Source organism: Parageobacillus galactosidasius (assembly GCF_002217735.1).
Lineage (GTDB): Bacteria > Bacillota > Bacilli > Bacillales > Anoxybacillaceae > Parageobacillus_B > Parageobacillus_B toebii.
This window is the reverse complement of record NZ_NDYL01000002.1, coordinates 403,700-461,370: the sequence shown is the minus strand read 5'-3', so window position 1 is coordinate 461,370 and position 57,671 is coordinate 403,700. Positions and strand designations below refer to the sequence as shown.

The following is a 57,671-nucleotide window of genomic DNA, read 5'->3' as shown; positions in this document are numbered from 1 at the left end:
AGCAATTGTTCCATTTTTCCGCTATTTAAAGCTCGAAGCAGAACCGTTGACAGCGGGCGAATCGCTTGCTTATCTGCTTTTGATTATGGTGGTCCTTATTTTAGCGATTTGGCTGTACCAAAAACGGCATAGCGAGGCGGCGACGCAGGCGCTGGCGTTTCCGGCGCTCCGTCCGATCTTTAAGTATGGTGTCGCGTTTTGTACGATGCTCGTCGGCGGTTTTTATTTCGGCGCTACGCAAAATCAGTTTTCCTGGATTGTATTCGGATATGTCACCTTCTCATTCATCGGCTTTTTCGTTGCCGAAATGATTATCGAAAAAACGTGGCGCGTTTTCCATAAGTGGAAAGGGTACGCTTATTTTGCCGCGGCGATGGTGGTCATTGGCATTTTGGTTCATCTGGATATAACCGGATATGAAAAACGGCTGCCGGCGCTAGAGGATATCCGCCAAGTCTATTTCGGTGGTTCCGTCTATGATTTTGTCGAGAATGGAAAACGTTCGTATGTACCGTTTGAGCAAGAAAACCAGTTTTTAAAGGAAAAAGAAAATATCCGCGCCGTCTACGCGTTTCACCAACAGTTAGTCAAAGATCAGCCAAGACCGTCCCGGTTTACAGACCAGAGACAAGTGGCGATCGGCTATGTGCTAAAGAACGGCAAGCGGATGATCCGCCAGTACAATGTGCCTAGCGAACCGTACTTTTCCTATTATAAACCGATTTTAGAGTCGAAAGAGTATAAGAAAAATTATTATTTATTGCTCCGCGATCAAGGATATTCGCCGATTCGCCAAGTCGCCTTTTACCACCCAGAGACGGGCGGGAAAACGTTGACGATCATCGAGCCGCAGCAAATTGATTCATTTATCGAAGCATTAAAAGCCGACTTAATGGAAGAATCGGCAAGCGCAATGCTGGATAGCCACAAAGTATGGCAAGGGGATATCGAGCTTTTGCAAAGCGACGGCGATACCATTCATCTCATGTGGAAAAAAACATATACTCATGTCGAAAAATGGCTCAAAGATCATCAGCTGCTCGAAAAAACCCGGGGGAATGCAGAATGATAAAAGGGAATCGCAACGATTCCCTTTTTTGATGAAAAAACATTCAAATTATTGTTTGAATGAATTGACGTTTTGGTTGATAAAGGAATATACTATATTCAAACGAATATTTGAATGAAGGTGACAAGATGGCGAACGATGTATGTGAAGTATTTTCCATTAACGCGGAAAAAGTGGATGCCGTCCGGCAGCGCATCAATGAAATCAGCGGGGTGGAACAACTGTTTAAAGCGCTCGCCGACGCGACACGTTTAAAAATCACGTATGCGTTAATGCTTGAAAAAGAATTATGCGTCTGTGATGTCGCGATGATTATCGGCTGCACGGTGGCGACCGCTTCCCATCATTTGCGCTTTTTGCGCGATATGGGAATCGCCAAGCACCGCAAAGAAGGAAAGCTCGTGTTTTATTCGCTGAAAGACGACCATGTCGAACAGCTTGTGGCACTGGCGCTTGTTCACGCCAAAGAGGGGGGAGAACACGATGGAAAATAAACATGTATACCGCCTTCAAGGCCTTTCCTGCGCCAACTGTGCGGCAAAGTTTGAGAAAAATGTGAAAAGCATTGCGACGGTCAAAGATGCCGAAGTCAATTTTGGCGCGGCGAAGCTAACGGTCATCGGCGAAGCGTCGATTGCGGAGCTGGAAAAAGCGGGTGCTTTTGACGGAATTACCGTCATTCCGGAAACAGAGCGGAAAGAACAGAAAGCAGAACCGTTTTGGAAAAAGAAAACAAATGTGATTGTGATGATATCGGCTTTGTTTCTCCTTGCCGGCTATGTGGCTGCTTATACGATCGGGGAACGGCATATTGCGACCATTTTATCTTAATTAGGCGAGAAGACTCCCACTTCAACGAAGCGAAGCGGAGTAAGTGGGAGATGAATCGCCTTAACTATATTTTGCTGAAAATAGGATAGATTCAGTAAAATATAGTATAATATAGTTAGATGGGAGGTGAAAAAATGTATTTTTGTATCAAACAACAGCTAAATGGTTTGACCAAAGAAGAATACTTGACTCTTCGAGAACTGTGCCATATTGCCAAGAACATGTACAACGTCGGATTGTACAATGTCAGACAATACTATTTTGAACACAAGGAATTTCTTAATTATGAGAAAAACTATCATCTTGCCAAAACGAACGAAAACTATAAGCTGTTAAACAGCAACATGGCACAGCAAATTTTAAAAAAGGTTAATGAGGCTTTTAAATCTTTCTTTGGCTTAGTAAAACTAGCCAAACAAGGCAAATATGACTACAAGGCTATCAGTATCCCAAAATATCTTAAAAAAGATGGCTTTCATTCACTAATCATTGGTCAAATTCGTATAGACGGCAACAAATTCACGATACCGTATTCTCGCCTATTTAAAAAGACTCATAAGCCTATCACGATAACGATTCCGCCTGTGTTACTGGACAAAAAGATTAAGCAGATTGAAATCATTCCTAAACATCATGCCAGGTTCTTTGAGATTCAGTACAAATATGAAATGCCTGAAGATCAAATGAGTGTCTTATGCTCTAGCGGCGAAGTGGACACGCCTCAAAGAATAAGGATTGCTTGAAGCAGTCAAACTTCTTTGGAAGCCCCCACTTCAAATTTTCGCTAGAAAATTAAGTGGGGGTAGTTCACCGACCGCTTTGCGCGCTATTATACGCCAGCGATTATGCTCATTGCTTTCCTTCTTGCAATAGTGCCGCCGTTATGGTTTGGCGGAGAATGGCTGACATGGGTTTACCGAGGCTTGACGGTGCTTGTCGTCGGATGTCCATGTGCGCTTGTCATTAGTACACCGGTGGCGATTGTAACCGCCATTGGGCAAGCGGCGCGGAAAGGGGTGCTCATTAAAGGGGGAGCGTATTTAGAGGAAATCGGAAAACTTTCGGCGATTGCGTTTGATAAAACAGGAACATTAACGACAGGAACACCAGAAGTAACTGTTATTCATCCATTTGGCGATCTGGATGAAAAGGAAGTGCTAAAAATCGCCGCAGCCATTGAAAAACAGTCAGAGCATCCGCTTGCTTCTGCCATTTTACGTAAAGCAGAGGAATTGCAAATATCATTCGATAGTTTGCAAGTAAGCGAGTTTCGCGCGATGACCGGCAAAGGAGCGGCAGCACGTGTGAACGGAACCATGTATTATATTGGAAAACCGTCCTTGTTTTCCGATGCGTCTATATGCGAAGACGTGCGCGCGCAAATCACACGTGCACAAAAGCAAGGAAATACGGTCATGCTGCTTGGTGATGAAACAAAGGTGCTTGGAATGATTGCCGTTTCTGATCAACTGCGTGAAAATGCTGCTTTTGTGCTAGAAACATTACGTAATCTAGGAATCACTCAAACCATCATGTTAACCGGCGATCACGAAACGACAGCGCGGGCCATTGCCTCTTCCCTTCCACTTACCGATATTCGCGCTGAATTGCTTCCAGAAGAAAAATTGACAGCGATTCAAACGCTACAGCAACAATCAGGACGTATCGCGATGGTCGGCGACGGTGTCAACGATGCTCCCGCGCTCGCTGCGGCAAACATTGGCATTGCAATGGGGGATATTGGAACCGATGTAGCGTTAGAAACAGCGGATGTTGTTTTAATGGGCGATGATCTTGGGAAACTCCCATATGCCATTCGGTTAGGTAGAAAAACGATGCGCATTATTCAACAGAACATTGCGATTGCTTTTTTGTTAAAAGTGCTGGCACTCGTTCTTATTATTCCAGGTTGGCTTACATTATGGATGGCCATTTTTGCGGATATGGGAGCGACGCTGCTCGTATTGCTCAATTCGCTGCGGCTGCTTCGTCTAGGCGCGGTCAGCAAATGATAAAAAAGGTTTCTTGCCTTGGCAAGAAACCTTTTTTACATTTTCTTTTGTTTTTGAAGAAATAGCGCCGCTAACACATCGAGCACCCATAACAATAAAATGAAAAATAAAATAAACATTTCCGGTGTTTCCATGACACGAAATGGGTTAAAGACGTTGTGCATCGATTGACGCAACGTAAAGCCCATTAACAGATCCATTTCAATGGCGACACCGATTAAAATGCTGCCAATGAACAATGAAATGCCTAGCACTTTCATTGAATCCACCTACTGTTGTTTTTTTCTTTAGTTTTTGTTTTCTACCATGGAATCATTCTTTGATCGTATATTCCCCCCCCTTTGTTGTCTATAATGGCAAGTAAATGAGTTGGAGCGAGGGGAAAACGATGCTGTTTCAGTGGGGATTGCGAAAACAACAAGAAAAGCAAAAAAAGAAGGGAACGACAACACAACAAGAACGCGATCAAAGCGGCCAAGCCCAAGATGTTCCGCATGAGCCGATTCATTCGCTGCTTGATGTGAATATCGATATCATTCGCCATACGACTGGAAACAGTTCCGATATTGTCATCCGTCGTTTTATGATTGGACAAGAACGTTCGATTCGTGCTGCTCTCATTTTTATCGATGGGCTTGCCGATGAAAAAAATGTGTATCAATTTTTGCTTGAACCGCTTATGACAGCAACGTTTCCGACTACCTTATCCCCGAAAGATACGTTTTGCTTTATGGAAAAAAAACTAGCTGCTGTCGGCAGAATCGAGCGCATCTCCCAGTGGGTTGATTTATTTTTGGCACTTATGTCAGGGGAGACGATTATTCTTCTTGATGGAGTGACGTTTGCTTTAAGTGCAAGTACGAGTGGGGGAGAATATCGAGCGATTGAAGAGCCGCAAACACAGCTAGCTATTCGCGGTCCGCGAGATGGATTTACCGAATCGCTGCGGGTGAACACTACTCTTATTCGCCGTCGCATTAAAAATCCGAATCTATGGCTCGAAACGATGAGAATTGGCGAAGTGACAAAAACGGATGTTGCTATTATGTATGTGAAAGGAGTTGCCAACGACGAAATCGTTGAAGAAGTTAAAAAACGGCTTCGCCGCATACATATTGATAGTGTCCTTGAATCGGGATATATCGAACAATTAATTGAAGATCAAACATTTACTACTTTTCCGACAACGTATCATACAGAGCGGCCGGATGTGGTGGCAGCCAATCTTCTCGAAGGTAGAGTGGCCATATTCGTTGAAGGAACTCCATTTGTGCTCATTGCACCCGCTTTGTTTATCCAATTTTTTCAAGCGGTTGAAGATTATTATGCTCGCTTTGATATTGCAACAGCACTTCGATTTTTGCGTGTTCTTGTTTTCTTTCTTTCACTTGTTGCCCCGGCGATTTATATTGCAGCAACGACGTTTCATCAAGAAATGATCCCAACTACGCTTGTCATTGCGATCGCTGCTCAACGGGAGTCAGTTCCATTTCCGGGGTTTGTCGAGGCGTTGGTAATGGAAGTAATTTTTGAAATTTTGCGGGAAGCAGGGGTGCGCTTGCCGCGTGCTGTCGGTCAGGCTGTTTCAATTGTCGGAGCGCTTGTCATCGGACAGGCAGCCGTAGAGGCAGGGTTTGTTTCGTCGGCAATGGTTATTGTCGTTTCTATTACGGCAATCGCCAGCTTTGCGACCCCTTCGTTTGCGATTGCAATTTCTGCGCGCCTCATTCGTTTTGCGCTTATGTTTCTTGCCGCCATGTTTGGATTTTACGGCATTATTATGGGAATTTTGGTGATGACGATTCATTTATGCAGTCTTCGTTCCTTTGGCGTTCCATATATGTCACCGCTTGCTCCGTTTATTCCATCCAACATGGGCGATACGCTTTTCCGTGTGCCGACATGGGCGTTTAAAGAACGGCCACGTTTAATCAACCAGAAAAATATTATTCGCCAAAGAAAACAGCAACGACCTCAGTCGCCTGCTTCGAACCGTCAGGAGAAAAATGAGGGAGAGCAATCATGAAACAAAAAATGGCAATCACCCTTTTACTTCTGTTATGTGCAACCGTTCTTTCCGGATGTTGGAGCAAAAAAGAGCTGACCGATTTGGCATTTGTCATCGCTGTCGGAATTGATAAAACGAAGGATGGAAAATTTGCGGTGACATTTCAAGTCGTCAACCCAGGAAACGTTGCTGGTTCGACACAGCGCGGTGGAGGCAGTGGCGGGGTGCCGGTTTCCATTTACAAAGCAACAGGAGATAACCTCGTTGAGGCAAGCCGGCAAGCGTCTAAAAAACTATCACGGCTTATATATTATGCGCATACCAACTTAGTGGTTATTAGTGAAGAAGTGGCAAAAGAAGGAGTCGATGGGTTGTTTGATGCACTCGAGAGAAATAGTCAATTTCGCTCGACAGCAATGGTTGTGATCGCCCGTCACTATTCAGCGGAAGATGCTCTGAAAATATTAACGCCCATTGACAAAATTTCAGCAAATCAAATTATAAAAACATTGCAATTTTCTGAAAAAATATGGGGGCAAACGATTCATGTTCGTGTAGGAGAAGTAATTAATGATCTCTCTTCATTAGGAAAAGCACCAATCATTAGCGGTGTGGAGATTGTAGGAAGTGTACCAAAAGGGAAGCGGCAAACGAACGTGCAAGCTTCTGAACCTGATGCGCGATTGAATGTCAATGGCCTAGCTATATTTAAAGGTGATAAACTTGTCGGATGGGTTTCTGGCGACACAGCGCGAGGAGTGTTATGGATTCTTGATAAAATTGAACAAACGAGCGTGACTATCGAGTGGAAACAGAAAAAAGAAGCAGCTGCCTATAAAGTCGTTCGTGCCAAAACGAGTGTAGCGGCGCATATGAAAAAAGGAAAACCGTCCATTTCCGTTCATATTCGTGCAGAGGGAGATATCGGCGAAGAGTTTGTCTCCATTGATTTTGCAAATCCTAAGCAAATTTTTGCATTAGAAAAAAAAGCGGAAACAAGTATAAAAAAGGAAGTGGTCAAAGCGATAGAAGAAGCAAAAAAAGCAAAAACGGATATCTTTGGGTTCGGAGATGTTGTCTACCGTTCCTATCCGCAGCAATGGAAAACCATGAAATCAGACTGGAATGATCGCTATTTTCCTCAACTAGAGGTAAATGTAACGGTAGAAGCGTTTATTCGCCGGACAGGATTACGAACTAAATCGTACATATTTGAACAGTGAAAGCGGTGAAATGATGGAACGAGCGAAGATAGACGCACGGCAATTACTTGTATTAATTATACTGTTTGAACACGGAAGTGCTATCGTTATTCCGCTTGGTATAGGCGCAAAACAAGATGTTTGGCTTGCGATATTATTAGGTTTAACATTTGGTTTATTATTGTTTTTTATTTATTACCGCCTCTATCGTTATTATCCCAATGCTCCATTGACTACGTATGTACAAGACATCACTGGTCCTTGGATCGGCAAAGTTTTGGCGTTTGCATATATTGTTTATTTTCTTTATATCGCTTCCCGGGTGCTCCGCGACTTCGGCGAGATGTTGCTAACATTTGCGTATCCAGAAACACCGCTCTTTATTTTAAATGCGATTATGATATTAACAGTGATGTATGGCGTTTATAAAGGGATTGAGGTCATTGCACGGACGGGGGGGTTGTTTCTTACCGTGCTTTATCTTCTCGCAGTATCTGGGTTTATCTTAGTCATTTCCGCAGGACTAGTGGATCTCCATCGGCTGCAGCCGGTGCTCGAAGAAGGATGGCAACGGGTATGGAAAGTCGTGTTTACGGAGACGCTTTACGTTCCATTCGGGGAAATGATTGTTTTTACGATGTTATTTCCATATATGAACAACCCGGAAAAAATGAAACAAGCTGCGATAACAGGCATGGTGTTGAGCGGTCTTAATTTGGCAATGATTATGACGATCAACGTTACTGTACTTGGAGCGGATGTTGTCGCTCGTTCTACATTTCCGCTTTTAGACACGATACGGAGGATTCAAGTTGCGAATTTTTTGGAACGTCTTGATGTATTATTTATGATTGCTCTTATTATCGGCGGATTTTTTAAAATATCCGTATTTTTCTATGCTGCGGTGATCGGAACAGCGAATTTATTTCGTATTCAAAATTATCAGCGTCTTGTATATCCGTTTGGGCTAATGGTTTTGCTGTTATCGATCGCCATTGCGAGCAACTATCCGGAACATATTACAGAAGGATTGAAAATGGTGACAATTTATATGCATGTACCACTGCAAATTATCATTCCGTTATGCTTGCTCATTATTGCCGCTATCCGTCATCGTTATTTCAAACGATCTTGAAGAAAATATCTGATCTTTTATGATGAAAAAAAGCAGGAAAAAAAGTGTGATAATCGAAATAGATAAAAAGACAACTTTTTATTTTCGGGAAAACTGGTCTCCTTTTTTGAAGGTGGCCTTTTATCATAAGAAGGAATTTTATGTATTTTTGCTTAATTAAAATATTACTATGAAAAAGGGTTGAACAATGGTGAAACTAGATTCACAGGTGAAAGGAAAAACATGCGGTCATCATACAAGCGAAGGAATTGTCATCACAGATCGGAATAAAATTATCGTGGCAGTAAACGATGGAGCGGTAACATTAACTGGTTATTCCAAAGAACAGTTAATCGGTCAATCCTTTCAAATTCTCCTTTCCAATGAACATTATGTTGAGAAGTATGAATTAATCTGGAAATCTGTGTTGGAAAACGGTTATTGGGAAGGAGAAATTGAACATCTTATTGACCATGACAGGAAATTAGTCCGAACGTTAAGGTGTTATGCACTCACAGGTGCAGCGAACGAATTTTACGTCTGGCGCTTTTCGAATGTGGAAACAACCATTCGTTCTCCAGAACCAGAACAAATGCTTCAGGCTATTTATGAAACTGCTCCAATTGCAGTCATCCCATTATGCCAAAATATGACGGTAATGGATTGGGGAAATGCTGCAGAAGCATTATTTGGATGGAAAAGGGAAGAAGTGGTCGGCCGACAATTTTTCTCGTTGTTTCATGATCATCCTCAATGCATAGCAATGTTTTCTCATCAGTTAAAAAATTCAACAGGCGAACGCACAGTTAGACGAAAAGATGGAACGTTCGTGGACGTTGCTTATTCTGCCATTCCTGTTACTGATTCGGCTGGAAATGTTACGGGATATATGATGATGGTTACGGATATCACAAAACAAAAACAAAAAGAAGCAGAGTATAAGAAGCAATTGGAACTTGCGAAAAAAATTCAACAAAGCGTGTTAACCCCTCCGATACAAAACGATGCAGTGACGATGGATGCCATTTATATTTCATCGGATGACTTGTCTGGGGACTTGTATGCATGTTACCAAATTGATTATGACCGCTATGGCGTCATTATTATTGATGTGATGGGACATGGCATTTCCTCTTCGCTTGTCAGCATGTTGCTCCGTTCACTATTAAGGGGATTAATTGTGCGTGTCATCGATCCAGTGTATGTCGCTATAGAACTCGAAAAGCATGTACAAAACTTATTTCCTAACGACGCAAATGGAATAAGATATTTATTTTCCATGATTTATTTAGTGATTGATACGAAAAAAAAGCAGATTGAATATACGAATGCAGGTCATCCTGCTGGATTGTTGGTTACGGAAGATGGAGAAATCATTGAATTGGATAAGGGAGGACTAGCGATTGGCAGTCCGTTTTCCGTCCCGTTTGAAAAAGAAGTTATTCATTATCAAAAGCGAACAAGATTATTTTTATACACGGATGGGATTTTAGATGAAATGGATTCATCCATTTTACAAAGCATGAATAAAATTCGCAACTATACAAAAATGTATAGCCATTTACCAGATAAACAATTTTTGCATATGCTGATTGATCATAGTCGATCGCCAATGAATCCTGCCGATGATATATGCTTATTATCTATTACGATTCAATAACGATCGTTTCTTGAAATTAATGATCAGTGGGTGTAAAGCAATGTACGAAATGAAGATTCAATGTGAAGCGACGGACGAGGCGATTGATTTTTGCGATTTGCTAGCGGAACAAATTGCTCGTTTTTTTTCGGTTCACGATCGCGATATGTTTGTGTTATCTGTTCATGAAGCGGTTATTAATTCAGTGGCAGCAATAAGACAATCAGGAGAAGAAACAGAAAAGAATACATTTGTATTATCTTTGCGAATTACGGAAGAGGATGTAACTGTCACTGTTACGGATGAAGGCAGCGGAATTCCTATCAAACAAATTGAGCGAATGCGGGAGAAAAGCCTTGAAGATATGTTGCTTGCTGAATCTGGCCGCGGGCTTTTGCTGATTAAAGAAACCATGGATGATATATGGTTTGAACGGCGAGAAAATGGAAAATGCGCAATTGCGATGAAAATGAGGAGAGGGCGCAATGGATAGTCGGATATCCACTCTTGAACTGAAAATTACATCGTTAGAACAATATGAAAAAATATTGCTGAAAGGGAAGTTGGTTTACAGCACGCAGCAGCTTGCTAGACAAAAGATTCAAATGGCATTGGCGGAAATAAAGGGAGATATCGTCATTATTGATGTCCATGAGCTTCTGTTTATCGACAGTACCGGTTTGGCACTATTAATCCATTTTTTAAAAAAGGAAGTTGCGAAGAAAAAGAAAGTGGTCTTTGTCGTTTCATCGAATAAAACAGTCGAAAAGCTATTGATGATTGCGAAATTTCATAAGTTGTTTCCAATCGTGGAAAACGAACAAGATATTATCCAGTTTTTTGCTTCGCAAAACAGAGCGATTGCTGACCAAGAAATGTTTATGCAAATTTGGGCTAACTACCGGAAACGGAACTGACAACTTTAATGGATATCGGTAAACAAAATGTTCTGTAACATCGATGTCAAAAGTGACACTCCCTCGGTCATTCGCTATGGTAACTAAATTTTACACATGAAATCCCGTGACTTAAGCCATTGGGAGAAAAACGGTTTTGAACCGAACCGACAGGGCGCCAAACACCAATGAGGTGTTTGTCCATAAAAGTTTGGCCGAACAAGAGTGAATGTTTGCACGCAGGCGCAGGAAAAACTTTTTAGTGCCGACTTTCCTCATGCAGAGGGTTGAGATCACAGGTACGGGGGAGTGAAAGGATGCAGCAAGTACTATCTTACTTAAAACCGTATCGAAAATGGATGATCGTCGCGTGGGCGCTCATGCTGATTGAGCTGTTAGTAGAATTATGGCAGCCGTTGTTGATGGAGAAAATTATTGACGACGGAGTAATGGCAAAAAACCTTTCTGTCGTCTGGACGTGGGGAGCGGTCATGCTCGGCGCCTCGCTTTTGTCATTTGCTGCTGGGATTGCCAATTCTTTTGCCGCTAGCTACGTGGGCCAAGAGTACGGATTTGCGATTCGAAAACATTTATTTGAAAAAATTCAATCGTTTTCGTTTGCGAATTTGGAACGCTTTCCAACTGCTTCGCTGATCACGAGAATGACGAACGATGTAACGCAAATACAAAATATGGTGTTTATGAGTTTGCGAATTGCCTTAAGGGCGCCGCTTCTTGTCGTATTTGGGGTAGTCATGTCTTTTGCCGTTCACGTTCAGCTGGCGCTTGTGCTTGCTGTTGCCGTTCCGATGTTAGTGATGTTCCTTTTATGGATGATGAAAAAGGCGGTTATATCTTTTTCGCTCGTGCAACAAACGCTTGATCGTGTCAACAGTGTGATGCGCGAAAATTTAGCGGGGATGCGCCTCATTAAAGCGTGGATGAGAGGAACGTACGAGCAGGAGCGGTTTATAAAGGCGAACGAAACGCTAATGAAACGGACAATCAGTGTATTACGTTTAGTAGAAACGATTACCCCTGTATTGTTATTTGTCATGAATATGGCGATTATTGTCATTCTTTTCATCGGTCGTATCGATATTCAAGCAGGAAGCATAACGGCAGGTCAAGTAGTGGCAATTGTCAATTATACGACTCGTATTACTTCGGCGTTATCGATGTTTGCATTCATTACGATGGCATTTTCGCGTGCTAAAGCATCATCTGGGCGCATTGCGGATGTGTTAAGTGTGGAAGTGGATATCGAAGATGATAAACAGGCATGCAATAAAGCGGTCGAACAAGGAGAAGTCCGCTTTGAGAATGTGTCATTCCGCTATCCGAATAGCCGTGTTCTCGTTTTAAAAGATGTCTCGTTTGTCGTTCGCCCTCATGAAACAGTGGCGATTTTAGGAGCGACCGGTTCAGGAAAGTCAACTTTGCTTCAGTTGATCCCTCGTTTATACGACCCGGTGGATGGGCGAGTGATGATCGATGGCATCGATATTCGACAAATGAAACAAGAACAGTTGCGTGCTTCCATCCGTTTCGTTCCACAAGAAGTGTTGTTATTTTCCGGAACGATTGCCGAAAACATTCGTTTCGGAAACGAACATGCTTCGATGGAAGAGATGATCCAAGCGGCGAAACATGCGCAAATTCATGATACGATTATGAAGTTTCCGAATGGATATGAGACAATGATTGGGCAGAAAGGGGTAAACTTGTCTGGCGGGCAAAAACAGCGCCTTTCGATTGCCAGGGCACTTGTTGGAATGCCGAAAATTTTATTGCTTGATGATAGCACAAGCGCGCTAGATTTAAAAACAGAGGCAAAATTGCTGAAGGAATTAAAGTGGTATACGTGTACCACATTCATTGTTACACAAAAAATTCAAACGGCGATGGAAGCAGACACGATTTTCTTGTTAGACGATGGCAAGCTTTTAGCAAAAGGCAGCCATGATGAGCTGTTAGAGAAAAGCGAGCTGTACCGGAAAATTGTAGCATCGCAATTAGGAAAGAAGGGGCACGAATGTTACGACCGCGACATAGAACCATGGCAGCTGCGGGACAAAAGCAGCAAGCAAAAGACAACATAGGAACATTAAAGCGGCTTTGGTCATTTCTTTCGCCTCAAAAAGGATGGCTTATTGCGGTTGTTGTAATGGTGATCGTAAGTTCCTGTTTAAGTCTGCTTGGTCCATATATAGTAGGAAGAGCGATTGATACATATATTGTCACGAAGCAGACAGACGGTTTTTTTCTTGTTTTAGCGCTTCTTCTTTTTATTTATGTGGCACTTTCCGCCTCAACTTTTTTGCAAAACTATTGGATGATCCGAATTGCCCAAAAAACGATTTATGCGATCCGGAAACAGCTGTTTCGCCATTTTCATGAACTGCCGATTTCATTTTTTGACAAGCGCCGGCAAGGGGAATTAATGAGCCGGATTACAAACGATATCGATAATATGAGCCAAACATTTAATAGTACCGTCATCCAAGTGATATCAAGCACGCTTACGCTTGTCGGAGCGATCTGCGTCATGCTCTGGCTAAGCCCGCTTCTAACGTTTGTCACTTTGCTAGTTGTCCCGATGATGTACATTGGGATGCGATGGATTACGAATCGCACGCAGAAACGGTTTCGTGAGCAACAACGTTGTTTAGGAGAGATGAACGGATTTATTGAAGAAGTCATTTCTGGGCAAAAAGTCGTAAAAATGTTTTCGCAAGAGCGGAGAATGATTGATGGCTTTTTACAAAAAAATGAGCAGTTGAAGCAAGCGGGATTTTGGGCGCAAACGTATTCGGGATTTATCCCGAAACTAATGAACTTTCTAAACAACGCCAGCTTTGGTCTTATTGCTGGCGTGGGTGGTGTTTTAGCGCTTAAAGGGATGATTTCAATCGGCGTCATTGTTGTGTTTGTCGAATATGCACGCCAATTTACACGCCCGTTAAATGATTTGGCGAACCAATGGAATACGCTGCTTTCGGCGCTGGCTGGCGCGGAACGAGTATTTGAAATTTTAGATATGGAAAAAGAAGAACGGGACGAAACGGGAGCGATTTCGCTCAACCATATACAAGGAAAAGTGGAATTTGACCATGTCGTATTTTCCTATGATAAAAAGCGAGATGTCATTCGCGATGTCAGCTTTTCGGTTTCTCCAGGAGAAACGGTGGCGCTCGTTGGTCCGACCGGTGCAGGAAAAACGACGATTTTACAGCTGCTAGCCCGTTTTTACGATCCGGATCGCGGTCATATTTTTATCGATGGGCACGATAGCCGTACTATTAAACGCGCAAGCTTGCGCGCCCATATGGCGTTTGTTTTGCAAGATACGTTTTTATTTGAAGGAACGATTCGCGATAACATTCGATACGGAAGATTAGATGCAAGTGATGAAGCAGTGGAACAAGCGGCAAAATGGGCGAATGCGCACTCGTTTATCACCAAACTGCCAAACGGTTACGATACGGTGCTGAAGCAAGATGGCAGCGGCATTAGCCAAGGACAAAAACAACTGTTAGCAATTGCGCGCGCGATGGTCGCTAATCCATCTATTTTAATTTTGGATGAAGCGACGAGCAACATTGATACAATGACTGAAATGAAAATTCAAGAAGCGCTCGAGCGGCTTATGAAAGGGCGGACATGTTTTGTCATTGCCCATCGGCTTAACACGGTCCAAAATGCGGATCGCATTCTTGTCTTGAATGAAGGAAAAATCATTGAACAAGGCACACATGAATCACTGCTAAAGGCAAAAGGGTTTTACTATGATTTGTATTATCGTCATTTGCAAAAAGAAGAGGCATTATAAAAAAGCGGCTTGTACGCGTGTGTCGTACAAGTCATTTCGTTTTTAATCGCTTTGTCATAACCGCCGTGATGTACTAAATCCGCCTGTCCATCTCCATTGAAGTTGAGTTTTGTTACGAAAAGCGGCTCTGACACAGGTTCTTTATAAATTCCTGTTGTGAGCGGTTTTCCGTCGATCATCACTGTTTTCGGCTCGCCTGCATTGACGGAAATAACTTTCATTTGCTCCTTTACCCCCATAATTCTTCCGCGATTAACCGGAATGATGTTAACTTATCTTGAAAATCATATGTAATCGTTACTAACATAATTTCATCCGTTTCATATGCTTCACTTAATCGGAAAAGCTGTTCTTTTATTTGTTTCGGTGAGCCGATAATCATCCGTTTTCGGTTTTCGAGAATACGCATTTTTTCATATGGACTATAGGAGTAGGACATCGCTTTTTCCGGGCTTGGCGTGCCATTGGACACCATGCCTTGCTCAATCATTAGCAGCGATAAATCAAGGCTCGATGCCACCCATTCCGCCTTTTCTTCTGTTTCGGAGCAAATGGCAAATATAGCGACCATATTGCGCGGCTTGTCCAAATATTTCGATGGAACAAACTGTTGGCGGTACAATTTTGTATAATGTTCCCCGCCTTCGCCGTTAATAAATTGCGCAAACACATATGGAAGCCCTTTTTGTGCTGCTAATATGGCGCTGGAGGAACTGGAACCGAGAAGCCATACATCTGGTGCCGTTTGTACGTTCGGTGTGGCTTTTAAGCCGTGTAACGGATGTTCTTTCGGCAAATCGTTATGCAAGTATGCTAATAAATCATCAATTTGTTCCGGATAGCGGTCAATGTCTCTTCGTTTTCCTTCTTGGAGGGCAAGGGTCGCGATTGGCATGCCTCCTGGAGCCCTTCCAACACCTAAATCAACCCGACCGGGATGAAGCCCTTCAAGCACTTTAAAGTTTTCTGCTACTTTGTAGGCGCTATAATGCGGTAGCATCACCCCGCCGGAACCAATGCGAATGCGGGACGTTTTTGCTCCAATATGACCGAGCAGCACTTCTGGGGATGAACCGGCAAGGTGATTTGTATCGTGATGCTCTGATACCCAAAAACGTTCATAGCCAAGCTCTTCCACAAATTGCGCGAGCCGGACGGTATTAGCAAGCGCTTCTTCCGCTGTCATTCCCTCTGCAACTGGGGATTGGTCTAGCACGCTTAATTTAAGGCTCATGGTAAACATCCTTTCATGTTCTTCCTGTTCCAAAAGGGATTAATTATTTTTTATTATGCGCCGCTGTGGAAAAATTGTCTATTGATTTGCCTGTAGGATGTGGCGTCATAAAGGACATGAATAATACCTATGTGATATTATATGCAGCTATTCTGTTTTCGTTTAGGCGCCAAGTTTGTGATTCTCTCTCTTGCTTTGGTATAATGAAATAAGCAGAAAATTGGGAAAGGATGTGGACGTATGCCAGCAGTTGAATCCAATATGTTTCCGTTAGGAAAAGAAGCACCATCGTTTGAACTAGTGAATGCGGTGGATGGAAAAACAGTCCGTTTAGAAGATATCAAATCGGATGTCGCGACAGTTATTATGTTCATTTGCAACCATTGCCCGTATGTAAAACATGTACAGCATGAACTTGTCCGTCTTGCTAATGATTATCAGCCAAAAGGAGTTACGTTTGTCGCCATTAATTCCAACGATGTCGAAAAATATCCAGAAGATTCGCCGGAAAATATGAAAAAAGTGGCAGAAGAATTAGGGTATCCGTTCCCATATTTATTTGATGAAACCCAAGAGGTAGCGAAAGCGTACCAAGCAGCGTGCACGCCGGATTTCTATATCTTTGACCGCGACTTAAAATGTGTTTACCGCGGACAGTTGGATGATTCACGGCCAAATAACGGCATTCCGGTTACAGGAGAATCGATTCGCGCGGCATTAGACGCATTATTGAATGGCGAACCAGTGCCGGAAAAACAAAAGCCAAGCATCGGCTGCAGCATTAAATGGAAAGAATAGCAAAAAATCTTGACTTTCTTTTATTTATAAAGTATTATTAATGAAGCGCCATTTCGTTCGTTATATGGAAGGATCGTAATAAGTCGTGCCTCATTCAAAGAAAGGGCCTTCTTATGTATGCTCCCTTTCTTGCATGAGCGCACGGCTTTTTTCTATCGGTAACGGAACGATGGTCAACTTTTTATTTTGGAGGAATCCCAATGAATAAAGGAAAAGTAAAATGGTTTAATGCGGAAAAAGGGTATGGATTTATTGAGATGGATGGCGGCAATGATGTGTTCGTTCATTTCACGGCGATCCAAGGCGAAGGATTTAAAACGTTGGAAGAAGGCGAAACGGTTACGTTTGATATCGTAGACGGCGGCCGTGGCCCACAAGCGGCAAACGTTCAAAAAGCATAAGTGATGAAACAAAAGTGATACTGCTTTTGGCGGTATCACTTTTGTTGTGGCGGTCATCTCCTTTCGAAAAGACAAATTCACACTGGCGCAGCTTCGGAGCTGCAAGGATGGATGAGAGGCAGGGCTTCCATTGTTTTTGTTTTTTTCGTTATGGTTATTAGTAGAATATTATTTTCTACCTTATATATAACCATAATATTATTATGTAAACTTAGAGGGGAGAAAAGAAATGAGACCGATGCTGCATTGTGTATTTGTGTACGGAACGCTGCTAGTCGGGGAGGAAAATCATCATATTGCAGCGCCGTACATTCGCCATATTCAGCCAGGAAAAGTGAAAGGGCGCTTATATGATATATGACGTCGGTGCATACCCCGCGCTCGTTATCGAAGAAGAAGGTGAAGTAATCGGCGAATGGTTTACCGTAACAAAAGAAGGGCTGCAAGCGATGGATGAGCTTGAAGAATATGAAGAAGGCAGCCAATATAACGAATACGAGCGGGTTTGGGTGAAAGACATTGAACAGCCAATCAAAGGCTCGTGTATGTGTATCCGAAAAGCAAAACGGTGATGATAACAATTTCTCTTGATATGGCTACATACGTTTATCATGGCGGCTGTCTAAAAGGTTGTTGATGAATTCTCCTTTATAGGCGGCTGTCTTTTTTATTAAAGTAATTGCATAAATATGCAAATGCATAACTATTTATTATTCAGGTTTTGTAGTTTTTTGAAAACGCTTTCCTATTAGCGTTATAAAAATACAGAAAAATTAATAAAAAAGTATTGCCAAACCTACTCTCCTTCCCTATAATAAAAACATGTTATAAAAACAAACATTCGAATGTGAGGTAATATAACATGTCAAATATAGTGATTTCTCCAGCAAACGATCAAACGGTAATGCTTGAGCAAATCAAAGAAACGATAAAACAAAGACACGTTGAGCTTTTGCATCTGCAATTTGTCGATATCGAAGGAATTTTAAAACACGTTACGGTGACGGCGGAGCAACTTGATGATGTTGTGGAAGGAAAAATGATGTTTGACGGCTCCTCAATTAAAGGATTTTCTCCCATCAACCAATCCGATCTCTATCTTCTTCCTGACTTAAACACGTTTGCTGTATTGCCTTGGACAGTAGAAGAAGGATACGCTGAAGCACGTTTCCTTTGCTCTGTCATCAATCCCGATGGAACGTTATTTGAAGGAGACCCTCGTAACGTATTAAAGAAAACGATAGAGCGTGCGGCAGAAAAAGGGTTTACTATCTCTGTCGGTCCGGAATTGGAATTCTTTTTATTCAAAGCGGACGAAAATGGAAACCCGACGACAGAACTCCATGATAACGGCGGATATTTCGAGCCATCTCCAAGAGATCTTGGCGAGCGCGTTCGTTTAGAAATTTACCGTGCGTTAAAGGCAATGGGCTTTACCATTGAAGCATCTCACCATGAAGTGGCAGAGGGGCAGCATGAAATTAACTTTAAATATGCCGATGCGTTGGGGGCGGCAGACAATGCAACTACATATAAGTGGGTGGTAAAAACGATTGCCAATAAATATGGACTGCACGCCACGTTCATGCCAAAGCCGGTGTTCGGCATCAATGGTTCTGGCATGCATGTGAACATGTCGCTATTTAAAGACGGCGAAAATGCGTTTTTTGATCCAAGTGATGAAAATCAGTTATCGGAAGCAGCCTATCAGTTTATCGCTGGTTTGCTCGCGCATGTCAAAAGCTTTGCCGCTGTTACGAACCCGCTAGTCAACTCGTACAAACGGCTTGTCCCGGGATATGAGGCGCCTTGCTACATCGCATGGTCGGCGTCGAACCGTTCAGCATTAATCCGCATCCCAGCAAAACGTGGTATGGCGACCCGCGTCGAGCTCCGTTGTCCGGACCCGTCAGCCAATCCTTACCTTGCGTTTGCCATCATTGCTGCCGCTGGGTTGGACGGAATCGAAAAAGGTTTGCAGGTTCCGGCGCCAATTGATGAAGATATTTTCCATATGACAGAAGAGCGCCGCGCCGAACTTGGCATCGAAAATCTTCCAGCTAGTTTAGGAGCGGCAATTCAAGAATTCGAAAACGGCACAATCGGTCGCAAAACCCTAGGTGATCACGTATTCGGTGAATATGTCGCCATGAAAAAAGCGGAGTGGGACAGCTATCGCACCGCTGTGCATGCTTGGGAAATTGAACAATATCAAGCCAAATTTTAATATTTTTCCCCAATCCCCCTCGAAACGAAAGTAAAGGGGGAGATGATCACATGATAAAATTCCGTTGGTTTACACTTGGACAAAACAGGGTTCAGACGATGGGTCTGAACCCTGTTTTGTTTTTTTATAATTCATAGTTGACAACTGTGATTACTTGGTATTAATGTATAAATTAATAAAAATATTTCGATTATTTTAGGTGGAGGGAAAAAAATGAAAAAGTTAATCGTGTTTGTGATTGTTGGATTCATCGCTCAGCTCATCGACGGTTCGCTCGGAATGGCGTATGGGGTTACATCAACAACACTGTTGCTTGCGTTCGGGATTGCTCCGGCGGTCGCTTCCGCCTCGGTGCATCTAGCGGAAGTGGTCACAACTGCAGCTTCAGGCGCGTCTCATATTAAATTTGGAAATGTCGACCGTGACATGGTGATCAAATTAATTATTCCCGGCTCGCTTGGCGCGTTTTTCGGTGCCTGCTTTTTAAGCAATCTTCCAGGGGATGTCATTAAACCATATATTTCACTATTTTTGTTGGCGCTTGGGTTTTATATTATGTATCGGTTTTTATTTCTTTCACCTAGACAAGATCAACAACCACCGCGGAAATTTTCGAATAAGCAGCTTGTTCCTCTTGGTTTAGTGGCCGGCTTTCTCGATGCCACTGGCGGAGGAGGATGGGGCCCGATTTCCACCCCTGTTCTTCTTGCGAATAAAGGAATGGAAGCGAGAAAAGTGGTGGGAACAGTTGATACGTCGGAATTTGCCGTTGCTTTATCCGCTACCATTGGATTCGTCATTTCGTTAGGCTGGGAACAAGTCAATTGGTTTTGGGTAGGAACGCTAATGTTAGGGGGAATCGTCGCTGCGCCAATCGCCGCGTGGCTTGTTCGTAAGATGCCATCCCATTTGCTTGGGGTTCTAGTTGGAGGCATCATCATTTTCACAAACATTCGCACCTTGCTTCATGCATGGGAAACTCCTAGAAATTGGCATGCAACGATTTACGCAATCATCATATTTGGCTGGGCTGTTTCGATATGGTGGGCAATCCGCACACATCGGAAAGCGTCTCTATCTAATCATCTTGCGTCATAATGACAGTTGAATAATTTTTTTCGCAAAGGATATTTAGTTCCGCATTGTACTGATCGCTAGATTCTCCTGTTAGCTGCGAATATTATAGACGCTTCTTTACAATGGAACAATTTTCATTGGGCATGAACGATGGATTTCAAAGTTGTCTTTGCTTGAAATCGGTTCATGTCCTTTTCCATTTTTTAAAATAATATAGTTTCTCTATTTATATGTAATTTGGTAGAATATTCAGTAAAGATAAAAAGTAGGAGATGATATGATGAAAAAACCTCGTGATTTAGGGCACAACATTTCGATGATTGATCTGTTTGATTTAGGAGTTGCAGAGCGCACCGGTACATATGTGCTTCACGAAGAAGAGCTTGCTATTATTGAGACAGGTCCAAGCCCTTCTGTTCCGTATTTATTAAAAGGACTAGAAGCGCTTCAAATTGATCCTGCGGATATCCGCTATATTATTGTGACACATATTCATTTGGACCACGCTGGCGGCGCTGGCGTGCTGCTTGAAAAATGTCCGAACGCCCTTGTTGTTGTTCATCCGAAAGGGAAGCGGCATCTAGCAGATCCATCACGGTTAATCCAAGGAGCAAAGGCGGTGTATGGGGAAAAATTTGACCAATTGTTTTCCCCGGTTGTACCGATTCCAGAGGATCGTCTCATCGTGAAAGAAGATGGTGATACGCTTACGCTCGGCAGTGAGCGTACGTTGACGTTTTTGGATACGCCTGGCCATTCCAACCATCATTTTTCGATTTACGATTCGCGCAGCCGCGGCGTTTTTACTGGCGATACGATCGGAGTGTTTTATCCGCAATTGCTAAAAGATGGGCTTGAATATTGTTTGCCGTCCACTTCTCCGAACCAATTCCGGCCAGAGGCGATGCTGCAATCGGCAGAGCGATTGGAGCAGCTTCAACCTGAACGCATTTATTTCGGTCATTTTGGCATGCTAGAAAACCCTCGCGCAGCGTTTGAACAGCTTCGTTTTTGGCTTCCAAAGTTTGTCGAAGCAGGAGAAAAAGCGATTGCCAACATGCCTGGCGCATCGATGCAGGAAAAAGCTGAATCGGTTTTTCGCAAGCTGTATGAAGAAGTCAGCGCTTTCTTGCAAGAAAGAAATATTTCACCGACATCAGAAGCGTATGACATCATCCGTCTCGATTTACAAGTATGTTCGATGGGAATTGTAGATTATTTGCAAAAACGGTAAGGCACTAGAAATTTGTTTGAACATAATCCAGTAAGAACGGCTTGGTGAAATCACCAAGCTTTTTCATTGTGGCGGCTGTTTTATAACGGCGTGCTTTTTACTATCAAATGCGGAGAGTCTAAAGGTGTAGCCTGGATGAAAATATTGTATGATAAGTAACAAAGATAAGAAAGGATGATTGCATGAGACGCGGTATTGTAAGCACCATCACGATTGTATCCGTGCTGGCGGGAATATTATGGCTTGGCGGTTTTGCCATGGGCATTCAAGATCAATTTTTTTCCGCCGCGATGCCGCCAGCAGGCACGACGAAATATACAAAAGAGAAAAAAGCGGACAACCGTGAAATTTATATTGTCGCTCTTGGCGACTCGCTGACAAGGGGAACGGGAGACGAAAGCGGAAAAGGGTATATTGGCTATATGGTCGATTCTCTCCGTAAAAAAACAACGAAACCGATTCGTGTAACAAACTTGGCTATTAAAGGACAGCGATCTGACGGACTCCTTAAGCAATTAGGACAAGCTGAGATAAAGAGGCAGCTAAAAATGGCTGACATCATCGTGATGACGATCGGCGGGAATGATTTGTTTCAAGGCGGAGAAGCGCTAAAGCTTGCGCCAAAGCAAATCGAGCAGGCAAAAAACGCGTATTTACACAACTTAGACCGTATTTTTCAAACGATTCGCAGCGTCAATAAAGATGCAGTTGTTTTTTACATCGGGCTATACAATCCGTTTAGCGACCTCGGTGACGCAAAGAAGACATCCGCGATCGTAAGGCAGTGGAATTTTGCTTCGGCAGAAACGGCAGCTCGCTATCCAAATATCATTGCTGTGCCGATATTCGATTTGTTTGAGCTTCATGTGAATGATTATTTGTACAGCGACCATTTCCATCCGAATAAGGAAGGCTATAAACGCATTGGCGAACGTGTCGCTTCTTTAATTACGTGGACGGAGGAGGACAAACAATGACGACAACACACGCACCGCTTGTCGTAACCGATTTACGCAAAACAATTCGCCGCAAAGAAATTATCAAAGGAATTTCATTTGAACTGAAGGAAGGTGAAGTATTTGGGTTTTTAGGACCGAATGGCGCGGGAAAAACGACCACCATCCGCATGCTTGTCGGGCTTATCAAGCCAACATCGGGACATATTTCTATTTGCGGCTATGACCTAGAGCGTCAGTTTACCAAAGCGATTCGCCATATCGGCTGCATTGTCGAAAATCCAGAATTATATCCGTATTTAAGTGGATGGGAAAATTTGGAGCACTTTGCGCGCATGGTTCCCGATATTCCAAAAGAACGAATCATGGAAGTGGTGGAGTTAGTCGGTTTGCAAAACCGCATTCACGATCGGGTGAACACGTATTCGCTTGGGATGCGACAGCGTCTCGGCATTGCGCAGGCGCTGCTAGGAAAGCCGAAAGTGCTGATTTTGGACGAGCCGACCAATGGGCTTGATCCTGCCGGCATTCGCGAAATGCGCCAATTTATCCGCTTTTTGGCAGAATCAGAAAGATTGAGCGTGCTTGTCTCCTCACATCTGTTAAGCGAAATTCAATTAATGTGCGACCGCGTGGCGATTATGGCAAAAGGGCTGCTGCTTCGGGTGGACACGGTGGAACGGCTGCTTAAAGAACAAGCGCGAGTTGTCTGGAAAGCCGCCCCCATCGAAACAGCGAAAGAAATACTAGAGAAAGAAACGTCGCCTGTCGCCATTCAAGGAGATAGGCTGGTGACTCCATATGAAAGAAAGAATTTGTCCATATGGAACAAAAAACTAGTAGAAGCGGGAGTACACGTCCATGAAATTCAGCCGAAACTGCCGACACTGGAGGATTTGTTTATTGAATTAACGGGAGGGGATGCGATTGAGTAACCTCGTGTACAACGAAATGCTGAAAATTGTCCGCAAAAAGCGGTTATCGGTAATTGCGGCGATTGTCGCCGTACTCGTTGTCCTTTTTACATACGCGCAATATAAGCAGGTGCAGGAAATACAGGAACGGCTCGGAACAACAGATTGGCGGACGCAGCTGCAGCAGCAAATTATTGACGCGCAAAACCGTCTGAATTCAAGCAGCATTTCGGAAGAATGGCGCAAATATTTGCACATTCGCCTTCAGCAGCAACAATATTATTTGGAACATGACATTAATCCATCCGCTCCCGGTGCGCCAACGTTTATGCGCATGTTTATTGAAAACGCGATCGATTTGTTTCTTCCGCTTTTAATGATGGTCGTCGCGGCGGATTTAGTATCCTCAGAAGCAAGCATAGGAACGATTAAACTGCTGCTTACAAGACCGGTCAAACGCGGAACGATTTTGCTTAGCAAATACATAGCGCTTCTTCTATCGATTTCGTTTATTTTATTGATGGTCGCTTTGCTTTCTTATTTGATTTCGGGGATTGTATTTGGGTATCAAGGATGGCGGCTGCCGTTACTAACTGGTTTTACCATTAACGGTGAAGAACTTAATACGGAAGGGGTACATTTGCTTCCACAATGGAAGTACGTGTTAATCGAACTAGGGCTTGCTTGGTTTGTTTCGATTGTCGTTGGAACATTGACGTTCATGCTTTCTGTATTGATGCGCAGCACCGCCGCAGTGATGGGCATTATGCTTGCGGCATTGATTTCCGGAGCGATTTTATCGAATATGGTGTCTTCGTGGGAATCGGCAAAATATTTGTTTATGGTCAATCTTCGCCTTACGGATTATGTCAATGGGACAGCGCCACCGATTGAAGGCATGACGCTCGGGTTTTCCATGACGGTGCTGGCGGTGTGGGGACTTGCGGCACTCGTGATTTCATTTATCGTCTTTACGAAGCGGGATGTATATTGAAAATAGAGGGGGACTTTCCTCTGACATAAGAGGAGATTCCCTTTTTCTCTTAAAAAGATGATTGGGATGGGTGGCTTGGTTAGTCGACGATTGATCACGAACATGATAGAGATTGTACATCATATACGTAGAAAAATGCTGGCGAAAACATGTCAGGATGCGTTATTCTTTATTCGAAAAGTTTTTTACTAAAAAAGTATTGACTACCCTATTTTTTTAATATAGAATACTAATTGGCGCTAACGAGAGAACAATGGATATGAACGGGAAGTAGCTCAGCTTGGTAGAGCACACGGTTCGGGTCCGTGAGGTCGCAGGTTCAAATCCTGTCTTCCCGATCATTTCGTGATGGGGCTTTCGTTCAGCTAGGAGAGCGCCTGCCCCGCACGCAGGAGTCCGATAGGCTCCATCAACCAAGTGGAGGAGTACCCAAGTCTGGCTGAAGGGGTCGGTTTCGAAAACCGATAGGGGTGTCACAGCCCGCGGGGGTTCGAATCCCTCCTCCTCCGCCATATCATTATCTTAACTACATATTATACTAATTTGGAATCATACAGCTTGTCGATTACATCGGCAAGCTTTTTTATTTTAATAGAAAAATCAAAATGACCTGTCCCTTATCAAAGGAACAGGTCATCATTTTGTTAAAAGTTTTTCGCTGCTTGTTCTGCTTGCTTGATCGCGTTTTGTTTAATTGTTTCGGCTTCATTCGGGAATTGTGCCATTCCTTCGACAAAAATGGACTGAACATCAGTAATTCCGATGAAGCTGAGCACTGCCCGCAAATAACGGTCTCCAAATTCCATTTCTTTCATTGGTCCTTCTGAATAAATTCCGCCGCGTGCTTGAATGTGCACCGCTTTTCTTCCTGTTAATAGCCCTACCGGACCATTTTCCGTGTAACGGAACGTTTTGCCTGCGATGCAGATTGTATCGATATAAGCTTTCATTTTTGGTGGAAAACTAAAATTCCACATCGGTGTGACAAACACATATTTATCTGCGTTGATAAACTGATCGGTTAACTCATTGATGCGGCTGATTTTTTGTTTTTCTTCCGCGCTTAACTGTTCAAATGTATGCCCTTGTTGCAATTTGCCCCAGCCGTTTAATACATCGGCATCAATGTAAGGGATGTCGGTACGATAAAGGTCTAATTCGATAATCTCGTCTTGCGGGTTTTGTTGTTTATAAGCATTAAGAAACGCTTTTCCAACGGATAAGCCGTAAGATTCCTCTTCCCGTTTTGGATTTGCTGTAATGTACAATAATTTAGCCATGTTCTTTCTCCTTTCGTTAGTATAAATAGCGTGGAATGAAAACAACAAACACTATGGAAATCCATGTAATATCAATGGCATAGTGTTTTAACGTAAATATAATAATGTAACTAACTTACTTTTGTAAAGTAATTTACTTTTAAGAAAAAAGATGATGCGTCAGCAGGAACATAAGCATCTTATGACGAAATGTATGTAAAAGGAAAATAAAAAGGGGGGAGAAAGGAGTGAAATGTCTTCGTTGCGGACATGATTCACACTCCTAGCATGATGTTCGATTACCGAAAAGAAATTCCGCTTGATGATGTGCCAAAATATAAAGAGCATGATGATGCGGCAGCAACGAATGAAACAATAAGCGTAAAAAAGCCAATTTCCTATCCGTTTGAGTATAGGAAAGATATACCGTTACCTGATGTCACAAAGTAAATCGTTTGCATTCATTGTTGTGTAGAGTACGATGCAGATAAAGATCATAAGGAGGAAACACATAGATGTCAGCACAGCGTCGCATCCGCCGTGTAAAAACGGTACAAATAGAGACAAATAGCCCGATTCATCGAAGCGGGCCGGTGCTAGAGCCGGGAAATTGGGAAGAATACGATCCGTTTTTGATGCTAATGGAGGATATTTTCCAACGCGGGACGTTTGACTTTCATCCGCATCGCGGCATTGAAACGGTGACGTACGTGATTGACGGTCAGTTGGAACATTTTGATAGCAAAGCCGGCCACGGAACGCTTGGTCCCGGTGATGTGCAGTGGATGACGGCAGGACGAGGGGTGATCCATAAAGAAGATCCGGCGCCAGGCTCGACCGTGCACAGTTTGCAGCTATGGATTAATTTGCCGAGCGCAAAAAAAATGACAGAGCCGCGTTATCAAAATTTAAAAGCAAGCGATATGCCTGTCCGGCGTGAAGAGGGAGCAATCATCCGCGTATTTTCCGGGTCATCGAAAGGAGTAAAAGCCCCGACACTCAACCATGTTCCGGTTACGATGGTGGAAATGGTGCTCGAACCAGGAGCGAGTATCGTGCAAGATTTGCCAGGAAGCTACAACGGCTTTCTGTACATTTTAGAAGGTAGCGGAACATTCGGCGCCGATGCCACGGAAGGAAAAGCGGGGCAAGTATTATTTTTAAGCCGCGTTGAAAACGAGACAGAAAGCGAAATCACTGTCACCGCCAAAGAAAAACTGCGCCTCCTCCTTTATGCCGGCGAGCCAATTAACGAGCCGGTTGTCGCTTACGGACCGTTTGTGATGAATACGCAGGAAGAAATCCGCCAGGCGATCCGTGATTATCAAGAAGGAAAATTCGTTGAATAACTATAAAAAGCGTTCCGATATGGAGTGCTTTTTTATAGTGGGATTATTTACAAAATTCAGACTAAATAGATACAATTGTTTTTGGGAAACAAAGCGAGTTATTTATTATGAGCGATAAACCAATCCATATCTGCAATTTTCGGATGGAGATGTTTGCGGCGAACAAAAAACAACGGATCATCATAGCATCGGTGAGCAAACGTATCACATTTTGTTAGACGGAAACAATACAGTGTTGTTTCTGAATAATGACAGAAGAGAGGGAAGGATATGAAAATTGAATTTTTAGGAACAGGCGGAGCGGTGACGATTCCGCGTCCGCTTTGCCAATGCCGCGTATGCGTTGAGGCGCGCGTGAAAGGAATCCCTTACAGCCGCAGCGGTCCAAGCCTGTTTGTGCACGGTCCGGACGTCTTAATCGATACGCCGGAAGATATTTATATGCAGATGAATCGTTCTAAAATTAAACAAATCAACGCGGTGTTTTACTCGCATTGGCATCCTGATCACGTGATGGGCAGGCGGGTGCTGGAGTCCATCAATGCCGATTTTCGGAATTATCCTCCTGCTTCCACGACGACGGATGTCTACTTGCCGCAGCAGGTCGCCATCGATTTTCAGCACCGCCTCGGCAGCGGCGAACATCTCTCTTTCCTCGAAAAGATGAAATACATCCGCCTTCATACGCTGCAAGATGGGGATAGCGTATTGATGGAAGGAGTGGAGATTCGCCTGTTCCGCTTAGCCGAAGACTACGTGTATGCGTTTTTATTTTCAGAAGGGGAGAAGCGGGTGCTGATTGCGATGGATGAGCTGAATAATTGGGATCCCCCGCGGGAAGTACAGGAAGTAGATGTTGCGGTTTTACCGATCGGCATTTTTGAGCTTCATCCGCTGACAGGGGAACGGCTGCTGCCTGAACATCACCCTATATTGAAAATAGAAGCAACATTTGCAGAAACATTGAATATTATTCACAAATTAAAGGCGAAGAAAACTATATTGACTCATGTCGAAGAAATGAACAGATTAGGCTTTGATGATCTCAAAGAAATAGAAAAACAGTTGCAAAAACAAGGGCTGTCCATCGAAATCGCCTATGATACGATGATGGTAGAAGTATAGTTTTTCGTTGATGGAGAGGACACATGGTGTTCTCTTTTTGTTTTCTCAGGTTATTAACAGAAAACTGAATATTTTATATAATGTAATTAAATAATTAGATAATTTTCTAAATAACAAAATAAGCACGGTGAACGTATATGAAAATGAACCTTGTTTATAAAGCGCTAGCCGATCCGACGAGAAGAGACATTCTCAACCTGTTAAGGAACAAGGACTTAACAGCAGGGGAAATCGCCGATCATTTCCGCATTTCCAAACCGAGCATTTCCCATCATCTAAATTTGTTAAAGCAGGCGGATTTAGTGCACGCTGAAAAAGACGGGCAGTACATCTATTACTCCATCAACACGACGGTGTTGCAAGATGTACTTGCTTGGCTTTTATCTTTGCAAGAAGGAAAGGGGAAGAGGGAATGAAAAAGCATTGGTATTTTTTCTTGTTGAGCATCATTAGTGTGGGGATTTCCTTATGGGCATATCCGCGGCTGCCGGAGGAAGTTCCGATTCATTGGAACTTTTCGGGGGAAGTGGATGGCTATTCATCAAAGCTTTTTGCCGTTTTATTTGGACCGATTTTGTTGACAGGGATTTATGGGATGCTGCTTGGGGTGACGAAAATCGATCCGCGAAAAGAGAATTATGAAAAGTTCGCGGGAGCGTACCGCGTTTTCATGTATACTTTTCTAACGTTTTTAACCGTCATGCATATTTCTATCATCTTTAGCGGCCTTGGCTACCATGTCAACATGGTTTTGATTGCCAATATAGGATTAGGTCTGCTTTTTGTGGTTCTCGGAAATTATATGCCAAAAATCAAAGCGAATTATTTCATCGGCATTCGCACGCCGTGGACGCTGGCGAACGAGACCGTTTGGGCGCGGACGCACCGGTTTGGCGGCAAAGTGTTTTTCATCGGGGGAGGGATGCTCATCGTTTCCGCTTTTATGCCTTCATCGATTCGCGGCTTTCTTCTCATTTCATCCATTGCCTTTATCGCGGTTGTGCCAATTGTGTATTCTTATTTCGCGTATAAAAAAGTAACGCAGATATAGAGACGAGTGTCAATCATTTTTGATTTTGATATGATAGAATACAAAGCTATTCAATCTATTGTATAGGAGGCATTTACTGTGAATTCAGTCATCGAAACAATTTTGCGGCACCGTTCGATTCGGAAATTTGAAGACCGTCCGTTATCGGATGAGCAAATTCGCACGATCGTCGAGTGCGCGCAAGCGGCATCGACATCAAGTTACGTACAAGCTTATTCCATCATTGGGGTGAAAGATAAAGAAACGAAACGGAAGCTTGCCCAAATCGCGGGAAATCAATCTTATGTCGAGCATAATGGCCATTTCTTCGTGTTTTGCGCCGATTTTCACCGTCATGAAGTGATTGGCGAAATGGAACAGAAAGAGGTGCTGCCATCACTTGAGAGCACGGAAAAATTTATGGTCGCGCTCATTGATGCAGCACTTGCCGCGCAAAATGCGGTGATTGCCGCGGAGTCGATGGGGCTTGGCATTTGCTATATCGGCGGATTGCGCAACAATTTGCCGGAAGTATGCAAATTATTAAAAGTGCCGAAACGGGTCATTCCGCTCTTCGGGCTTGCCGTCGGCTACCCGGCACAGCAGCCTGATAAAAAACCGCGTTTGCCGTTTGAACACGTATACCACGAAGAAACGTATGAACAAGACCGCACCAAATTCGAAGCACAGCTGAAACAATATAACGATATCGTTTCCGCGTATTACGAACGGCGGACAAAGGGCAAACGCCGCGATACATGGACCGGGCAAATGGCGAACATGCTCAGCAACCCTGTCCGTATGTATATGAAAGAATTCATAGAAGGAAAAGGGTTTAATCTACGTTAATCTCGCTTCAAAACGAAACGGGATTTTTTTACGTTGATCCGCCACATTTTGACCACGCTTTTTTCTGTAGGGGTTTGGCGAATTTTTGAGCTGCTTGTTCTTGCATGTCTGGCGTGACGGGAGAATAAACGCCTAACGTCATCGAAGCAGGGGAATGTCCTAGGCGTTCGCTGACCACTTTCACGTTGGAGAGGGCTTTTTGAAATGGTTGAAAATTAAAAATGACATAAAAAATGGAGTGCAAACTGGTAACAGTTTGGCCACTCCATTTTTGTTGTTAAATTAAGCTTTTAAAGCAAATTCCTATTCATTACTTATTCTGTAACTTCTGCAGTTCATTAACCGTGACAAATTTATAACCTTTTTTTGATAAAGAATCTAAAATCCCTTCAATGGTTTTTAGTTCGTTTCCAGTATTGTCATACATTGGATGCAACAAAATGATGGATCCCGGTTTTACATTTTTGTTTACATAGTTTATTTTGTCAGAAACCGAAGAATAATAGGTGTCGGGTTCAAGACTCCAAACGCTACTACTTTTTGGTTTGTATCTATGTGACTCGTTAATCCTCCAAATAACTGGTATGTTCTTGAGTTCATTAATTTATATGTACCGAATAAAAAAAGTAATATTGTTAGCGAAATTATCCCAGATGTGGCTATTCTTTTTTTCATCATTTGTCTCCTCTCTATCTGAATCATTTTTCTTGGTGCATTTTATCAACGAATATTCTTGAAAGCAAGTGAAACAATTATGGTGCTTCCGTGGAGAAAAGAATTAATTTCTATCATCTGTGGTGAAGCTCGCTTCATGGGTGGCTAACGGGGGGAAATCCATGTCCCTTAGTCTTGACAGTGATTCATCAGCTTGTCGGATTTGTCGGCAAGCTGAAGCGGGATTGCTCCCGTTTTTTTGTTTGAAGGTGATGACATTGGCTTGACTACACGGCGACATTTTGACCATGTTGCATTTATCGACACTAAAATGCGGTCGGAATGGTAATGGCTTGCTATATTATTTTTAGCCAACGGACGTATATGTATGTGAAAAATCGTAAAAAGGAAAAACCATGCAATTATCCGCAATGCACCACGGATTATCAATGACAAGCGGTTCATTTTTGCATTACAGCGAAGCAGCTAAAGGAGTTTTATGTTAGAAAAGATTAAGGCGTTCTAATTGCTTGCTATTCATACCCCTTACCGGTATAATGTATATAGAACAATGGAATGAGGTGAAATTCATGAATCATCGTGAAGAGAATCAGCCCAATCCAAAAATGGTTCCGCGGACGGAAGAGGAAATTGAAAACATTATCAAACGTCTAAAACGCATTGAAGGACAAGTGCGCGGCGTGCAAAAAATGGTTGAAGACAATCGCTATTGCATCGATATTTTAATCCAAATTTCCGCAATTGAAGCGGCGCTTCATAAAGTCGGTTTGAATTTGCTAGAGCGACACGTTCGTCATTGCGTCGCCAAGGCGATTCGCGAAGGCAACGGTGACGAATCGATACAAGAATTAATGACCGTTATCCAGCAGTTCTCGAAATAGAGGAGGAAGCACCATGGGTGAGAAAAAGCATGTGACGTTGCATATTACCGGCATGACGTGCGCCGCCTGCTCAAGCCGCATCGAGAAAGTGCTCAATAAAATGGACGGAGTCGAGGCGAACGTCAATTTAGCAATGGAAAAAGCAACGATCGAGTATGACCCAACGAAACAAAGCATTCACGATATTCAAGAAAAAATCGAAAAACTTGGGTATGGCGTGGCGACCGAAAAGGTGATGCTGGATATTGAAGGGATGACGTGCGCTGCTTGTGCGGCGCGAATTGAAAAAGGTTTGCGGCGCATGGAAGGCGTGGAAAGTGCTACGGTCAACTTAGCAACAAACAGCGCGGTGGTGGAGTATAAGGAAGGCATCACATCGGTCGAAGCGATATTAGAAAAAATAAAAAAACTTGGCTATAAAGGACAAGTGCGGAAGGAAGAAGAGAGCGCGGGGTTCAAAGAAGAACAGTTGAAACAAAAACAGCGGCAGCTTGTGATTTCGATTATTTTATCGCTTCCGCTTCTATATACGATGATTGCGCATCTTCCGTTTGATCTTGGTCTGCCGATGCCCGCTTGGCTGATGAATCCGTGGATGCAGCTTCTGTTAGCGACACCTGTCCAGTTTTATATCGGCGGTCCTTTCTATGTCGGCGCGTATCGCGCGCTAAGAAACAAGAGCGCGAATATGGACGTCCTTGTCGCGCTCGGCACGTCTGCGGCTTACTTTTACAGCTTGGTGGAAGCGGCCAAAACGATTGGAAGCCCTCACTATATGCCAAATTTATATTTTGAAACAAGCGCGGTGCTTATCACGCTTGTGCTTGTCGGCAAATACTTCGAAGCGCGGGCAAAAGGGCGGACGACCGAAGCGATTTCGAAGCTGTTAAGTTTGCAGGCAAAAGAAGCGCTCGTGCTTCGCGACGGCAAAGAATTGAAAGTTCCGCTTGAACAAGTGGCAGTCGGTGACACGATTATCGTCAAACCAGGCGAAAAAATACCGGTAGACGGTATCGTAATTGCGGGAGCGTCCGCTGTCGATGAGTCGATGATTACGGGGGAATCGATTCCGGTTGATAAAAAAGAAGGCGACCGCGTCATTGGCGCAACGATCAACACGACAGGCACTCTTACGATTCGGGCGGAAAAGGTTGGAAAGGACACAGCCTTAGCGAATATCGTGAAAATCGTCGAAGAAGCTCAAGGTTCGAAAGCGCCGATTCAACGGATGGCCGATGTTATCTCGGGAATTTTTGTGCCGATTGTTGTTGGTATTGCTGTGTTGGCGTTTATTGTCTGGTACTTTTTTGTTGCACCGGGCGATTTGCCAAAAGCGTTGGAAGTGGCGATTAGCGTGCTTGTCATCGCTTGTCCGTGCGCTCTCGGTCTTGCTACGCCGACATCGATCATGGTCGGCACCGGAAAAGGAGCGGAACACGGCATCCTCTTTAAAGGGGGTGAGTACTTAGAAGAAACGCATAAAATCAACGCGGTGCTATTAGATAAAACAGGAACGGTGACAAAAGGAAAGCCACAAGTGACGGATGTCCTTGAATTTCAAGAAGGAATGCTTAATTTTGCGGTGTCGGCGGAAAGCGCTTCGGAACATCCGCTCGCGCAGGCGATTTTCGAATACGGCAAACAGCAACAAATCGCTGTGAAGCCGCTTGAGCACTTCGCGGCGCTTGCGGGCCACGGTATTGAAGCGAAAATCGATGGCAAACGTGTTCTCGTTGGAACGAGAAAACTAATGAAAGAAAACAACATCGACATTTCTCGACATGAAGAAAAAATGATACAATTAGAAATAGAAGGAAAAACAGCGATGTTCGTGGCCATTGATGGACAGCTTGCCGGCATCATCGCCGTTGCTGATGCGATCAAAGAAAATGCCAAAGAGGCGATTCAAGCATTAAAACAAATGGGGCTTGACGTCTACATGGTCACAGGCGACAATGAACGGACGGCAAAAGCGATTGCCAAACAAGCGGGAATCGACCATGTATACGCCGAAGTGCTTCCGGAGGACAAAGCAAACATTGTCGAAACACTGCAGCGTGAAGGCAAACGGGTGGCCATGGTCGGCGACGGCATTAATGACGCTCCGGCGTTGGCAAAAGCCGATATCGGTATGGCAATCGGCACGGGAACGGATGTCGCCATCGAAACGGCCGATGTCACATTAGTTGGCGGCGATTTATCGCATATTCCGAAAGCGGTCGAGCTTAGCCGTAAAACGATGACAAATATTCGGCAAAACTTGTTTTGGGCGCTGTTTTACAATACGATCGGCATCCCGGTTGCCGCCGCTGGACTGTTGGAACCTTGGATCGCCGGAGCGGCGATGGCGTTTAGCTCCGTATCGGTAGTAACGAACGCACTTCGCTTGAAGCGCGTGAAACTATAAAAACATAAGGAGGAATACATCATGACAACAACATTACAAGTACAAGGAATGACATGCAACCATTGCAAAATGGCGGTCACAAACGCTCTTCAAGAGTTAGAAGGAGTCAACCGCGTCGAAGTGCATTTGGAAAAAGGCACGGTCGATGTCGATTTCGATGAAACGAAAGTCAGCATTGCCCAATTGAAAGAAGCTGTTGAAGAACAAGGTTATGATGTGGAATAAACGAAGGCCTCCCTTTTTCTAGGGGAGGCCATGATTTTTTTCCAAAAATTGTTTTCTTGTCGAAAGGAGTAGAGCCAAATAGTTCGAATCCATTTTTTGGTGATCATTTTCTTACAAAAACATCGTGAGAAAGGATGTCAATATCTTCTTGTCAAAATGCACAAGAGTTGCCATCGCATTTTCACTGATTTGACAGATTACAGCGTTGGCATATGTGAAGCAATATGTAGCTGAAGTGGCTTGCTGTATGGTTTTCTTGTGCGCAATCGCGTTGTGATGATGTATAAAAGTTTGTGTAAAGCATTTTGCTAGACCAAAAGAAAAAAGGTAGGGTATTCTCTGATTGGACCAAAAATCTTAGAGAAAGGAGTACCCTACCTATGTCTAAAAGAAGTATACCAAATGTCGACTGGGCAAATCAACTGGAAAATGCCATTCGTCAGTTTGTAAAAGAAAAATTAGAACTGATTATGCGGGAAGAAATCAAACATTTCCTCGAAATCGAACAGGCTGGAACGCCGAATAGGAGAAGCGGCTGCTATCTCCGTTGTGTTCGGAAAAAAGACCAATTCGAAATGGCGGAGGACCTGAAACTCATTTATCGTTCTCCGAATAAAGAAATCGCATTGGAGATGTTTCAACAGTTTCAATCCAAATGGTCTCACAAATACCCAAGGGAAGTCCAATCTTGGGCCAATGAGTTGGATGTCCTCCTTACATTTATGGATGGTCCAAGCAGTATTCGAAGTGTGATTTATACGACCAATGCCATCGAACGAACGATCAAGGAGATTCGGAAACGCCTAAAACCGATGAACAGTGTGAATAGTTTAGAAGCCGCTGAAAAAATCGTGCATTTGACCATTCAAGATTTTAACGAGAAATGGGCAGAACGAAAGTTGCGAGGATTTGCCGAAGCGCAGGAAGCCCTTCAACGAATGTTTGAAGAACGTTATTGTTAACCAAATATTGTAAATAAACAAAATAAGGGGATTCTCCCTTTCCACACAGGAGACTGAATATTCAGTCTCCTGTGTGGAGAAAATCAGCCCCCTATCAATTCAAATCCATTTCAGAGAAACCCTACCCCATTACATTACACAAAATTCTTGACGGTACCTATTTATCAATGCAATTGCGATGGGGATGTTTGCTTATGACAAATACAGCGAAAAACAGATAGGTTATAGCATTACTTTTACAGTCTTATTTGTATTTTTTGTTTCCTTAACCATTTACGGATTGGCTAGGAATAGTAATATTGACCGAATAAAAAATAAAGGGAATTGTGCTTGAACTATGGTAAAGTTTACCTTTTTGCAAGATGAGAGAAGTATTTTCTTACCAGCCAATGCAGATTTTGTGATAAAGGAGCTGAAGGAAATTCCGAACATCATCGAAACGCTTCAGCAACAATAAAGGGAGAGAAGAAACGAATACAATTTGTTTGGGAGAAAATAACGTTATTGTTCGAGAAATTTGTATAGCCGATTCTTTGGAATTATATTGAAGAAGCCGATCCTGAGTGGAAAAAGTGAGGATAATCCAACGATAGAATAGTGCGGGTGGAAAGAAAATAGAAGCAAAAGGGACCAGCGATTTTCGTTGGTCCCTTTATGCGCCTTTTAATTCCACCGATTTGTGATCGAGCGATTTTGGTTTCATGATGAATGGATATAATACCAACCCGGCGACAAATAAGCCGATTCCTAAGAAAAACGTGTACCAGTCAGCCGTTCCGGTTTTAATGACCCAAATCGAGTACACTAGTGCCGCTGTTGTAATGATGCCGTCTCGGATGCGAATGTGTTTCGCGTTTTCATATGTTTCTCCCGTTATAATTAATTTCAGCTGATATAAAGCGGAAACGAGATACGGAACTAAATAGGCGAGCGTCGCGACGACAATCGCGAAATTGTACGCTTCGTTCACCGTTCCCGATACGGTCGAAAATAGAAAAATTTGCGTCATGAAATTCGTAATGAACAAAGAACGAACAGGGCTGCTGTTTCGGTTCGTTTTCGCAAAGAAAGTAGGGAACAATCCTTCTTTTGCCGCTTGATAAGGCACTTCTGAGCTGACGACAATCCAGCCGATCGTTGAGCCGAACAACGAAATGAGCGCCAAAATTGCCATGATGTAGGCGCCGTTGCTGCCGATGACAGCGTATAGCGCATCTACGAGCGGTTTTTGCGATTGCTGGAGCTGTTCTTGTGAAAGAGCCCCCATCGTTAACAGTGTGATTCCCATATAAATAAGCACAGAAATAAGTAATCCAAGCAATGTCGCTTTTTTCACATCTTTTTGCGACTTCGCGCGGTTGGAAAGCATAACGGCCGATTCGATGCCGATAAATGCCCATAGCATCGTAATCGCCGCTCCGTTTATTTGGCCTGGAACGGACACCGCTTGCCCTTTTTCATTCGTGAATGCAAACCCGCCACCTAAATTAGCGGCGTTAAACACCCAAACGGTCGCGATAATATAAAGAAGAAATCCGATGACTTTCGCTCCCGTCGTCAAAATGTTAATGCTTCCTGCGCGTTGAAAATCGCGGGTAAGAATCCATTGAATTCCCCATAACACGATCGTGCAAACCGCAAAAGTGAGCGCTTTTCCTGTCTCTAATTGAAACGTTCCGATCGTAAGTAAGACGTGTTTGCTTTGCATAATCGGGAAAAACGTGCTTAAATAGCCGGCAAACGAAATAATGACAGACGCGGTTGCCGCCCAGTTCGCGGCCCAATATCCCCACGCCATGCTGTAGCCTGCTACCGTTCCCGCTTTCGGAGAGGAAAACATTGCTTGCGCGTAGCTTTGTGGTCCTGCTTTCAGTTCTGGCTTTCTTGTCACTAAGCTACCGAACACGAGTGCAATCGTTAAAACTCCCAATCCGGTTGCCATCCAGGCAAGAGCGGATCCCATCGGGCTTGCGACTTGCGCTAGACTTGCCGGAATCATAAATATGCCACCGCCAATCATATTTCCGACGACAAAGGCGGTTAAAATCCATAGTCCCCATTTTTTTGTTGACATCGTATAATCCCCCTTATATGCAAGGTCTGATGTGAGTCTATGATTCATCCTAATTTTGTTTACTTATTCATCATATACTATTATTTTAATTTGGTAAAGTGATAATATGATAAAGTAAAAAAGTTGATAAATTGCGAATAATGCCTATTTTCTTAGGACGATTTATCCAATGAGATTTATTAGATTTTTCGCTTTTTTCATGACTCTATTATTTCTCTTATCGTTTCTATTATTGTTTTCATGAAAAAAAGCATAAAATGAACTCAGAAAAGTCCCCGCTTTTTGGGGGCTTTTTTATTGAGGCACCGACAGAAGAAAATAGTATATTGCTTGTGGAAAGAAAAATCGGGAGTACAATACTTATTGTGAGGCATTGCGTTTTAACCTCTAAACGAAGGGGACAGGAGATGAATCAGGAATTTTTGATTCATAAAAACGAAAATATGTTTAGAAGACTTCCGATGCAGCATCAAGTAGAAGGCGGCAGCCTTTTCTATGCAGAATCTTCTTCGATGGAGATGGTAAGAAACTCCCATCTCTAAATAAAATGGTGGTGGGAGAGTTTGATTCAGGAAAGGAGAGAGAGCATGGACGCTATCAAAGAGTTCGCACAAATGATCAATAGTGCTGACAAGATTACTGTTTTAACCGGAGCGGGAATGAGCACCGAATCGGGAATTCCAGATTTTCGAAGCGAAAACGGTATTTATGCTCAAGAGGGAAACGTCGAACATTATATTTCTGAATATTATTTTGAAACACATCCTGTCGATTTCTGGCATAAATTTAAACGCATTTTTTCATTAAAGTTAATGGGAAATTTTGCGCCAAATCAAGGCCATCTCTTTTTGAAACATTTAGAAGACATGGGGAAAAAGGTGACGATTTTGACGCAAAATATTGACGGACTGCACAAAAAAGCAGGCAGTTCGCGCGTCATTGAATTACACGGCACGCTGCAAACAGCAACATGCCCGAAATGCCAAACAAAGTATGATTTAGCGTTCGTTAATAGCCATGATGTACCGCGGTGTGAGCAGGAAACATGCAATGAAATTTTAAAACCGGATGTTGTTTTGTTTGGAGGAATGGTTCATCGGTTCGAAGAGGCGCTCGAAGCTGCATATGATAGTGATTTGTTGATTGCGATGGGAACAAGCCTTGAAGTAACACCTGTCAACCAAATCCCGTTTTATGTATCCACAGAATCTCCTCGTGCTCATAAAGTTATCATTAACAAAACACCGACGAGAATGGATTATTTATTTGACATTGTTATTCATGCAGGAATCGGAGAGACAGTTGCCAAAGTGCAGCAATATATCGCGGATGCTCGTTGAACATTGGTTCAACTGCATCTGCTTATTTTATCACCTTCTTGGTAAGAAACTATTTTTTAAATCCAAAATATATTGTATTTTTTAAAATTTTAGAATATAATAACATTAACATACCAACTGGTTGGTATAATTTCCGGCAATACGTATATGCATGAATATGGAAATTCAGATAAAAATGGAGGGGACAAGATGCATTTGCGCCTTAGTGATGAACAACGGATGGTGCAAAAGGCCATTCGCAAATTTGTCGAAAAAGAATTAATGCCGTTAGAAAATGAAGTGTTGCGAAACGAACGGGAAGGAAAGCCGGGGCTTTCTGAGGAGAAATTGAAAGAATTGCAGTTAAAAGCAAAAGAAGCGGGTTTTTGGGGGATCAATACACCAGAGGAATACGGAGGCGCCAATCTTGGGCATGTGATGCAGGCGATTGTGACGATGGAAGTGTCGAAAACGTTTGTTCCATTCCGATTCGGGGGGTCAGCGGATAATATCCTCTATTATGCCAATGAAGAACAAAAGAAAAAATATTTAATTCCAACCATTAATGGCGACAAAAAATCATGCTTTGCCATGACGGAACCGGGTGCGGGGTCGGATACAAGAAACATTAAAATGACGGCGGTAAAAGACGGAAATGAATGGGTGCTAAACGGAGAAAAAATATTTATCACCGGCGGGAACGAAGCGGATTTTGTGATGGTGATCGCCATTACGGATAAAGAACGCCATCAAGCGACAAACGGGCGGGAAGGAGTTACTTGCTTTATCGTTGACCGCGAAATGGGCTGGCGCTCTGAACCAATACATACGATGGGACCATCGACACCAGCCAGTTTAATTTTTGAAAATGTGCGCGTGCCGGAAGAAAACATTTTAGGGGAACTGCATGGGGGATATAAACTCGGGCTCGAGTGGATCGGATATGCCCGCTGGATGGTCGGTGCGAGAGCGATTGGAGCAGCGGAACGGCTATTGCAAATGGCGATTGACTACGCGAAAGAACGCGTGACGTTTGGCAAGCCGATTGCGGAAAGACAAGCGATTCAATGGATGATCGCCGATTCGGCCGTCGAAATTGAAGCGGCGAAATGGCTTGTGCTAAACGCAGCGTTTACGCTCGACCAAGGCGAAGACAACCGCCATTTAGCATCGATGGCCAAATTGTTTGGCGCCAACATGGGCAACCGCGTCGTCGACCGCGTCCTGCAAATTCACGGCGGCATGGGCTATACGAAAGAAATGCCGATCGAGCTTTGGTACCGCGAGGCTAGACTTTGGCGCATTTATGATGGCACCGATGAAATTCAGCGCATGATTATTGCCAGAAATCTGCTTAAAGGGCATGTCAAATTGGGACAATTTCTATAAAAGTTGAAAGCGTTATCGAATAAAAGGGGGAAGCAATCATGAGTCAAAGATTTACAGGAAGAGTCGCATTCGTTACAGGAGGAAGCCGCGGAATCGGTAAGGCGATCGTTACGCGTTTTGCCGAGGAAGGAGCGAAAGTGGCGTTCATTGACTTAAATGAAGAAGCATTGCAGGCCACTGCAAGCGAATTGCGCGAAAAAGGCTATGAAGTATATGCAAAAGTCGCAAGCGTCACCGATCGCGAACAAGTCGAGGCGACGGTAAAAGAAATCGTTGACCAATTCGGCTCGATTGATATTCTCGTTAATAATGCCGGAGTCATTCGTGACAACTTGCTGTTTAAAATGACGGATGAGGACTGGGACACGGTCATGGATGTCCACCTTAAAGGGGCGTTTTACTGCGCGCGCGCAGTCCAAAAATACATGGTTGAAAAACAGTACGGCCGCATTATTAATGTTTCTTCCACTTCCGCGCTTGGCAACCGCGGACAGGCGAACTATGCGGCGGCGAAAGCAGGCATTCAGGGCTTTACGAAAACGCTGGCGATCGAGCTGGGCAAGTTTGGCATCACGACGAACGCGGTTGCTCCTGGATTTATTGAAACCGATATGACAAAAGCAACAGCGGAAAGATTAGGCATTTCGTTTGAACAATTAATTCAAGCTAGCGTTGCAGCCATTCCGGTCGGACGAAGCGGCAAGCCGGAAGACGTGGCGCAGGCAGTGGCGTTCTTCGCCGATGAGAAATCTTCCTTTATTAACGGCCAAGTGCTATATGTAGCCGGAGGTCCAAAATGTTAACGGAATAAGGAGGAAGCGATGCATGTTTGCCGAACATATCGGAAAATGCTCCAATAAAGTAAAAAACGTCGTCGAGCGGGGAGCGGTGAAAAAGTTTGCCGAAGCGATCGGCGATCCGCATCCGATTTACTGGGACGAGGAAATGGGAAAAAAATCGCGATATAAAACAAATATCGCTCCACCGACATTTCCAAGAGTGTTTGACTATGGCGTGATTGAAGGGTTGAAGCTTCCAAGCAAAGGGCTTATTCACGGCGAGCAACGGTTTCATTATGAAAGGCCGCTTTATGTTGGCGAGGAATTGTATTGCTATTCAAAAGTGGAAGATTACTATGAAAAGAAAAGCAGCATGGGTGAGCTTGGATTTTTAGTCATCACGAATTACGGGGAAGACCCTTCCGGAAACGTTATTTTCACGTCCACATCGACAATTATTATTACAGAAGCAGTAAGAAAGGCGATGGTTGTATGACGAAAATCAGTGAATTGAAAGTAGGAGAGTCGTTGCCGGAGGTTAAGCTTTCGCCTGTTTCCCGCCTCGATCTCATTAAATATGCCGGTGCTTCCGGCGACTACAACCCGATTCATACGATTGACGAAGAGGCGAAAAAAGCGGGGCTGCCGGGCATTATCGCCCATGGAATGTGGACGATGGGCAATCTTGCCAAACTGTTTACCCCTTATTATGAAGAAGGATTTGTGCAAGACTATTCCGTTCGCTTTAAATCCATGGTGTTTTTAAATGATGTCGTCACGTTAAAAGCGATGGTGAAAGAAAAAGAGGATCACGCTTTGCGCTTTGATGTGGCGGCTATCAATCAAGACGGAAAAGAAGTCGTAAAGGGAGAAGTCGTGTTTTCTATCTATTAATTGGTTGCAACATCCATCCCGGTAACAATAAACCCCTTTTGTTACCGGGATTTTTATAAAAACGAATGGGAGTGGCATACATGAAACGAGATGCGGTCATTGTTTCCGCCGTCCGCACGGCGATCGCCAGACAAGGCGGAGCATTAGCGACCGTGCCAGCGCATATTTTTGGTGCGGAAGTGATAAAAGAAGCGATGAGGCGGGCAAATATCGGCCCGGAAATGGTTGATGATGTCATTATGGGCAATGTGTTAAGCGGCGGCGGGAATATTGCGCGGCTTACAGCATTGCAAACAGGATTATCGCTTGAAATCAATGAAGCGTTTGCCGCCCAAGTGATCGCCTGTGACCGCGAATTAAACATGAACCCGGAAAAAGTGAATGTAAACGGCGGCGCGATCGCCCATGGCCATCCGCTCGGCGCAACCGGCGCGATCTTAATCACGAAAGCCGTGTATGAATTGCAGCGCTCAGGCGGAAGATACGCGCTCATAACGGCATGCATCGGCGGCGGGCAAGGAATCGCCACCATTATCGAACGAGAATAAATAATGAAAGGAATCGGCAATATGAAAGAAAAAATCATTGAAACAAGCATTGAACTATTCGACCGCAAAGGGTTTAAAGAAACATCGGTGCAAGAAATTGTCGAAGCAATAGGAGTGACAAAAGGTGCATTCTATTATTACTTCAAAAGCAAAGAAGAGCTGCTAAAAGATATATGCATCTCCTATATAGAAGATCTTTTAGAGCAGCAACAGCGCATTTTGCAAGATTCGGAGAAAAGCTGCACGGAAAAACTGCACGAAATCGTCTATATGCTCATTCGCAATATTAAAGCAAGGCGGAAAAGCGCACGCATTTTCTTCCGTGAAATGCGGCATTTGCACGAAGATCATTTGCAAGAAATTAAAGCAAAGCGGCGGGCGTTCCGACAACATTACCAGCAGTTGATCGAAGCGGGAATCGCCCGCGGGGAATTTAAGCCGACGCTGACTCCGGATATGATTACATTTGGCATTTTGGGCATTACAAACTGGAGCTATTACTGGTTTCAGCCGGATGGCGAAATATCGGAAGAAGCGTTGACAGACATTTATGTCGATTTGATTTTAAACGGAATAAAAAATCGCGAATCATTGAAGGAAAAATAGAGGAAAGAGAATCCGCCCATTCTCTTTCCGTCTATCAATCTCCTTGAAAGTGATGCATCGATAAAAAAATGGTTCAGTTCATGTATAAACATGTGAAATTACAAATAAATTTCAATAAACAAGCTAAACCAAGGGGGGAAATGGATGGAATTATTGATACAACAATTGTTAAATGGGCTGACTGTTGGAAGCGTTTACAGCTTGGTCGCCTTAGGATTAACGCTTGTTTACGGAATTTTGCACATTCCGAATTTCGCCCATGGAGCGCTTTATATGATGGGCGGCTATGTGACGTTAACGATGATGAATCAGGCGGGGCTTCCGTATTGGCTGTCCATTATCATTTCAATGATTGCAATCGGATTGCTCGGCGTACTGATGGAACGGCTTGCCTTTTATCCACTCCGTGATGCTCCACCTCTTCATGATAAAATCGCAGCAATCGGCATCCTCTTATTTTTGGAAGCGTTCGCCCAATTTGTATGGGGAGCAGACTACCAAACAATGTCCACACCTTATGGAAATGTCATTAATGTACTTGGTCTCACCTTAACAATGCAGCGAGTCCTCATCATTGTTTCCACGATTGTCATTATGTTTTTGCTCTATTTCTTTCTAAAAAAGACGTTTATCGGCGCCTCCATTATCGCGATGTCGCAAAACCGCGAAGGGGCGAATTTAGTCGGCATTAACACGAACAAAGTCGCGATGATGACATTTATGATTTCCGGCAGTCTCGCGGCGCTCGCCGCCTCCTTGGCGTCTCCGATTAATCTTGTCTTTCCGGGCATGGGCCATCTCGTCATTTTAAAAGCGTTTGTCATTATTATTCTTGGCGGAATGGGCAGCATCCCTGGCGCAATTATCGGGGGATATATTTTAGGATTTAGTGAAAGTTTAGGCGCGACTTATATTTCCAACGATTATAAAGACATTATCGCCTTTGTCATACTCGTCATTATTTTAACGGTAAAACCGACTGGACTATTTGCCAAGGAGGGACAATGATGACGGTAGTTCTAAAACAGAAGAAATGGCTCATATTGGCGGTTGCGTTTGCGCTTGTCTTTCCTTTCTTGATTCCTAACAACTATTATTTGCACATGATGACGATCTCGTTTATTTGGATGATCGCCGTTTATGGATTAAACTTGTTTGCCGGCTATACGGGTTATTTATCGCTTGCCCATGCGGGATTTTTTGCTATTGGCGCTTATACGCTCGCGATTTTAACAGTCAAAGCAGGATTGCATTTTTGGCTTTCGTTTCTCTTGTCCTGTCTTATTTCCTGTTTGATCGGCTTAATTATCGGGTTAGTCGCATTGCGGACAAAGGAACACTTTTTCGCCATTTATACGCTATGTGTCGGGTATATTATTTACCTTGTCATCGATAAATGGGACAGCTTGACGGGAGGGGTGCGCGGATTCATTGGCATTCCTGTACCGGCAAACATCGGTCCGATTTCGTTCCAGACTCCTGTGTCGCAATACTATTTAGTGCTGTTCTTCTTGCTTCTCGTCATTTTTGTCATGCACCGCATCATTTACTCGCTGGCGGGAAGAACGTATACTGCGATTCGCAACAGCGAAGATCTGGCGCTAGCGATCGGCATTTCCACGATGAAAAATAAATTAACATCCTTCGTCTTATCGGTCTTTTTCACTTCCTTGGCAGGAGCACTGTACGCTTCCTTTATCCGCTTTCTTGGACCGGATATCAGCTATATTTCCGTGATGTTTGATTTGCTTACGTATTTGCTTGTCGGCGGCATCGGAACGATGGCCGGACCGGTCGTCGGTACGTTGTTGATTACGTTTCTATCCCAGCAGCTGCAATTTTTACAAGACTATCGGATGCTGATCTTTGGCCCGGTGTTGACACTTCTTGTCATCTTTTATCCGCAAGGCATTGTCGGAGGAGTAATCCGATGGAGGGCAAGACAAGCAGAAAAAAGCAGCAACCGACAAGCACAGACGGCGCATTCTGCCAATCACTTTGTCGTTGCCCGTCATTCCGGAAACGAAAAGCAGGTCAAGGAGGGATGATCATGTTGCTTGAAATCCAGAAGTTGACGAAACGGTTCGGCGGGTTGGTAGCTGTTAATGATGTGAGCTTTTCCGTCGAAAAAGGGAAAGTAAATGCGATTATCGGGCCAAACGGAGCGGGAAAAACGACATTTTTTAATCTGATCAGCGGGTTTTATAAACCGACATCCGGTCAGATCATTTTTAAAGGGCAGGATATTACCCGCCTCCCCGTCAATCAGCGGGCTAAGCTTGGGATTGCCCGCACGTTTCAAACGACCCATTTGTTTGAACAATCTACCGTATTCGATAACGTCATGGTCGGCCATCGGTTGAGAACTTCTTCTAACTTATTCGATGCCGTTTTCCGGACGAAACGGTTAAAAAGAGAAGAAGCCGAGTGCAAGGAAAAAGCTATGGAAGTGTTGGAGTTTGTCGGTTTAACCGATGTCGCTGATAAAATAGTCGCCAACATTTCACAAGAGCAGAAAAAACGCGCCGCTTTTGCACTGGCGCTTGCGACGGAACCAGAGATTGTCCTTCTCGACGAACCGGCCGCAGGCGTCAATCCGGATGAAACGGAAGGGTTGGAACAATTGATTGTCAAGATAGTGGACCACGGAATTACCGTATGTCTCATTGAACATAAAATGTCGATGATCATGAAAATTGCCCATAAAATTATGGTTTTGAATTATGGGGGAAAAATCGCTGAAGGAACGCCAGAGGAAATTCAAAACAACGAAACGGTCATTAAAGCATACTTAGGGGGGAGCGCGGATTGCTTGAATTAAGGAACGTATCCGTCCAGTACGGCAGCTTTGCCGCCGTCAAAAATGTAAACATTACCGTCGAGCCGGGCGAAATCGTTGTTCTGTTAGGCTCAAACGGGGCGGGAAAGAGCACGGTTTTCCGCACGATTAGTGGATTAAACAAACTTTCCGAGGGTGAAATTGTTTTTCAAGGGGAGCGGATCGATCATCTTTCCCCGGACCGCATCGTACAATTAGGGATCGTCCAATGTGCCGAAGGAAGAAAATTGTTTCCGCGCATGACAGTTTATGAAAATTTATTGATGGGTGCCTACATTTACCGAAAAGAGAAGGAAAAGATCAAGCAGTCGCTGCAACATGTGTATGAACTATTTCCAATTTTACAAGAAAAACGGAACGATCCAGCCGGGGCACTAAGCGGCGGCCAGCAGCAAATGCTGGCGATCGGCAGGGCGTTAATGTCGCACCCGAAGCTATTGCTTTTGGATGAACCGTCCATCGGCTTGGCCCCGCTGATCGTGGAACAAATGTTTCAAATCATTGCGCGAATCAATCAAGAAGGAACGACGATTTTACTGGCGGAGCAAAACGCCCACGCGGCGCTTAGCATTGCCCATAAAGGTTATGTATTTGAAAATGGAACGATTGTGGTAGAAGGAACATCCGAGCAATTATTCGCGAATGACAACGTTCGTAAAGCATATATCGGAACTTAAAAGGAGGTGATGAATGGATAGGTGATTAATTATCTGAATATTTTTAATAATTTATGCTATTAGAAAATAGGGGGGATACGATGAACAAAATGAAGTTATTTTTCACGGCCATCCTCATGTCGGTAATGATGATCGCATTGGCTGCTTGCAACAACTCTACAGCAGGAGATACAGCGAGCGGAGACAAAGAGACAAGCGGTGGCGGAGATGCCAATACCGTTAACATTGGATATAGCGGCCCGCTAAGCGGTCCTGCCGCTTATTACGGAAAACGGACGTTAAGCGGGTTGAAAATGGCTGCCGTGGAAATTAACAATAGCGGCGGATTTGAAGTGAATGGAAAAAAATATAAATTAAATATCATCGCACTTGATGATAAGTATTTGCCGAACGAAACGGCATCGAATGGGAAACGCCTAGTCCAAGAACACCATACGCCGATCGTGTTTACTCCGCACAGCGGCGGAGTTATGGCGTTGCAAGTATTTAACGAAACCGATAAGTTTATTATCGGCGCTTATACGAGCGAGCCGAAAATTACGCAAACAGGGAATTCGTTGACGGTAAGAATACCGCCGCGCTACGACAGCTATGTGGCGACGTTTGCTGAATATGCGATGAAGCGCTTCGGCAAAAAAATTGCCGCGCTGCCAACCGCTTCGCAATACGGAAAAGACTGGACGGAAACGTTGCTTCCATATTGGGAAAAGCAGGGGGGAGAAGTCGTTTATAAAACGTCGATCGACTTTTCCAAAGATACAGACTTCTTTACGATTGTCACCAATGCGTTAAAAGAAAAACCAGATGTTTTATTTATCGGGGGTCCGTCGGAACCGACGGCAAAAGTGACGAAACAAGCGCGAGAGCTTGGATTTAAAGGCGGCTTTATCATTATGGATCAAGCAAAGCTGGACGAAATGAAAAAAGTAACGGGATCTTACGATGTGCTTGAAGGATCCATTGGAGTCATGCCATTAGTGGAATCAGACGGTCCAGGAGTTCCGTCGTTTGTGAAGAATTACCGCGCCAAGTTCAATGAAGAGCCAGGATCGGAAGCTGGTTTTAACTATTTGGCGATGTATGCGTTTGTCGAAGCAATGAAAGCAGCAGGCACGGTGGATGACCCTATTGCCATCCGCAAACATATGCAAGAGGGTCTTAAACATATTCCAAAGGACAAACAGGTATATGTGGTTCCAAAAATTGGAGATGACGGCGGATTTGAATCGAAACAAAGCGTCGCGGCCATAGAAAACGGCAAGATTGCGCCAATAAAACTGAAATAAGAGAACACCAAAGATAAAAAATGGGGATGGGAGTTGAGCTGTCATCTCCATTTTATTATTTCAATCTTCCTCGGCATCTTTAGTATTAGAAAAACATTGGATAACACATCTATTTGGTTTGTGCCGATGGTTAATCCAGATGGGCTGGCAAATGCGGTTTAACAAAATTTATTATTAACAAAGCGCCCAATACAGCCTCTTGCCGTTCATTTTTGAACTGTAAGGGGCTTTATATATCCTTTTCCCCACCTAATCTAAATATCTCTCCAATTTCCCTCCTCTTGTTTCCCCGAAACATGTAAATAAACATCGGCGGCCATATTTATTTTTGTATGCCCAAGCCGATCACCAACTGTTTTGACATCTACTCCACTTTCAAGCAGCATAACCGCATGGGTATGACGAAGTGCATGCGGATTTATTGGAGATAAGTTTACTTTCTCCACCATATTTGACAGAAATTCTCCATCAAACACCAAAAGCATTGTGTTACGTATTCGACACATATTAATGTGCAAATCATTTTTTTCTTCTTAGTTACTACACAAAACGCCCCACTTGATAAAAGTGGGGCATCGTGTTGATTAGCAGCAATGAGTAGGGTATCCAGGGTCGACAACTACGTTTCTTGTGATAGGTCTATAAATATGTCTAGGAACATTGACGATATTGTAACGATTAACATGTACAACTGGATGGATATAAGGAACTACACGAGGAATGAAACAGTCGCGCACCACACATCTAGGTGGACATATAACTGGTCTAGGACAAAACATGGAAAATCACCTCCCTCTATAAAATAACGATTTTCTCGTTTTTTCTTTGAATTTCTTCGATTTTCATGAACATAGACGTTTTGTAGACATCAGAAATAAGGATAGATATTGAATATTTATAAATTTTTGGATAGATACGGTTATAATTCATATCAGGTCCTCCTTGGTTTATTAGTTAGGGGTCAAGTCCTTGACACCCTGTATCATACCAAGGGGACTTTTTTTGTTTCAAACCTCATTTTTCCTCATTACAGGAATGCTCCTATAAATATCTATAAACATTAAATGCACTAGTGGAGCTTTTTGAAACGGACAGATGTCACGAGGTATATAAAAAAAATAAATGGAGTTGTAAAAGATGAGACAATATTAACTATTCGTCTTATGTCTCTTGGAGGTAAATCGAACCCCATTAGTGAAGTAATAAAATATCGTCGAACGGTAATTTTACTGAACTGTAAACATCGACTCTTCATCTCCATATCAAAATGTTGAGCTAGTTTTTAGACCTAAAGGTTTTCTTTAGTTTTTTTTCATTGTATGAATCCAAAATCAGAATATATTCGTATGTAGTGATTGAAACGAATTTGAAACAAAAATCAACAGTATAACGTTTGACTGTACAGTTTTTTAAGAATATAATCTAATTAGCATTATGAAAAATATTAGGGAGTGAGTTCATTGGGAAGTTGTTTAAAATTGGTGAACTTGCGGAATTAGCTGGCGTTTCGAAACGAACCATTGATTATTATACACAATTAGGGTTGCTAGAACCTGTCCGCTCCGAAACAAATTATCGCTATTATCCCGAAGAAAGTATCGAACGTTTACGGTTAATCGATGCATTAAAAAAACAGCATTTAACTCTGGAGGAAATCAAAGAGCGATTGCAGATTATCCAAAATCAACCAGATGCTGCGGATGAAATTGTAGATAAAATTGAGCACCTTCAAGAAGAAATGAAACATATTCAAGAAGAACTGTTGGAATTAAAACCGTTACTCAAACAATTAAATGATCAACAGATCAAGCTGATGACAAAACCATTGGCCCAACAAGGTTATACTTTGTTACACACATTAGCGATATTGCTTGGAGGAGATCCTTTTATTAATTAAAAAAATAAATGTTTAAGGAGAGAGATAAAAAGGATGTTTAGAAAATTTTTATCGAAGCTGGGGATTGGTTCTGCGAATATCAATCTTGTGCTGCATCATTCTCAAGTACGGTTAGGAGAGACCATTAGTGGTGAATTCTTCATTGAGGGCGGGACAGTAGAACAGGATATCAACAAAATTGATGTAGAACTCCGGTTAACATTAAACCAAAACGGGCAAGTGCAGACAAAAACAGTGGCAACGATCCCAGTAGCTTCTGCTTTTGTCATTCAAGCTGGTGAGAGAAAAGTGCTGCCATTTACATATGAACTACCAAAAACTCTTCCAGTGTCAAGACATGGCATTCGCTATACCTTTGTTACTCGCCTTGATATTGCTGGCGGTATCGATCATTTAGATGAGGATGCGTTGCGAATTCTTCCACCACTACCATTAGAGAAAATCTTTGCTGCTTTTGAAAAATTAGGCTTCCGGGAAAAGGCAACTTCAGGATCACTAAAGCCGTATGGCCAAGAATTTGAGCTGTTCCCAACTGAACAATTTAGAGAGATTGTTCAAGAAGTGGAGTTTTTTTCATTTCTAGAAGAAGAGGGAGTTCGTCTGCTTCTTGAAGTAGATGTACATGCAGGAGCCTTTGGTTTACAGGAGAAAGAGTTAAAACGGGAAATCTTTTTCTCATATACAGAATTAACCGATGTAAGCATACTAGCTGACAAGCTTCGCGAAATAATTCAAGAAATGATCGAGCAGCCGTATCAATATACAGCATCATCTTACATGACTCATTATTCCCATACTCCTCATTTGCATGGACACGGACATGGCATGATGGGAGCGATTGGCGGTTTTGCTGCAGGAATGTTTGCTGGAATGTTAGCAGAAGAACTCGTAGGTGATGCCATCGAGGAAGCACTAGGCTTTGATGGGGAAGCTGAAGAAGGATTTTTTGACAATTTCTTTGGTGGAGAAGATGAAGAATTTTAATACCAATAGTAGTGTAAGGGGGGAATGTAATGTTATTTCATCCAATGGATATTCTCATCTTTTTAGCATTTGGACTGTCACTTTGGGCACAATTTAAAGTAAAAGGTACATTTAATAAATGGGCGGAAGTCTATGCTAATTCGTCTCTCACTGGGGCTGAGGTAGCACGAAAAATTTTAGATTCCAACGGTTTATATCATGTTCCCGTTGAACTGGTGCCTGGTACATTAACAGACCATTACGATCCATTGTCACGCACCGTTCGATTATCTGAGCCTGTTTATTATGGACGTTCTATCGCTGCTGTATCGGTAGCTGCCCATGAGGTTGGCCATGCAATTCAGCATCAACAATCCTACGGTGCATTAGTTTTGCGGCATCGTATGTTTCCAGTAGTGAATTTCTCTTCTGGAATTGCTCCATTTCTATTGTTAGGCGGGTTTTTGTTGCATCAAGCTTCACTCATTGGGCTTGGCATTATTCTCTTTTCAGCAGCCGTAGCATTCCAAGTAATTACGTTACCGGTAGAATTTAATGCGAGTTCTCGCGCCAAAAAGCTTCTTCTTGCTGAAGGATTTATTCGCAATGATGAAGTACGGGGAGTGAATAAAGTCTTAAATGCTGCTGCATTAACCTATGTAGCTGCGGCATTAATTTCTGTGTTAGAGCTAATCAAGTTTGTTATGATTTTCTTCCAAGGGAATAATGAAGAAGAGTAATGTAATAAATTAAATGTATAGCCAAATTAACAGGAGGTGGATTCTCTAGCTGTTTGCATACAGCTAGAGAGCTTAATTGGAGATAGTTAATTTACTGATGGTTGGTGTTTTAATTGCTTTAACGGCATTCTTTGTTGCATCCGAATTTGCCATTGTTAAAGTACGCAGTACACGTATTGATCAACTGATAGCTGAAGGAAATCGAAACGCTAGGGCTGCAAAACGAGTCATTAGCAATTTAGATGAATATTTATCGGCTTGCCAGCTTGGTATTACTATTACCGCATTGGGGCTTGGTTGGCTTGGTGAACCAACGGTGGAGCATTTGCTTCACCCTGTATTTGAACGAATGAATTTAAGTGAGTCCGTAGCGTCTTTCCTTTCTTTTGCGATTGCATTTGCAACGATTACCTTTTTGCATGTGGTCGTTGGAGAGCTGGCTCCGAAAACATTGGCAATTCAAAAAGCAGAAACCATTACGCTGTTATGTTCAAGACCTTTAATCTTTTTCTACAAAATAATGTATCCGTTTATTTGGGCATTAAACGGCTCTGCTCGCGTCATTACCGGATTATTTGGGTTAAAACCAGCATCCGAACATGAAGTGGCCCATTCAGAGGAAGAATTGCGCTTGATTTTATCTGAAAGTTATAAAAGTGGAGAAATTAATCAGTCGGAATATAAATACGTAAACAATATTTTTGAGTTTGACGATCGGATTGCCAAAGAAATCATGGTACCGCGTACAGAAATTGTCGCACTGGATAAAAACCGTTCCATTGCGGAATATTTTGAAACGATAAAGCAAGAAAAATATACGCGCTATCCTGTTATAGACGGAGATAAAGACCATATCGTTGGGATGGTCAACATAAAAGAAATATTAACGGATTGTATTCAAAATCCAAAGGCCACTGAAAAGAAGTTAGGTGATTATATCCGCCCAATCATACAAGTAATCGAATCCATCCCTATTCATGACTTGCTCGTAAAAATGCAGCGTGAACGAGTTCATATGGCGATCTTAGTTGATGAATACGGCGGAACAGCAGGGCTTGTGACGGTTGAGGATATATTAGAGGAAATTGTCGGTGAGATTCAAGATGAGTTTGATATTGACGAAGTTCCGATGATTCGCAAAGTGAACGAACACACCACCATTGTTGATGGAAAAGTATTGATTGAAGATGTAAATGACTTACTTGGAACGGATATCGATGATACGGATGTTGATACGATTGGTGGTTGGATTTTAACAGAAAAATTTGATATTCAACAAGGCGGCATTATTTCCTACGGCGATTATGAATTTAAGGTATTAAAAATGGAAGGGCATCACGTCCAATTAGTTGAAATCACAAAACGCGTGAAGGCTCCTTCTCTTATTGTACAAGAAGCGGCAATAGAATAGCAGCTAAAATAAAATAACGAAAGACGGCAGCAATAAATGGCTGCCGTTTATTTTTTGCGAAAAAGACAAGTTCTTTATATGTAGGACATACATATAGACAAGAAAGAAAGTACAACTGAGGAGAGAAAAAATGCTTGAAAAAGCGATAGCAATTATAGTGGGAAGCATTTTGTTAGGGATCGGAATTAATGTTTTTTAGTTCCCTATGAGCTGTTAGATAGAGGAATAATAGGGATTAGCTTAATCATTAAATGCAAAAGGCGTTTGCGGATTATTACATCAAGACAAGGAACGCGACAGAGGTGGCGATTAAAGCTGGTTATAACAAGAAATCCAAAATTATTTTGAAAATGCTTGGGATATCATTAAAGAAGAAGTTTATACTGCAAACAATGTACATTGGATAACCGTTGACCAAAATTCTGCAACTTGTACTTATACATATCATTATGAAGGTTATCACAACGGAAAATTTGTTACGGGTAGTGGTAGAGCCACTAATGTGTTCATTAAGAACGAAAAAGGAGAATGGAAATTAATTCATGAGCATTTAAGCAGTCTTTAATATTATAGCGGTTTAACAGAATTTAGAGCGGCAAAGGAAGCCTCTTATCATTCATGTTTAAATTGTAAGAGGCTGTTTTATAGGATAAAATTAATTTATTTAAACTATGTTCTAAATAATCAATCAAAACAAAAAAAGAAAATAATCAACAAAGTAAATGAATGGAAGAAATGATTTTTTATACGAGATAACTCCCACTTCTAATTGGGACGGGGTGTAAACCGATAGAAGTGGGAAGAGGAATTGCTATATCGTAGAAAATAACGAACATATGTGCTATGATTAGATTATCTTATACAGATTGCTCTGTGAAAATGAAAGAGCCGGAGGAAAGGGGCTGTTACGTAAAACTTTCCACCATCATACATTCACGCTGATCGAAAAGCTAAGCTTTCGCATATGCCAGCATGTTGAGTCCAACGTACAAGGAACTCGCATTCAGTGCTGAAACGGTACATAGAGCTTGGTCAACTTCTCTTCGTTAGAAGGGATTATCTAAACAAAGTGAAAGTGGGAGCAGTTTAAAAAAGGGGAAAAATAACATGGAGGCAACGTACCAAAAGCGAAGTCGCGTAATTTTCCATGTCGACTGTAATTCGTTTTTCGCCAGCTGCGAAATCGCTCGAGACTCCTCATTAAAAGGAAAAGCGGTTGTTGTAGCGGGAGATCCGAAAGAACGAAAAGGAGTTGTGTTAGCGGCGAACTATATCGCGAAACAGCGTTTTGGTATTTATACGACAATGCCATTATGGGAAGCGAAGAAAAGGTGCCCGCAACTTGTTGTTCTAAAACCCGATTTTCATTTATACCGCAAGATAAGTGAGAAAGTATTTCAATTTTTAGCAACGTTTACACCCGTTTTGGAGCGCGCTTCGATAGACGAAGGATACTTGGATATCACCGATTGTTATTCGCTTGGTTCACCATTGGATATCGCGGAGCAAATTCAAAAAGAGTTGTTACAGACGCTACATATTCCTGTAAGCATTGGCATTGCACCGAATAAGTTTTTAGCCAAAATGGCAAGCAACATGAAAAAACCATTAGGCATCACGGTGCTGCGCAAACGCGATGTGCCGAAAGTACTTTGGCCTCTCCCTGTTCAGGAGATGCACGGCATCGGTGACAAAACGGCAAAAAAATTAAATAATATCGGCATTTTTACGATTGGCGAATTGGCGAAGGCGGAAAAAGTGACATTGCAAAATTTACTTGGCATCACCGGGGTTCGATTAAAAGAGTGGGCTAATGGGATTGATCCCCGTCCTGTTGATCCAGAATCGGGAGAAAAGTGGAAATCCATCGGAAGCTCCACAACGCTTCCCCGCAATGTGACAGAAGAACGGATTCTTCTTGAAGTGCTGCGCGATTTGGCGCAATCCGTCAGCAATCGCATGAAACAAAAAGGCGTCGTCTCTTCCACGGTTCAAATTATGATCCGCTACAGCAATTTTCAAACGATCACCCGCAGTAAAACATGGGAAAATCCGTTCCAGGAGGCGGAAGAAATTTTTCAGCGCGCCGTCTACTTATTAAAACGCCATTGGAATGGCAATCCGGTAAGACTGTTAGGAATTACCGCCGTAGACGTATTTGATAAAAAAGAGGCGGTGAAACAATTAGACTTATTTCACTTTGAAGAAGAGGCCAAAAAAGAATCGTTATGGAATACGATTGAGCGGCTGCAACAAAAATTCGGTAATAGTATTATTCAAAGAGGATCTGAACTTTTCAGAGACAAAAGCGGTGATAATGGAAAATCGTTATAACGATAGAAGTGATAGCGTTAGTCATCCTTGTTCTTGCCTTGTTTCAAAGACGAAAAAGTTTATGTATCGCTAATTATAGAGAACTCGTTTCAGAAAGATATGTTGATGTTTTTTCAACAACAATGGTAATATTGATATATATACATCAATAAAAAGAGGGATGTTATGAAACCAACACCAGCTATCTGTTTTGCTGCGGATGTCAAAAAGTCCAGACAGATGGAAAAGGGACGTTTACTAAGTATCTTGAACGAATATCAACTATTCATTTCATCTCTCTATTTTTCTATTGCTTGGACAAGTCATTTTGCTTATTTCTATTTGTCATTATCTCATTGACTACGGCAAAATCAAATGGAACGATAGGTTGAAAGGAACAGGAAGCCAAGCATTTTTATTTCTTATTGACCAAATACTTCATTTTTTAACCATTTGGATCGTTTTTCATGATATGGCTATTCCAGCACGGTTATTAGAAAACGGCGAAGGATGGGCCATGGATGAAAAAATCGCCGCCACGATTTGTGTTTTCATCTTAGCCACTTATGGCTCCGGCCATTTTCTTCAAATTCTATTACAAAATATGGTGCCAAATTATGAACTTCAGGAAGGCATTTATCGTGTATCCGATGAAAAAATTGAAGTAAAGACAAAACACGAGAATAACGGAAAACAGGAAGTCGAAATTACCACCATAAAAACGGAACAATTTTTTCATGATTCTCCTGCAAAAATCGGTCAAATCATTGGCATGTTAGAACGAACGCTGATCATTATTTTTATGATGATGGATATGCCGCAAGGACTGGCGTTTTTGGCGGCGTTAAAAACATTAACCCGTTTCAAGCAATTCGAACATAAACAGTTTGCCGAGTATTATCTTATCGGTACCTTGTCAAGCGCCATTATCGGTATTTTGCTAGGAATAGTTGCTTCAAAGATTTGGTGAATCCATTCTTGCGGTTATGAAACTATCATTTATCACATCCAATATATTTCATCATTCTTGATTATTTGCGAAAATGAAGGGGATGTTGAAATAGGGAAGGAACCATACCGATTGTGATAGCAGTGATCGTAATATAGAGAAACTAGCGGCCTAAATTCGTCTAACGTAAGAAAAAGCGGCAGGTAAACCCTTGCCGCTTTATGCTTCCATTAATTTATCCAAACGTACACGCAGATTTACCGCATACATAATCGGCGCGCCAACCGCCATGACGACAAATTCGCCTGTGGCGGTCGTCAGCCACGTGAAAAGGAATGGCAGGTCAAACGCCAGCTTTAACTCCCACGCAATCAAAAACATCGTAAACGTAAATACCAGCGTATTGACGGCCATCCGCGCCCATACATTTTTCACATACCGCATCGAAAAAATCGTGATCAGAAGGGCGATAACCGACTGCCCGACCCCGAAAATGAGATCGTACGCCACCATCGGCGAAAAAAACAGATTGGCAAAAAAGACGCCTAACACAATGCCAAAGAAATACTTTTTATTAAACACGATGAGATGATTCAGCATTTCCGACATGCGAAACTGCACATTAGTAAATCCAAACGGCTGAATCAGCATCGTTACCGCGATGTACACAGCTGCTAAAATGCCGTTGACGACGATCGTTCTAATGTTCATATGCTTCTCCCCTTACATCGTTAAGGTATATACAAAAAAGCACCATCGGTATACATGGTGTGGCAAGAAAAGCAACATTTATTATTTTAGCAAGAAAAGAAGGAAATGCAATGATTGTTTTATTTTTCGTGATAAATAAGGATAATACCATTTTAATCATTTTATTATAAAAGAAAAGTGTGACAAAATGTATAGGGAGACGACTTGTTGTTTGTTATTTCCTATTTATCCTGAAATCGTTGGAGGTTCGTATGCCGTATTATGTTTGGATAATCATTAATGTGTTATTCATCATTGGTTCTGTACTGTATATATGGGGCGCTCATTCGTATGATTCCACCGTCATTTTATTAGGAAAACTGCTCGCCCAGCTAGCTATATTATTGTTTCTCATTAACGTTAACATGTACTTTATATAAAAGAAATTTTCCGCCGTGTAGCAGCAGATGGACAAAATCATGCAGTCTGGTTCCTATACTATTTTATAAAGAATAAAAGAGCTGAACTGTAACGAATTCAGCTCTTTTATTATATGAAAAAAGATGTATTTAACCATCTTTTTAGCCCTGACGTTATTTTAAAAAATGGGCAGACCGAATGAAAGACTTTTTAGTAACCAACAGTACCTTCAGGGAAAGCAGGAGTTATTCCTGTAGCCGCAACTTGCATTTGTTGGACTTGTAATACTTTTACAGTAAGATCCATGACGATTTTTTCGCGCAATGAGCTAAACTCTCCCTCAGGGCTTACATGAGTTGGCGAAAAATCAAGTTCGTAGAAATTCGCGCCTATTAACTCGCCGTATGGTTGTTCATTATATTTGACGAGATTTTGGAAGAAATATTTATCTAAGCGAGGAGTTAAGTCGTTTTTCTCGTTAAGGAATAAAGCTTTGCTGTTTTCTGAAATACCGATAATTGGGAAAGTGAGGAAATCGCCTTCTAGAAGTTCTGCAAAACCAGAAAACGGAAGATCGGCAATTCTATCTAGGAGTGCTCCATTACATGCATTGGAAGCATATTCAATATCTTTGCGAATGAAACCTGACACAAATAATTTGGCTCTTGTAACTCTAA

General features: G+C 42.7%; 55 protein-coding genes, 2 tRNA genes and 9 pseudogenes (2 of these 66 running past the window's edge). 57 read left to right on the top strand and 9 right to left on the bottom strand.

The window, feature by feature from the left end:
* The 5 genes and pseudogenes from B9L23_RS11710 to B9L23_RS11690 all read left to right on the top strand — a co-directional run.
* Nucleotides 1-1,069 carry the 3' portion of a DUF6449 domain-containing protein gene (locus tag B9L23_RS11710; protein WP_089097710.1) on the top strand. Its footprint begins 647 nt before the window's first position, so the window shows 1,069 of its 1,716 coding nt (coding positions 648-1,716); its start codon lies off the left edge, out of view; the stop codon is at nt 1,067-1,069.
* A 128-nt stretch (nt 1,070-1,197) separates the two neighbouring features.
* Nucleotides 1,198-1,563: an ArsR/SmtB family transcription factor gene (locus B9L23_RS11705; RefSeq protein ID WP_089097709.1), complete on the top strand. Its 366-nt coding sequence runs from the start codon at nt 1,198-1,200 to the stop codon at nt 1,561-1,563.
* Nucleotides 1,553-1,900 (top strand): cation transporter, encoded by a 348-nt coding sequence (locus B9L23_RS21395; protein ID WP_281255490.1) that lies wholly within the window; start codon nt 1,553-1,555, stop codon nt 1,898-1,900. Before B9L23_RS11705 ends, B9L23_RS21395 begins: the two co-directional genes overlap by 11 nt.
* 134 nt (nt 1,901-2,034) lie before the next feature.
* Nucleotides 2,035-2,583 (top strand): annotated as a pseudogene (locus tag B9L23_RS11695) (nuclease/transposase family protein); the annotation flags it as partial.
* 123 nt (nt 2,584-2,706) lie between these two features.
* A pseudogene (locus B9L23_RS11690) lies at nt 2,707-3,912 on the top strand (heavy metal translocating P-type ATPase); the annotation flags it as partial.
* A gap of 35 nt (nt 3,913-3,947) precedes the next feature.
* Here B9L23_RS11690 and B9L23_RS11685 read toward each other — a convergent pair.
* The gene (locus B9L23_RS11685; RefSeq protein ID WP_089097708.1) at nt 3,948-4,172 is read right to left on the bottom strand and encodes a YczF family membrane protein; all 225 of its coding nucleotides are present in this window, start codon (nt 4,170-4,172) and stop codon (nt 3,948-3,950) included.
* 128 nt (nt 4,173-4,300) lie between these two features.
* On the opposite strand from B9L23_RS11685, the gene B9L23_RS11680 reads away from it, so the two are divergent.
* The 8 genes from B9L23_RS11680 to B9L23_RS11645 all read left to right on the top strand — a co-directional run bounded on the left by B9L23_RS11680 (nt 4,301) and on the right by B9L23_RS11645 (nt 14,603).
* Nucleotides 4,301-5,938, top strand: coding sequence for a spore germination protein (locus tag B9L23_RS11680; protein WP_089097707.1), 1,638 nt, complete (start codon nt 4,301-4,303; stop codon nt 5,936-5,938).
* Nucleotides 5,935-7,143 (top strand): Ger(x)C family spore germination protein, encoded by a 1,209-nt coding sequence (locus B9L23_RS11675; protein ID WP_081189322.1) that lies wholly within the window; start codon nt 5,935-5,937, stop codon nt 7,141-7,143. Before B9L23_RS11680 ends, B9L23_RS11675 begins: the two co-directional genes overlap by 4 nt.
* Before the next feature lie 13 nt (nt 7,144-7,156).
* Nucleotides 7,157-8,257, top strand: a complete 1,101-nt coding sequence (locus tag B9L23_RS11670; protein ID WP_081189321.1) for a GerAB/ArcD/ProY family transporter — start codon at nt 7,157-7,159, stop codon at nt 8,255-8,257.
* Between the two features lie 187 nt (nt 8,258-8,444).
* Complete coding sequence (locus B9L23_RS11665) at nt 8,445-9,896, top strand: SpoIIE family protein phosphatase (protein WP_171699176.1); 1,452 nt, start codon at nt 8,445-8,447, stop codon at nt 9,894-9,896.
* Nucleotides 9,897-9,936: 40 nt separating this feature from the next.
* Complete coding sequence (locus B9L23_RS11660) at nt 9,937-10,368, top strand: ATP-binding protein (RefSeq protein WP_062754708.1); 432 nt, start codon at nt 9,937-9,939, stop codon at nt 10,366-10,368.
* A complete protein-coding gene (locus tag B9L23_RS11655) occupies nt 10,361-10,792 on the top strand; it encodes an STAS domain-containing protein (RefSeq protein ID WP_062754706.1) in 432 nt (143 codons plus the stop codon). The genes B9L23_RS11660 and B9L23_RS11655 overlap by 8 nt, the downstream gene beginning before the upstream one ends.
* Before the next feature lie 296 nt (nt 10,793-11,088).
* Complete coding sequence (locus B9L23_RS11650) at nt 11,089-12,873, top strand: ABC transporter ATP-binding protein (RefSeq protein WP_089097706.1); 1,785 nt, start codon at nt 11,089-11,091, stop codon at nt 12,871-12,873.
* Nucleotides 12,807-14,603 (top strand): ABC transporter ATP-binding protein, encoded by a 1,797-nt coding sequence (locus tag B9L23_RS11645; RefSeq protein ID WP_089097705.1) that lies wholly within the window; start codon nt 12,807-12,809, stop codon nt 14,601-14,603. The genes B9L23_RS11650 and B9L23_RS11645 overlap by 67 nt, the downstream gene beginning before the upstream one ends.
* A gap of 44 nt (nt 14,604-14,647) precedes the next feature.
* Here the strand turns inward: B9L23_RS11645 and B9L23_RS11640 are convergent.
* A pseudogene (locus tag B9L23_RS11640) lies at nt 14,648-14,824 on the bottom strand (MOSC domain-containing protein); the annotation flags it as partial.
* 8 nt (nt 14,825-14,832) lie between these two features.
* Nucleotides 14,833-15,837 carry an LLM class flavin-dependent oxidoreductase gene (locus B9L23_RS11635; RefSeq protein ID WP_081189337.1) on the bottom strand — a complete coding sequence of 335 codons (1,005 nt, stop codon included), beginning with the start codon at nt 15,835-15,837 and terminating at the stop codon, nt 14,833-14,835.
* 240 nt (nt 15,838-16,077) lie between these two features.
* On the opposite strand from B9L23_RS11635, the gene B9L23_RS11630 reads away from it, so the two are divergent.
* The 11 genes and pseudogenes from B9L23_RS11630 (at nt 16,078) to B9L23_RS11580 (ending at nt 24,950) form a co-directional block, all read left to right on the top strand.
* Entirely contained in the window at nt 16,078-16,635 is a 558-nt protein-coding gene (locus B9L23_RS11630) for a thioredoxin family protein (protein ID WP_062677452.1), read from the top strand.
* 200 nt (nt 16,636-16,835) lie between these two features.
* Nucleotides 16,836-17,036 carry a cold-shock protein gene (locus B9L23_RS11625; protein WP_062754700.1) on the top strand — a complete coding sequence of 67 codons (201 nt, stop codon included), beginning with the start codon at nt 16,836-16,838 and terminating at the stop codon, nt 17,034-17,036.
* 229 nt (nt 17,037-17,265) lie between these two features.
* Nucleotides 17,266-17,673 (top strand): annotated as a pseudogene (locus B9L23_RS11620) (gamma-glutamylcyclotransferase family protein).
* A gap of 225 nt (nt 17,674-17,898) precedes the next feature.
* On the top strand, nt 17,899-19,263 hold the full coding sequence (locus B9L23_RS11615; protein ID WP_089097704.1) for a glutamine synthetase family protein: 1,365 nt from the start codon (nt 17,899-17,901) through the stop codon (nt 19,261-19,263).
* Nucleotides 19,264-19,476: 213 nt separating this feature from the next.
* The gene (locus B9L23_RS11610; protein WP_062677448.1) at nt 19,477-20,361 is read left to right on the top strand and encodes a sulfite exporter TauE/SafE family protein; all 885 of its coding nucleotides are present in this window, start codon (nt 19,477-19,479) and stop codon (nt 20,359-20,361) included.
* 259 nt (nt 20,362-20,620) lie between these two features.
* A complete protein-coding gene (locus tag B9L23_RS11605; RefSeq protein WP_062754696.1) occupies nt 20,621-21,574 on the top strand; it encodes an MBL fold metallo-hydrolase in 954 nt (317 codons plus the stop codon).
* Nucleotides 21,575-21,756: 182 nt separating this feature from the next.
* Complete coding sequence (locus B9L23_RS11600; protein WP_015863994.1) at nt 21,757-22,551, top strand: SGNH/GDSL hydrolase family protein; 795 nt, start codon at nt 21,757-21,759, stop codon at nt 22,549-22,551.
* Nucleotides 22,548-23,465: an ABC transporter ATP-binding protein gene (locus B9L23_RS11595; RefSeq protein WP_089097703.1), complete on the top strand. Its 918-nt coding sequence runs from the start codon at nt 22,548-22,550 to the stop codon at nt 23,463-23,465. Before B9L23_RS11600 ends, B9L23_RS11595 begins: the two co-directional genes overlap by 4 nt.
* Nucleotides 23,458-24,438 carry an ABC transporter permease gene (locus B9L23_RS11590; protein ID WP_062754692.1) on the top strand — a complete coding sequence of 327 codons (981 nt, stop codon included), beginning with the start codon at nt 23,458-23,460 and terminating at the stop codon, nt 24,436-24,438. Before B9L23_RS11595 ends, B9L23_RS11590 begins: the two co-directional genes overlap by 8 nt.
* 264 nt (nt 24,439-24,702) lie before the next feature.
* Nucleotides 24,703-24,776 (top strand) — tRNA-Pro (locus tag B9L23_RS11585).
* Between the two features lie 81 nt (nt 24,777-24,857).
* Nucleotides 24,858-24,950: transfer RNA gene (locus tag B9L23_RS11580), tRNA-Ser, on the top strand.
* Nucleotides 24,951-25,082: 132 nt separating this feature from the next.
* On the opposite strand, the gene B9L23_RS11575 is transcribed toward B9L23_RS11580, so the two are convergent.
* Nucleotides 25,083-25,718, bottom strand: coding sequence for an FMN-dependent NADH-azoreductase (locus tag B9L23_RS11575; RefSeq protein ID WP_089097702.1), 636 nt, complete (start codon nt 25,716-25,718; stop codon nt 25,083-25,085).
* Nucleotides 25,719-25,967: 249 nt separating this feature from the next.
* Here B9L23_RS11575 and B9L23_RS11570 point away from each other — a divergent pair, with 249 nt between their 5' ends.
* The 6 genes from B9L23_RS11570 (at nt 25,968) to nfsA (ending at nt 30,050) form a co-directional block, all read left to right on the top strand.
* On the top strand, nt 25,968-26,147 hold the full coding sequence (locus B9L23_RS11570; RefSeq protein ID WP_081189311.1) for a hypothetical protein: 180 nt from the start codon (nt 25,968-25,970) through the stop codon (nt 26,145-26,147).
* Between the two features lie 65 nt (nt 26,148-26,212).
* Nucleotides 26,213-27,046: a pirin family protein gene (locus B9L23_RS11565; protein ID WP_081189310.1), complete on the top strand. Its 834-nt coding sequence runs from the start codon at nt 26,213-26,215 to the stop codon at nt 27,044-27,046.
* Between the two features lie 270 nt (nt 27,047-27,316).
* The gene (locus B9L23_RS11560; protein WP_089097701.1) at nt 27,317-28,171 is read left to right on the top strand and encodes an MBL fold metallo-hydrolase; all 855 of its coding nucleotides are present in this window, start codon (nt 27,317-27,319) and stop codon (nt 28,169-28,171) included.
* A 143-nt stretch (nt 28,172-28,314) separates the two neighbouring features.
* Entirely contained in the window at nt 28,315-28,587 is a 273-nt protein-coding gene (locus B9L23_RS11555; protein WP_211278827.1) for an autorepressor SdpR family transcription factor, read from the top strand.
* Nucleotides 28,584-29,222 (top strand): SdpI family protein, encoded by a 639-nt coding sequence (locus B9L23_RS11550; RefSeq protein WP_089097699.1) that lies wholly within the window; start codon nt 28,584-28,586, stop codon nt 29,220-29,222. The genes B9L23_RS11555 and B9L23_RS11550 overlap by 4 nt, the downstream gene beginning before the upstream one ends.
* 78 nt (nt 29,223-29,300) lie before the next feature.
* Nucleotides 29,301-30,050 (top strand): oxygen-insensitive NADPH nitroreductase, encoded by a 750-nt coding sequence (gene nfsA / locus B9L23_RS11545; protein WP_062678602.1) that lies wholly within the window; start codon nt 29,301-29,303, stop codon nt 30,048-30,050.
* Between the two features lie 310 nt (nt 30,051-30,360).
* Here nfsA and B9L23_RS21770 read toward each other — a convergent pair.
* Nucleotides 30,361-30,576: pseudogene (locus B9L23_RS21770) on the bottom strand (polysaccharide deacetylase family protein); the annotation flags it as partial.
* Between the two features lie 718 nt (nt 30,577-31,294).
* Here B9L23_RS21770 and B9L23_RS11535 point away from each other — a divergent pair.
* The 4 genes and pseudogenes from B9L23_RS11535 to B9L23_RS11520 all read left to right on the top strand — a co-directional run.
* Nucleotides 31,295-31,606: a metal-sensing transcriptional repressor gene (locus B9L23_RS11535; RefSeq protein WP_062754683.1), complete on the top strand. Its 312-nt coding sequence runs from the start codon at nt 31,295-31,297 to the stop codon at nt 31,604-31,606.
* A gap of 13 nt (nt 31,607-31,619) precedes the next feature.
* Nucleotides 31,620-34,013, top strand: coding sequence for a heavy metal translocating P-type ATPase (locus B9L23_RS11530; RefSeq protein ID WP_089097698.1), 2,394 nt, complete (start codon nt 31,620-31,622; stop codon nt 34,011-34,013).
* 21 nt (nt 34,014-34,034) lie between these two features.
* A complete protein-coding gene (gene copZ, locus B9L23_RS11525; protein WP_015863983.1) occupies nt 34,035-34,238 on the top strand; it encodes a copper chaperone CopZ in 204 nt (67 codons plus the stop codon).
* A 542-nt stretch (nt 34,239-34,780) separates the two neighbouring features.
* A pseudogene (locus tag B9L23_RS11520) lies at nt 34,781-35,200 on the top strand (transposase); the annotation flags it as partial.
* A gap of 652 nt (nt 35,201-35,852) precedes the next feature.
* On the opposite strand, the gene B9L23_RS11515 reads toward B9L23_RS11520, so the two are convergent.
* Entirely contained in the window at nt 35,853-37,274 is a 1,422-nt protein-coding gene (locus B9L23_RS11515) for an amino acid permease (protein ID WP_089097696.1), read from the bottom strand.
* Between the two features lie 407 nt (nt 37,275-37,681).
* Here B9L23_RS11515 and B9L23_RS21390 point away from each other — a divergent pair, with 407 nt between their 5' ends.
* The 13 genes from B9L23_RS21390 (at nt 37,682) to B9L23_RS11455 (ending at nt 47,611) form a co-directional block, all read left to right on the top strand.
* On the top strand, nt 37,682-37,816 hold the full coding sequence (locus B9L23_RS21390; protein WP_281255489.1) for a hypothetical protein: 135 nt from the start codon (nt 37,682-37,684) through the stop codon (nt 37,814-37,816).
* A 45-nt stretch (nt 37,817-37,861) separates the two neighbouring features.
* The gene (locus B9L23_RS11510; RefSeq protein WP_062754656.1) at nt 37,862-38,614 is read left to right on the top strand and encodes an NAD-dependent protein deacylase; all 753 of its coding nucleotides are present in this window, start codon (nt 37,862-37,864) and stop codon (nt 38,612-38,614) included.
* Nucleotides 38,615-38,803: 189 nt separating this feature from the next.
* On the top strand, nt 38,804-39,982 hold the full coding sequence (locus tag B9L23_RS11505) for an acyl-CoA dehydrogenase family protein (RefSeq protein WP_089097695.1): 1,179 nt from the start codon (nt 38,804-38,806) through the stop codon (nt 39,980-39,982).
* 38 nt (nt 39,983-40,020) lie between these two features.
* Complete coding sequence (locus tag B9L23_RS11500; RefSeq protein ID WP_081189786.1) at nt 40,021-40,785, top strand: beta-ketoacyl-ACP reductase; 765 nt, start codon at nt 40,021-40,023, stop codon at nt 40,783-40,785.
* 22 nt (nt 40,786-40,807) lie between these two features.
* Nucleotides 40,808-41,257 carry a MaoC family dehydratase N-terminal domain-containing protein gene (locus tag B9L23_RS11495; protein ID WP_081189787.1) on the top strand — a complete coding sequence of 150 codons (450 nt, stop codon included), beginning with the start codon at nt 40,808-40,810 and terminating at the stop codon, nt 41,255-41,257.
* Nucleotides 41,254-41,655: a MaoC family dehydratase gene (locus B9L23_RS11490; RefSeq protein WP_015863965.1), complete on the top strand. Its 402-nt coding sequence runs from the start codon at nt 41,254-41,256 to the stop codon at nt 41,653-41,655. Before B9L23_RS11495 ends, B9L23_RS11490 begins: the two co-directional genes overlap by 4 nt.
* 65 nt (nt 41,656-41,720) lie before the next feature.
* Entirely contained in the window at nt 41,721-42,203 is a 483-nt protein-coding gene (locus B9L23_RS11485; protein ID WP_425439786.1) for a thiolase family protein, read from the top strand.
* 21 nt (nt 42,204-42,224) lie between these two features.
* Nucleotides 42,225-42,809, top strand: coding sequence for a TetR/AcrR family transcriptional regulator (locus tag B9L23_RS11480; RefSeq protein ID WP_089098313.1), 585 nt, complete (start codon nt 42,225-42,227; stop codon nt 42,807-42,809).
* A 144-nt stretch (nt 42,810-42,953) separates the two neighbouring features.
* The gene (locus B9L23_RS11475) at nt 42,954-43,817 is read left to right on the top strand and encodes a branched-chain amino acid ABC transporter permease (protein WP_089097693.1); all 864 of its coding nucleotides are present in this window, start codon (nt 42,954-42,956) and stop codon (nt 43,815-43,817) included.
* A complete protein-coding gene (locus B9L23_RS11470) occupies nt 43,817-44,857 on the top strand; it encodes a branched-chain amino acid ABC transporter permease (protein ID WP_089097692.1) in 1,041 nt (346 codons plus the stop codon). Before B9L23_RS11475 ends, B9L23_RS11470 begins: the two co-directional genes overlap by 1 nt.
* A gap of 2 nt (nt 44,858-44,859) precedes the next feature.
* Nucleotides 44,860-45,630 (top strand): ABC transporter ATP-binding protein, encoded by a 771-nt coding sequence (locus B9L23_RS11465; RefSeq protein ID WP_089097691.1) that lies wholly within the window; start codon nt 44,860-44,862, stop codon nt 45,628-45,630.
* Nucleotides 45,618-46,325: an ABC transporter ATP-binding protein gene (locus tag B9L23_RS11460; protein WP_089097690.1), complete on the top strand. Its 708-nt coding sequence runs from the start codon at nt 45,618-45,620 to the stop codon at nt 46,323-46,325. The genes B9L23_RS11465 and B9L23_RS11460 overlap by 13 nt, the downstream gene beginning before the upstream one ends.
* 80 nt (nt 46,326-46,405) lie before the next feature.
* Nucleotides 46,406-47,611, top strand: coding sequence for an ABC transporter substrate-binding protein (locus B9L23_RS11455; RefSeq protein WP_089097689.1), 1,206 nt, complete (start codon nt 46,406-46,408; stop codon nt 47,609-47,611).
* A 254-nt stretch (nt 47,612-47,865) separates the two neighbouring features.
* Here B9L23_RS11455 and B9L23_RS11450 read toward each other — a convergent pair whose 3' ends face one another.
* Nucleotides 47,866-48,060 (bottom strand): tyrosine-type recombinase/integrase, encoded by a 195-nt coding sequence (locus B9L23_RS11450; protein ID WP_062754646.1) that lies wholly within the window; start codon nt 48,058-48,060, stop codon nt 47,866-47,868.
* 1,019 nt (nt 48,061-49,079) lie between these two features.
* Here B9L23_RS11450 and B9L23_RS11440 point away from each other — a divergent pair.
* The 8 genes and pseudogenes from B9L23_RS11440 to B9L23_RS11405 all read left to right on the top strand — a co-directional run bounded on the left by B9L23_RS11440 (nt 49,080) and on the right by B9L23_RS11405 (nt 55,905).
* Complete coding sequence (locus B9L23_RS11440; RefSeq protein ID WP_015863961.1) at nt 49,080-49,508, top strand: MerR family transcriptional regulator; 429 nt, start codon at nt 49,080-49,082, stop codon at nt 49,506-49,508.
* Between the two features lie 33 nt (nt 49,509-49,541).
* Nucleotides 49,542-50,492 carry a sporulation protein gene (locus tag B9L23_RS11435; protein WP_089097687.1) on the top strand — a complete coding sequence of 317 codons (951 nt, stop codon included), beginning with the start codon at nt 49,542-49,544 and terminating at the stop codon, nt 50,490-50,492.
* A gap of 29 nt (nt 50,493-50,521) precedes the next feature.
* Entirely contained in the window at nt 50,522-51,211 is a 690-nt protein-coding gene (locus tag B9L23_RS11430; protein ID WP_015863960.1) for a zinc metallopeptidase, read from the top strand.
* Nucleotides 51,212-51,287: 76 nt separating this feature from the next.
* Nucleotides 51,288-52,622 (top strand): hemolysin family protein, encoded by a 1,335-nt coding sequence (locus B9L23_RS11425; RefSeq protein WP_062754642.1) that lies wholly within the window; start codon nt 51,288-51,290, stop codon nt 52,620-52,622.
* A 251-nt stretch (nt 52,623-52,873) separates the two neighbouring features.
* Nucleotides 52,874-52,921 (top strand): annotated as a pseudogene (locus B9L23_RS21765) (hypothetical protein); the annotation flags it as partial.
* Between the two features lie 29 nt (nt 52,922-52,950).
* Nucleotides 52,951-53,187: pseudogene (locus B9L23_RS11415) on the top strand (YybH family protein); the annotation flags it as partial.
* Between the two features lie 542 nt (nt 53,188-53,729).
* A complete protein-coding gene (locus B9L23_RS11410; protein WP_089097685.1) occupies nt 53,730-54,956 on the top strand; it encodes a DNA polymerase IV in 1,227 nt (408 codons plus the stop codon).
* A 307-nt stretch (nt 54,957-55,263) separates the two neighbouring features.
* A complete protein-coding gene (locus B9L23_RS11405; RefSeq protein WP_245842406.1) occupies nt 55,264-55,905 on the top strand; it encodes a DUF3307 domain-containing protein in 642 nt (213 codons plus the stop codon).
* 198 nt (nt 55,906-56,103) lie between these two features.
* Here the strand turns inward: B9L23_RS11405 and B9L23_RS11400 are convergent, their stop codons facing one another.
* Nucleotides 56,104-56,595: a QueT transporter family protein gene (locus tag B9L23_RS11400; protein WP_089097683.1), complete on the bottom strand. Its 492-nt coding sequence runs from the start codon at nt 56,593-56,595 to the stop codon at nt 56,104-56,106.
* A gap of 251 nt (nt 56,596-56,846) precedes the next feature.
* Between B9L23_RS11400 and B9L23_RS20465 the strand changes: the two genes are divergently transcribed.
* A complete protein-coding gene (locus B9L23_RS20465; RefSeq protein ID WP_158268583.1) occupies nt 56,847-57,014 on the top strand; it encodes a hypothetical protein in 168 nt (55 codons plus the stop codon).
* Nucleotides 57,008-57,106 (top strand): annotated as a pseudogene (locus B9L23_RS11395) (ferritin-like domain-containing protein); the annotation flags it as partial. The gene B9L23_RS20465 and the pseudogene B9L23_RS11395, both read left to right, overlap by 7 nt.
* A 98-nt stretch (nt 57,107-57,204) precedes the next feature.
* Here the strand turns inward: B9L23_RS11395 and B9L23_RS11390 are convergent.
* A protein-coding gene (locus tag B9L23_RS11390) for a CsxC family protein (RefSeq protein WP_062754632.1) crosses the window boundary here: on the bottom strand, nt 57,205-57,671 show its 3' portion. 301 nt of this gene lie beyond the right edge of the window; 467 of the gene's 768 nt are visible here — the last part of the coding sequence; its start codon lies beyond the right edge, outside the window; it ends in the stop codon at nt 57,205-57,207.

Coding starts and splice junctions, on each gene's coding strand:
- B9L23_RS11575 (WP_089097702.1), bottom strand. CDS start 25,718: ATGGCTAAATTATTGTACATTACAGCAAATCCAAAACGGGAAGAGGAA.
- B9L23_RS11635 (WP_081189337.1), bottom strand. CDS start 15,837: ATGAGCCTTAAATTAAGCGTGCTAGACCAATCCCCAGTTGCAGAGGGA.
- B9L23_RS11505 (WP_089097695.1), top strand. CDS start 38,804: ATGCATTTGCGCCTTAGTGATGAACAACGGATGGTGCAAAAGGCCATT.
- B9L23_RS11435 (WP_089097687.1), top strand. CDS start 49,542: ATGTTTAGAAAATTTTTATCGAAGCTGGGGATTGGTTCTGCGAATATC.
- B9L23_RS11625 (WP_062754700.1), top strand. CDS start 16,836: ATGAATAAAGGAAAAGTAAAATGGTTTAATGCGGAAAAAGGGTATGGA.
- B9L23_RS11610 (WP_062677448.1), top strand. CDS start 19,477: ATGAAAAAGTTAATCGTGTTTGTGATTGTTGGATTCATCGCTCAGCTC.
- B9L23_RS20465 (WP_158268583.1), top strand. CDS start 56,847: ATGCCGTATTATGTTTGGATAATCATTAATGTGTTATTCATCATTGGT.
- B9L23_RS11510 (WP_062754656.1), top strand. CDS start 37,862: ATGGACGCTATCAAAGAGTTCGCACAAATGATCAATAGTGCTGACAAG.
- B9L23_RS11480 (WP_089098313.1), top strand. CDS start 42,225: ATGAAAGAAAAAATCATTGAAACAAGCATTGAACTATTCGACCGCAAA.
- B9L23_RS11400 (WP_089097683.1), bottom strand. CDS start 56,595: ATGAACATTAGAACGATCGTCGTCAACGGCATTTTAGCAGCTGTGTAC.
- B9L23_RS11530 (WP_089097698.1), top strand. CDS start 31,620: ATGGGTGAGAAAAAGCATGTGACGTTGCATATTACCGGCATGACGTGC.
- B9L23_RS11660 (WP_062754708.1), top strand. CDS start 9,937: ATGTACGAAATGAAGATTCAATGTGAAGCGACGGACGAGGCGATTGAT.
- B9L23_RS11595 (WP_089097703.1), top strand. CDS start 22,548: ATGACGACAACACACGCACCGCTTGTCGTAACCGATTTACGCAAAACA.
- B9L23_RS11465 (WP_089097691.1), top strand. CDS start 44,860: ATGTTGCTTGAAATCCAGAAGTTGACGAAACGGTTCGGCGGGTTGGTA.
- B9L23_RS11450 (WP_062754646.1), bottom strand. CDS start 48,060: ATGGTGGAGAAAGTAAACTTATCTCCAATAAATCCGCATGCACTTCGT.
- copZ (WP_015863983.1), top strand. CDS start 34,035: ATGACAACAACATTACAAGTACAAGGAATGACATGCAACCATTGCAAA.
- B9L23_RS21390 (WP_281255489.1), top strand. CDS start 37,682: ATGAATCAGGAATTTTTGATTCATAAAAACGAAAATATGTTTAGAAGA.
- B9L23_RS11550 (WP_089097699.1), top strand. CDS start 28,584: ATGAAAAAGCATTGGTATTTTTTCTTGTTGAGCATCATTAGTGTGGGG.
- B9L23_RS11470 (WP_089097692.1), top strand. CDS start 43,817: ATGACGGTAGTTCTAAAACAGAAGAAATGGCTCATATTGGCGGTTGCG.
- B9L23_RS11680 (WP_089097707.1), top strand. CDS start 4,301: ATGCTGTTTCAGTGGGGATTGCGAAAACAACAAGAAAAGCAAAAAAAG.
- B9L23_RS11410 (WP_089097685.1), top strand. CDS start 53,730: ATGGAGGCAACGTACCAAAAGCGAAGTCGCGTAATTTTCCATGTCGAC.
- B9L23_RS11430 (WP_015863960.1), top strand. CDS start 50,522: ATGTTATTTCATCCAATGGATATTCTCATCTTTTTAGCATTTGGACTG.
- B9L23_RS11670 (WP_081189321.1), top strand. CDS start 7,157: ATGGAACGAGCGAAGATAGACGCACGGCAATTACTTGTATTAATTATA.
- B9L23_RS11515 (WP_089097696.1), bottom strand. CDS start 37,274: ATGTCAACAAAAAAATGGGGACTATGGATTTTAACCGCCTTTGTCGTC.
- B9L23_RS11645 (WP_089097705.1), top strand. CDS start 12,807: ATGTTACGACCGCGACATAGAACCATGGCAGCTGCGGGACAAAAGCAG.
- B9L23_RS11675 (WP_081189322.1), top strand. CDS start 5,935: ATGAAACAAAAAATGGCAATCACCCTTTTACTTCTGTTATGTGCAACC.
- B9L23_RS11570 (WP_081189311.1), top strand. CDS start 25,968: ATGATTCACACTCCTAGCATGATGTTCGATTACCGAAAAGAAATTCCG.
- B9L23_RS11665 (WP_171699176.1), top strand. CDS start 8,445: ATGGTGAAACTAGATTCACAGGTGAAAGGAAAAACATGCGGTCATCAT.
- B9L23_RS11495 (WP_081189787.1), top strand. CDS start 40,808: ATGTTTGCCGAACATATCGGAAAATGCTCCAATAAAGTAAAAAACGTC.
- B9L23_RS11655 (WP_062754706.1), top strand. CDS start 10,361: ATGGATAGTCGGATATCCACTCTTGAACTGAAAATTACATCGTTAGAA.
- B9L23_RS11705 (WP_089097709.1), top strand. CDS start 1,198: ATGGCGAACGATGTATGTGAAGTATTTTCCATTAACGCGGAAAAAGTG.
- B9L23_RS11685 (WP_089097708.1), bottom strand. CDS start 4,172: ATGAAAGTGCTAGGCATTTCATTGTTCATTGGCAGCATTTTAATCGGT.
- B9L23_RS11560 (WP_089097701.1), top strand. CDS start 27,317: ATGAAAATTGAATTTTTAGGAACAGGCGGAGCGGTGACGATTCCGCGT.
- B9L23_RS21395 (WP_281255490.1), top strand. CDS start 1,553: ATGGAAAATAAACATGTATACCGCCTTCAAGGCCTTTCCTGCGCCAAC.
- B9L23_RS11555 (WP_211278827.1), top strand. CDS start 28,315: ATGAACCTTGTTTATAAAGCGCTAGCCGATCCGACGAGAAGAGACATT.
- B9L23_RS11455 (WP_089097689.1), top strand. CDS start 46,406: ATGAACAAAATGAAGTTATTTTTCACGGCCATCCTCATGTCGGTAATG.
- B9L23_RS11630 (WP_062677452.1), top strand. CDS start 16,078: ATGCCAGCAGTTGAATCCAATATGTTTCCGTTAGGAAAAGAAGCACCA.
- B9L23_RS11650 (WP_089097706.1), top strand. CDS start 11,089: ATGCAGCAAGTACTATCTTACTTAAAACCGTATCGAAAATGGATGATC.
- B9L23_RS11490 (WP_015863965.1), top strand. CDS start 41,254: ATGACGAAAATCAGTGAATTGAAAGTAGGAGAGTCGTTGCCGGAGGTT.
- B9L23_RS11605 (WP_062754696.1), top strand. CDS start 20,621: ATGAAAAAACCTCGTGATTTAGGGCACAACATTTCGATGATTGATCTG.
- B9L23_RS11600 (WP_015863994.1), top strand. CDS start 21,757: ATGAGACGCGGTATTGTAAGCACCATCACGATTGTATCCGTGCTGGCG.
- B9L23_RS11475 (WP_089097693.1), top strand. CDS start 42,954: ATGGAATTATTGATACAACAATTGTTAAATGGGCTGACTGTTGGAAGC.
- B9L23_RS11500 (WP_081189786.1), top strand. CDS start 40,021: ATGAGTCAAAGATTTACAGGAAGAGTCGCATTCGTTACAGGAGGAAGC.
- B9L23_RS11485 (WP_425439786.1), top strand. CDS start 41,721: ATGGGAGTGGCATACATGAAACGAGATGCGGTCATTGTTTCCGCCGTC.
- B9L23_RS11565 (WP_081189310.1), top strand. CDS start 26,213: ATGTCAGCACAGCGTCGCATCCGCCGTGTAAAAACGGTACAAATAGAG.
- B9L23_RS11615 (WP_089097704.1), top strand. CDS start 17,899: ATGTCAAATATAGTGATTTCTCCAGCAAACGATCAAACGGTAATGCTT.
- B9L23_RS11535 (WP_062754683.1), top strand. CDS start 31,295: ATGAATCATCGTGAAGAGAATCAGCCCAATCCAAAAATGGTTCCGCGG.